52 protein-coding genes (1 of these 52 cut by a window edge) are annotated in these 56977 nt (G+C 69.2%); 20 read left to right on the forward strand and 32 right to left on the reverse strand.

Translation table 11 applies throughout. The annotated features are described in order from the left end of the window. The first annotated feature begins 539 nt into the window (after nt 1-539). The gene (locus ACFXK0_RS25605) at nt 540-2282 is read left to right on the forward strand and encodes an FAD-dependent oxidoreductase (RefSeq protein WP_379413392.1); all 1743 of its coding nucleotides are present in this window, start codon (nt 540-542) and stop codon (nt 2280-2282) included. A 51-nt stretch (nt 2283-2333) separates the two neighbouring features. On the opposite strand, the gene ACFXK0_RS25610 is transcribed toward ACFXK0_RS25605, so the two are convergent. Next, nucleotides 2334-3479: an acyl-CoA dehydrogenase family protein gene (locus tag ACFXK0_RS25610; protein ID WP_379413393.1), complete on the reverse strand. Its 1146-nt coding sequence runs from the start codon at nt 3477-3479 to the stop codon at nt 2334-2336. 41 nt (nt 3480-3520) lie between these two features. After that, the gene (locus tag ACFXK0_RS25615) at nt 3521-5029 is read right to left on the reverse strand and encodes an aldehyde dehydrogenase family protein (protein ID WP_379413394.1); all 1509 of its coding nucleotides are present in this window, start codon (nt 5027-5029) and stop codon (nt 3521-3523) included. Nucleotides 5030-5251: 222 nt separating this feature from the next. Between ACFXK0_RS25615 and ACFXK0_RS25620 the strand changes: the two genes are divergently transcribed. Genes ACFXK0_RS25620 through fadD5 form a run of 3 tightly spaced genes read left to right on the forward strand, consistent with a single transcriptional unit; the run spans nt 5252 to nt 8638 of the window. Then, nucleotides 5252-6238 carry an NAD(P)H-dependent flavin oxidoreductase gene (locus ACFXK0_RS25620; protein ID WP_379413395.1) on the forward strand — a complete coding sequence of 329 codons (987 nt, stop codon included), beginning with the start codon at nt 5252-5254 and terminating at the stop codon, nt 6236-6238. Next, nucleotides 6235-7041: an enoyl-CoA hydratase gene (locus ACFXK0_RS25625; RefSeq protein WP_379413396.1), complete on the forward strand. Its 807-nt coding sequence runs from the start codon at nt 6235-6237 to the stop codon at nt 7039-7041. Before ACFXK0_RS25620 ends, ACFXK0_RS25625 begins: the two co-directional genes overlap by 4 nt. A gap of 25 nt (nt 7042-7066) precedes the next feature. Then, complete coding sequence (gene fadD5, locus ACFXK0_RS25630; RefSeq protein ID WP_379413397.1) at nt 7067-8638, forward strand: fatty-acid--CoA ligase FadD5; 1572 nt, start codon at nt 7067-7069, stop codon at nt 8636-8638. Here fadD5 and ACFXK0_RS25635 read toward each other — a convergent pair. From ACFXK0_RS25635 to ACFXK0_RS25675, 9 genes are all read right to left on the reverse strand, one after another. Next, complete coding sequence (locus tag ACFXK0_RS25635) at nt 8628-9668, reverse strand: alpha/beta fold hydrolase (protein WP_379413398.1); 1041 nt, start codon at nt 9666-9668, stop codon at nt 8628-8630. The two genes, fadD5 and ACFXK0_RS25635, sit on opposite strands and share 11 nt — an antisense overlap. Nucleotides 9669-9728: 60 nt before the next feature. Next, a complete protein-coding gene (locus tag ACFXK0_RS25640) occupies nt 9729-11087 on the reverse strand; it encodes a lipase family protein (RefSeq protein WP_379413399.1) in 1359 nt (452 codons plus the stop codon). Between the two features lie 84 nt (nt 11088-11171). After that, entirely contained in the window at nt 11172-11864 is a 693-nt protein-coding gene (locus ACFXK0_RS25645) for a TetR/AcrR family transcriptional regulator (protein WP_379413400.1), read from the reverse strand. An 88-nt stretch (nt 11865-11952) separates the two neighbouring features. Then, nucleotides 11953-14169: an acyl-CoA dehydrogenase gene (locus ACFXK0_RS25650; protein WP_379413401.1), complete on the reverse strand. Its 2217-nt coding sequence runs from the start codon at nt 14167-14169 to the stop codon at nt 11953-11955. Between the two features lie 2 nt (nt 14170-14171). After that, the gene (locus ACFXK0_RS25655; protein WP_379413402.1) at nt 14172-15050 is read right to left on the reverse strand and encodes an SDR family oxidoreductase; all 879 of its coding nucleotides are present in this window, start codon (nt 15048-15050) and stop codon (nt 14172-14174) included. A 15-nt stretch (nt 15051-15065) separates the two neighbouring features. Next, nucleotides 15066-15938 carry a MaoC/PaaZ C-terminal domain-containing protein gene (locus ACFXK0_RS25660; RefSeq protein WP_379413403.1) on the reverse strand — a complete coding sequence of 291 codons (873 nt, stop codon included), beginning with the start codon at nt 15936-15938 and terminating at the stop codon, nt 15066-15068. Continuing rightward, the gene (locus ACFXK0_RS25665) at nt 15935-16375 is read right to left on the reverse strand and encodes an SRPBCC family protein (RefSeq protein WP_379413404.1); all 441 of its coding nucleotides are present in this window, start codon (nt 16373-16375) and stop codon (nt 15935-15937) included. Before ACFXK0_RS25665 ends, ACFXK0_RS25660 begins: the two co-directional genes overlap by 4 nt. A gap of 32 nt (nt 16376-16407) precedes the next feature. After that, on the reverse strand, nt 16408-17598 hold the full coding sequence (locus tag ACFXK0_RS25670) for a lipid-transfer protein (RefSeq protein WP_379413405.1): 1191 nt from the start codon (nt 17596-17598) through the stop codon (nt 16408-16410). A 245-nt stretch (nt 17599-17843) separates the two neighbouring features. Further along, nucleotides 17844-20015, reverse strand: coding sequence for a DUF4132 domain-containing protein (locus ACFXK0_RS25675; RefSeq protein WP_379413406.1), 2172 nt, complete (start codon nt 20013-20015; stop codon nt 17844-17846). Nucleotides 20016-20376: 361 nt separating this feature from the next. Here ACFXK0_RS25675 and ACFXK0_RS25680 point away from each other — a divergent pair, with 361 nt between their 5' ends. After that, nucleotides 20377-21621, forward strand: coding sequence for a cytochrome P450 (locus ACFXK0_RS25680; protein WP_379413407.1), 1245 nt, complete (start codon nt 20377-20379; stop codon nt 21619-21621). A gap of 44 nt (nt 21622-21665) precedes the next feature. Here the strand turns inward: ACFXK0_RS25680 and ACFXK0_RS25685 are convergent, their stop codons facing one another. Beyond that, complete coding sequence (locus ACFXK0_RS25685) at nt 21666-22904, reverse strand: cytochrome P450 (RefSeq protein ID WP_379413408.1); 1239 nt, start codon at nt 22902-22904, stop codon at nt 21666-21668. 161 nt (nt 22905-23065) lie between these two features. Further along, nucleotides 23066-24244: a cytochrome P450 gene (locus ACFXK0_RS25690; RefSeq protein WP_379413409.1), complete on the reverse strand. Its 1179-nt coding sequence runs from the start codon at nt 24242-24244 to the stop codon at nt 23066-23068. Between the two features lie 35 nt (nt 24245-24279). Here ACFXK0_RS25690 and ACFXK0_RS25695 point away from each other — a divergent pair, with 35 nt between their 5' ends. Then, nucleotides 24280-25092 carry an SAM-dependent methyltransferase gene (locus ACFXK0_RS25695; protein ID WP_379413410.1) on the forward strand — a complete coding sequence of 271 codons (813 nt, stop codon included), beginning with the start codon at nt 24280-24282 and terminating at the stop codon, nt 25090-25092. Here the strand turns inward: ACFXK0_RS25695 and ACFXK0_RS25700 are convergent. Then, on the reverse strand, nt 25089-25481 hold the full coding sequence (locus tag ACFXK0_RS25700) for a DUF779 domain-containing protein (protein ID WP_379413411.1): 393 nt from the start codon (nt 25479-25481) through the stop codon (nt 25089-25091). The genes ACFXK0_RS25695 and ACFXK0_RS25700 overlap by 4 nt on opposite strands. 544 nt (nt 25482-26025) lie before the next feature. On the opposite strand from ACFXK0_RS25700, the gene ACFXK0_RS25705 reads away from it, so the two are divergent. Genes ACFXK0_RS25705 through ACFXK0_RS25730 form a run of 6 tightly spaced genes read left to right on the forward strand, consistent with a single transcriptional unit; the run spans nt 26026 to nt 33993 of the window. Then, nucleotides 26026-27075 carry a 3-oxoacyl-ACP synthase III family protein gene (locus ACFXK0_RS25705; protein WP_379413412.1) on the forward strand — a complete coding sequence of 350 codons (1050 nt, stop codon included), beginning with the start codon at nt 26026-26028 and terminating at the stop codon, nt 27073-27075. Nucleotides 27076-27083: 8 nt separating this feature from the next. Next, nucleotides 27084-27980 carry a hypothetical protein gene (locus ACFXK0_RS25710; RefSeq protein WP_379413413.1) on the forward strand — a complete coding sequence of 299 codons (897 nt, stop codon included), beginning with the start codon at nt 27084-27086 and terminating at the stop codon, nt 27978-27980. After that, a complete protein-coding gene (locus tag ACFXK0_RS25715) occupies nt 27977-29638 on the forward strand; it encodes a fatty acid CoA ligase family protein (RefSeq protein ID WP_379413414.1) in 1662 nt (553 codons plus the stop codon). The genes ACFXK0_RS25710 and ACFXK0_RS25715 overlap by 4 nt, the downstream gene beginning before the upstream one ends. After that, complete coding sequence (locus tag ACFXK0_RS25720; RefSeq protein WP_379413415.1) at nt 29635-30678, forward strand: NAD-dependent epimerase/dehydratase family protein; 1044 nt, start codon at nt 29635-29637, stop codon at nt 30676-30678. Before ACFXK0_RS25715 ends, ACFXK0_RS25720 begins: the two co-directional genes overlap by 4 nt. A gap of 25 nt (nt 30679-30703) precedes the next feature. Then, nucleotides 30704-31900, forward strand: coding sequence for a peptide synthetase (locus tag ACFXK0_RS25725; protein WP_379413416.1), 1197 nt, complete (start codon nt 30704-30706; stop codon nt 31898-31900). After that, entirely contained in the window at nt 31897-33993 is a 2097-nt protein-coding gene (locus tag ACFXK0_RS25730; protein ID WP_379413417.1) for an MMPL family transporter, read from the forward strand. The genes ACFXK0_RS25725 and ACFXK0_RS25730 overlap by 4 nt, the downstream gene beginning before the upstream one ends. Here ACFXK0_RS25730 and ACFXK0_RS25735 read toward each other — a convergent pair. From ACFXK0_RS25735 to ACFXK0_RS25750, 4 genes are all read right to left on the reverse strand, one after another. Beyond that, nucleotides 33958-34515 carry a hypothetical protein gene (locus ACFXK0_RS25735; protein WP_379413418.1) on the reverse strand — a complete coding sequence of 186 codons (558 nt, stop codon included), beginning with the start codon at nt 34513-34515 and terminating at the stop codon, nt 33958-33960. The two genes, ACFXK0_RS25730 and ACFXK0_RS25735, sit on opposite strands and share 36 nt — an antisense overlap. 19 nt (nt 34516-34534) lie before the next feature. Continuing rightward, on the reverse strand, nt 34535-34939 hold the full coding sequence (locus ACFXK0_RS25740) for a hypothetical protein (protein WP_379413419.1): 405 nt from the start codon (nt 34937-34939) through the stop codon (nt 34535-34537). Nucleotides 34940-35040: 101 nt separating this feature from the next. Continuing rightward, a complete protein-coding gene (locus tag ACFXK0_RS25745) occupies nt 35041-35859 on the reverse strand; it encodes an RNA polymerase sigma factor SigF (RefSeq protein ID WP_379413420.1) in 819 nt (272 codons plus the stop codon). Between the two features lie 62 nt (nt 35860-35921). Continuing rightward, entirely contained in the window at nt 35922-36371 is a 450-nt protein-coding gene (locus ACFXK0_RS25750; RefSeq protein ID WP_379413421.1) for an anti-sigma factor, read from the reverse strand. Nucleotides 36372-36474: 103 nt separating this feature from the next. On the opposite strand from ACFXK0_RS25750, the gene ACFXK0_RS25755 reads away from it, so the two are divergent. Together ACFXK0_RS25755 and ACFXK0_RS25760 are read left to right on the forward strand one after the other, a co-directional pair. Next, a complete protein-coding gene (locus ACFXK0_RS25755) occupies nt 36475-36936 on the forward strand; it encodes a VOC family protein (protein WP_379413422.1) in 462 nt (153 codons plus the stop codon). Nucleotides 36937-36962: 26 nt separating this feature from the next. Continuing rightward, a complete protein-coding gene (locus tag ACFXK0_RS25760; RefSeq protein ID WP_379413423.1) occupies nt 36963-37559 on the forward strand; it encodes a DUF4822 domain-containing protein in 597 nt (198 codons plus the stop codon). Between the two features lie 84 nt (nt 37560-37643). Here ACFXK0_RS25760 and ACFXK0_RS25765 read toward each other — a convergent pair whose 3' ends face one another. Both ACFXK0_RS25765 and ACFXK0_RS25770 read right to left on the reverse strand, forming a co-directional pair. Further along, on the reverse strand, nt 37644-39236 hold the full coding sequence (locus tag ACFXK0_RS25765) for an MDR family MFS transporter (RefSeq protein WP_379413424.1): 1593 nt from the start codon (nt 39234-39236) through the stop codon (nt 37644-37646). Beyond that, on the reverse strand, nt 39233-39874 hold the full coding sequence (locus ACFXK0_RS25770; RefSeq protein ID WP_379413425.1) for a TetR/AcrR family transcriptional regulator: 642 nt from the start codon (nt 39872-39874) through the stop codon (nt 39233-39235). Before ACFXK0_RS25770 ends, ACFXK0_RS25765 begins: the two co-directional genes overlap by 4 nt. A 124-nt stretch (nt 39875-39998) precedes the next feature. Here ACFXK0_RS25770 and ACFXK0_RS25775 point away from each other — a divergent pair, with 124 nt between their 5' ends. Then, nucleotides 39999-41543: an FAD-binding oxidoreductase gene (locus tag ACFXK0_RS25775; RefSeq protein WP_379413426.1), complete on the forward strand. Its 1545-nt coding sequence runs from the start codon at nt 39999-40001 to the stop codon at nt 41541-41543. Here ACFXK0_RS25775 and ACFXK0_RS25780 read toward each other — a convergent pair. After that, on the reverse strand, nt 41536-42354 hold the full coding sequence (locus ACFXK0_RS25780; RefSeq protein ID WP_379413427.1) for a cyclase family protein: 819 nt from the start codon (nt 42352-42354) through the stop codon (nt 41536-41538). The genes ACFXK0_RS25775 and ACFXK0_RS25780 overlap by 8 nt on opposite strands. A gap of 30 nt (nt 42355-42384) precedes the next feature. Next, nucleotides 42385-44085, reverse strand: coding sequence for an alpha/beta hydrolase (locus ACFXK0_RS25785; protein WP_379413428.1), 1701 nt, complete (start codon nt 44083-44085; stop codon nt 42385-42387). Nucleotides 44086-44326: 241 nt separating this feature from the next. On the opposite strand from ACFXK0_RS25785, the gene ACFXK0_RS25790 reads away from it, so the two are divergent. Further along, nucleotides 44327-44887: a dihydrofolate reductase family protein gene (locus ACFXK0_RS25790; RefSeq protein ID WP_379413429.1), complete on the forward strand. Its 561-nt coding sequence runs from the start codon at nt 44327-44329 to the stop codon at nt 44885-44887. A gap of 287 nt (nt 44888-45174) precedes the next feature. On the opposite strand, the gene ACFXK0_RS25795 is transcribed toward ACFXK0_RS25790, so the two are convergent. Then, a complete protein-coding gene (locus ACFXK0_RS25795; protein WP_379413430.1) occupies nt 45175-45534 on the reverse strand; it encodes an Rv2640c family ArsR-like transcriptional regulator in 360 nt (119 codons plus the stop codon). 99 nt (nt 45535-45633) lie between these two features. Here ACFXK0_RS25795 and ACFXK0_RS25800 point away from each other — a divergent pair, with 99 nt between their 5' ends. After that, complete coding sequence (locus tag ACFXK0_RS25800) at nt 45634-46152, forward strand: ArsI/CadI family heavy metal resistance metalloenzyme (protein WP_379413431.1); 519 nt, start codon at nt 45634-45636, stop codon at nt 46150-46152. A gap of 39 nt (nt 46153-46191) precedes the next feature. Here the strand turns inward: ACFXK0_RS25800 and ACFXK0_RS25805 are convergent, their stop codons facing one another. The 4 genes from ACFXK0_RS25805 to ACFXK0_RS25820 all read right to left on the reverse strand — a co-directional run bounded on the left by ACFXK0_RS25805 (nt 46192) and on the right by ACFXK0_RS25820 (nt 48808). Then, complete coding sequence (locus ACFXK0_RS25805; protein ID WP_379413432.1) at nt 46192-46470, reverse strand: hypothetical protein; 279 nt, start codon at nt 46468-46470, stop codon at nt 46192-46194. Nucleotides 46471-47063: 593 nt separating this feature from the next. Continuing rightward, nucleotides 47064-48173, reverse strand: coding sequence for a glutamate--cysteine ligase (locus ACFXK0_RS25810; RefSeq protein WP_379413433.1), 1110 nt, complete (start codon nt 48171-48173; stop codon nt 47064-47066). A gap of 47 nt (nt 48174-48220) precedes the next feature. Beyond that, nucleotides 48221-48568 (reverse strand): hypothetical protein, encoded by a 348-nt coding sequence (locus tag ACFXK0_RS25815; RefSeq protein ID WP_379413434.1) that lies wholly within the window; start codon nt 48566-48568, stop codon nt 48221-48223. Nucleotides 48569-48634: 66 nt separating this feature from the next. Continuing rightward, complete coding sequence (locus tag ACFXK0_RS25820) at nt 48635-48808, reverse strand: CsbD family protein (protein ID WP_379413435.1); 174 nt, start codon at nt 48806-48808, stop codon at nt 48635-48637. Nucleotides 48809-48953: 145 nt separating this feature from the next. Between ACFXK0_RS25820 and ACFXK0_RS25825 the strand changes: the two genes are divergently transcribed. After that, nucleotides 48954-49301 (forward strand): hypothetical protein, encoded by a 348-nt coding sequence (locus tag ACFXK0_RS25825; RefSeq protein ID WP_379413436.1) that lies wholly within the window; start codon nt 48954-48956, stop codon nt 49299-49301. 8 nt (nt 49302-49309) lie between these two features. Here ACFXK0_RS25825 and ACFXK0_RS25830 read toward each other — a convergent pair whose 3' ends face one another. The 3 genes from ACFXK0_RS25830 to ligA form a co-directional block, all read right to left on the reverse strand. Beyond that, on the reverse strand, nt 49310-50575 hold the full coding sequence (locus ACFXK0_RS25830) for a PucR family transcriptional regulator (protein ID WP_379413437.1): 1266 nt from the start codon (nt 50573-50575) through the stop codon (nt 49310-49312). A 247-nt stretch (nt 50576-50822) separates the two neighbouring features. After that, complete coding sequence (locus tag ACFXK0_RS25835) at nt 50823-50990, reverse strand: hypothetical protein (protein ID WP_379413438.1); 168 nt, start codon at nt 50988-50990, stop codon at nt 50823-50825. Between the two features lie 153 nt (nt 50991-51143). Continuing rightward, complete coding sequence (gene ligA, locus ACFXK0_RS25840) at nt 51144-53132, reverse strand: NAD-dependent DNA ligase LigA (RefSeq protein WP_379413439.1); 1989 nt, start codon at nt 53130-53132, stop codon at nt 51144-51146. Between the two features lie 158 nt (nt 53133-53290). Between ligA and ACFXK0_RS25845 the strand changes: the two genes are divergently transcribed. Further along, on the forward strand, nt 53291-54439 hold the full coding sequence (locus ACFXK0_RS25845; protein WP_379413440.1) for an AI-2E family transporter: 1149 nt from the start codon (nt 53291-53293) through the stop codon (nt 54437-54439). Between the two features lie 90 nt (nt 54440-54529). On the opposite strand, the gene ACFXK0_RS25850 is transcribed toward ACFXK0_RS25845, so the two are convergent. Together ACFXK0_RS25850 and ACFXK0_RS25855 are read right to left on the reverse strand one after the other, a co-directional pair. Further along, nucleotides 54530-55255 (reverse strand): hypothetical protein, encoded by a 726-nt coding sequence (locus ACFXK0_RS25850; RefSeq protein ID WP_379413441.1) that lies wholly within the window; start codon nt 55253-55255, stop codon nt 54530-54532. Between the two features lie 57 nt (nt 55256-55312). Continuing rightward, complete coding sequence (locus ACFXK0_RS25855) at nt 55313-56008, reverse strand: DUF2993 domain-containing protein (RefSeq protein ID WP_379413442.1); 696 nt, start codon at nt 56006-56008, stop codon at nt 55313-55315. A gap of 278 nt (nt 56009-56286) precedes the next feature. Between ACFXK0_RS25855 and ACFXK0_RS25860 the strand changes: the two genes are divergently transcribed. Further along, nucleotides 56287-56977, forward strand: the 5' portion of a protein-coding gene (locus ACFXK0_RS25860; protein WP_379413443.1) for a cytochrome P450. It continues 485 nt past the right edge of the window; only the first 691 of its 1176 coding nucleotides appear in the window; it begins with the start codon at nt 56287-56289; its stop codon lies beyond the right edge, outside the window.

Below are 56977 nucleotides of genomic sequence, written 5' to 3' on the forward strand. Positions count from 1 at the left end.
TTTTTAAACCCCCCCCCCGTGGGGCCCCGTCTCACCGCCACCGTTTCTTGCTCCTTCGTCGCCTACGAAACGGCGCCTGATCGACGGGACGGGCGCGAACCGCCGCTTCGCGGCGATCCCTCCTCGGGGTCGGGATGTGCGGGGCTGGGGATGCGGTCGGCTCGGCCTCGCACCTTCGCCGCGTGCGGTGTCCGGATCTGCACATCTGATTCGGACACCGCACGTCTACTCGGCTGTGCCTACGGTGTGGCAGTGAGTTCGCTGGGTCTGCCGCATCGTGTGCTCGGCCGAGGCACGACGCGATCACAGTGTTGCGTGGGGTAAGGTACGCCACCCGCGTCGTCGCCGGGCATGGTCTAGTTTAGTGCACCGAGCGAGAATAGTCATCAACTTAATTCCAGAAATTCCCTGGCATGTTCAGTGGATTGCCACATGTTTCCACCCAATCAAGAGAGAATTGTCAGTAACATAGTCGTCCGGAGAGGAAGTCCCGCCGCCGCGTACCCGCGTCGGCGGCTGGGCCGACGACGGGGACGAGAATGGGAATCAACTGGCGAGCGGCCGGGCGCGGATTCACGCGGACGGCCCCGGCGAGCGGTCTCGTCGGCGGGTCGACGCTGCCGCCCACGCGGCGCGGACCCGCCGCGCCGGGCAGCCCCACCGTCGCGGTCTTCGGCGCGGGTCCGGCGGGGCTGACCGCCGCCCACGAACTGGCCGAACGCGGCTGCACGGTCACGGTCTACGAGCGTCGCACCGCCCCGGGCGGCAAGTGCCGTACGGTCTCCAGCAATCGGATCTTCGGCTTCCACCACAATCTGCCCGACACTCTGCGCCGCATTCCGGTGCGCGGCAACCGTCACGGGGTCCACGACAATCTGATCCAGGTCGACGCGACCACGATCGCCAGCACGGAACGCGGCAATCACACGGTGCCGCAGCCGTTTCCGCTGTCCTCGCGCCGAACCCCGATGACACCACGGCAATTCGCCGACTCGACCGTGCCGGTCTTCGAGACCCTGTTCCGGCTGCCACCGCACGAGGCGCTCTTCGCCGCCGAACGGCTCGCGGTGTACGTGTCCAGCTGCGACGAGCGCAAACTCGGGCAGTGGGAGCGGATGAGCTGGTCCGATTTCGCCGGGCTGCCGCACTGCTCGGCCGACTACCACCGGTTCCTCGACGACGGCTTCCTCCGCTCGCTGATCGCGACGACATCCGCCGGCTGCAGCGCGCATTCGATCGGGCTGACCGGCGAGGACTACATCTGGTCGCTGCTGAATCTCGACGACAACGGCGGTGGTCACGACCGCGTCTTCGACGGGCCGGGCAGCGAGGCGTTCATCGATCCCTGGATCACGCACCTGCGCTCACTCGGTGTCACCATCGTGCTCGGCGCGCGGCTGACCGGATTCGAGACCGACGGCGCGCACATCAGCGCGGCGACGGTGACCGACAACACCGGAGCCCGGCACACCGTGCGGGCCGACCACTACCTCAGCGCGATACCCCTGGACAAGGTGCCCGCGGTCCTCTCGCCGGATATCCTCGCCGCCGACCCGCGCCTGGCCGCGATCGCCGAACTGCACTCGGCCTGGCTGGTGGGCATCCAGTTCTTCCTGCGCAGGCGCGTGGCCCCGGCCCGCGGCCAGGTCGCCTATCTCGACGCACCATGGCGGCTGACCTCGATCAGCGCGGGACACCTCCGGCACCGGCCACTGCGCCGCCACCGCGACGGGAGCGTGGCCGATGTGCTCTCGGTGACCATCGCCGAATGGGACGCGCCGGGCCTGGTCACCGGCAAGACCGCCCGGCAGTGCACCCCCGGCGAACTGGCCGCCGAGACCTGGGCGCAGCTGCGGGCCCACGCCGATCCGGCCGACGGCGAACCACTCACCGGCGACCTGGTGCACTCCTGGCTGGTCGACCCGTCACCGACCGGCGCGGGCACCCGCGAGATCGCCTACGACGACGCCCTGTTCGTCCCGCAGCCCGGATCGTTGGCCGACCGGCCGCACGCCGGCACCGGGCTGGACAACCTGTTCCTGGCCGGCGACTGGATCCGCACCGGCACCAACATCCCCTGCCTGGAGGGCGCGAACGAGAGCGGCAGACTGGCCGCGAACGCTATCCTGCGCGCGAGCGGGTCGGCGGCGGGCGCCGTCCCGATCACGCCGCGGTTCCGGATGCCGCTGTGGGAACCCCTGAAACTGGCCGACAGCGCGCTGTACCAGGCGGGTCTGCCCAACACCTTCGACCTGATCGACCGCCGCTACCCGGTGCGCTGAACGACGCGGGCGCCCGGCCGGAAACCGGCCGGGCGCCCACTCCCCTCCTCGTCAGAGGCCGAACGTCTTACCGATGATGTCGCGCTGGATCTCGCTGGTCCCACCGAAGATGGTCGACACCAGGGCGCCGCGGACATGCTTTTCCATGTCGAACTCGCGGGCGTAGCCGTAGCCACCCATCATCTGCATCCCGGCCAGGGCGACCTGCTTGGAGGTCTCGGTGGCCTTGAGCTTGGCCATCGACGCCTCGCGGGCGAAGGTCTTGGCCGGGTTGGCGTCCACCGCGGCGGCGACGCTGTAGACCAGCAGCTTGGTGCACTCGATCTCGGTCGCGAGATCGGCGATCCGGTGCCGCAGGGCCTGGAAGGAACCGATCGGCCTGCCGAACTGCTTACGCTCGCTGATGAACTGCAAGGTGTCCTCGAAGGCGCGCTCGGCGGCACCGAGGCTCATCGCCGCCAGGATCAGGCGCTCGAAGTTCAGGCCCGTCATCAGCTGACGCCAGCCGTTGCCCACCTCACCGACGACCGCGTCCTCGGGGAGCACACAGTCGGTGAAGTACAGGTCGTTGGTTTCCTTCTGGTTGCCCATCAGCTCGATCGGGCTGATCTTGAGGCCCGGGGTGTCGGCGGGCACGTGGAACATGGTGAGTCCCTCGTGCTTGCCGCCACTGCGGTCGGTGCGCGCCACCAGCAGGATGTTCTCGGAGATGTGCGCGTTCGAGCACCAGGTCTTCTGGCCGTTGATCAGCCAGCCGTCGGTGGTCTTCTCCGCGCGGGTGGTGATGTTGCCGACGTCGGAGCCCGCCTCCGGCTCCGACATCGAGATCGACTGCGACGCACCGCGCACGATGCCGCGCAGCACATTGTCCTTCTGCGCCGCCGAGCCGAATTTGGCGTAGGCGCCGCCGGTGATCAGGGTCGGGCCGATGGCACCGATCGGCAGCAGGCCGCGCAGGCTCTCCTCGAGCAGGATGCACATGTCGACCATCGAGGCGTCCGAGCCGCCGTACTCCTCGGGCACGGTCAGGCCGAGCCAGCCGAGCTCGGCCATCTTGGCGTAGACCCCGGCGTTGTGCTGCTCGGCATCGTGGTCGGTCAGCGCGTCGCGCTTCTCCCTGGTGCCTGCCTCACGCTTGGCGAACGCGGCGACCGCCGCGGCGAAATCCTGCTGTTCCGGGCTGAATTCGACGCCCATGAGTGTGTCCCTCTGCTTTCGTGTTCCGTGGATCTAGCGGTCTACTTGGCGCGCCCGAAGCGGCGCGCGGTCAGCTTGCGCACCATCGACATGGTCGACTCGGTGCGGGAGAACGAGAGCAGCGCCATGCCGGGGATGACGAAGCGCTGCCGGGCGATCGAGTGCGGCCGGGTGAAGCCGAGCAGGCCGGCGGCGCCGTGGATGCGGCCGATACCGGACTCGCCGACGCCACCGAAGGGCAGCGCCGGAATGGCGGCGTAGGCGGCCGGGCTGTTCACCGAGGTCGCGCCGACCCGCAGCTGCCGGGCGATCTCCATGCCGCGCTTGCGGGAGAACACCGTGGAGGCCAGGCCGTAGCGGGAGGCGTTGGACAGCCGGATGGCCTCCTCGACATCGCGCACGCCGCGGATGGTCAGGGTGGGGCCGAAGGTCTCCTCCACGACCGCCGCCGAGTCCTCGGGGGCGTCGAGCAGCACGATCGGGCTCACGTACGGCGCCTGGATCGAATCGCGGCTGCCGAAGACCGCCTTGGCGCCCTTGGCCAGGGCGTCCTCGACGTGCTCGGTGACGATGCCGAGCTGCGCGGGCAGGGTCATCGGACCGTAGGCGGCCTCGGGGCCCGAGCCCGGCCGCAGATCGGCGACCCGCTTCTTCACCTCGGCGAGGAACTCGTCGAGCACCGAGTTCACCACATAGCAGCGTTCGGTACCGACGCAGGTCTGCCCGGAGTTGGCGATCGCCGACCAGACCACCGCGTCGGCGGCCGCGGCGACATCGGCGTCCTCGGCGATGATCGCCGCGTCCTTGCCACCGCATTCGAGGACCACCGGGGTCAGCTTCTGGGCGGCGGCGGCCATGATCCGCTTGCCGGTGGCGGTGGAGCCGGTGAAGGCGATCATGTCGACATCGGACTCCACCAGCGCGCGGCCGGTCTCGCCGTCACCGCTGATGACGCTCAGAATGCCCTGCGGCAGTGCGGGATTGGCCTTGGTGAAGGCGTCGGCGAACCAGTGCCCGACCCCGATGGTCAGCTCGCTGGGCTTGAAGACGACGGTGTTGCCCGCGGCCAGCGCGTAGGCGATGGAGCCGTTCGGTGTGTACACGGGGTAGTTCCACGGGCCGATCACGCCGACCACACCGTGCGGCCGCTGCTCGATCACCGCCTCGTGGTTGGCCATCATCAGGCCGGGGAAAACCTTCTTCGGCTTCAGTACCTTGTGCGCATTGTCCGCGGCCCAGTTCAGGTGCTCGACGGCGGTGATGACCTCGAGGTAGGCGTCCTCGAGCGGCTTGCCGTTCTCGGCCTTGATCAGCTCGCAGAACTCATCGATGTTGTTGATGATGCCTGCGGCCCAACGTAGAAGTGCCCGCTTCCGCTCGGTGAACCCGAGTTCACTCCACGTCTGCGCAGCCGACCGAGCACGCGCGACAGCAGCGGCGACGCTCGCGGCATCGTCGACGGCCCAGCTGCCGACCGGCTCACCGGTGGCCGGATTCGTGGTGCGCACGATCTTCGCAGAAATGGGGGCGGTAGTGGGGGTTTCGGTCATTCTCGACCATCCTTCAGATAGCTCGACGGCAGCCCCGCTCGACACGGGACGGGCGGGGCGCCCACGGGTTGCAGCACACTGCGCGGCATATTGACAGGTCGCGCCAGCCGCCGTTAAGTTAATCATAATTCTCGTTAAGTTAATCACGATTCTCTTCAGTTGCAAAGAGCTATCACCGCTCGGCGGCACTGCGGGGAACGTCGAATCCGGAGGGAGAGCGCAATGCTGCGCACCCGATTCACCGAGGCCTTCGGTGTCGAGCACCCGATCGTGCAGGGCGGCATGATGTGGGTAGGCCGCGCCGAGCTCGCCGCGGCCGTCTCGGAAGCGGGCGGTCTCGGCATCATCACCGGGCTGACCCAGCCGACGCCGCAGGCGCTGCGCGAGGAGATCGCCCGCGCGCGTGACCTCACCGACAAGCCGTTCGGGGTGAATCTCACGATCTTGCCCTCCATCACTCCCCCGCCGTACGAGGAGTACCGGCAGGCGATCATCGACGGCGGCGTGCCGATCGTGGAGATCGCGGGCGGCAATCCGGCCACCCACCTGCCCTTCCTCAAGGACGCGGGCATCAAGGTGCTGCACAAATGCACCAGTGTGAAGCACGCGCTCAAGGCCCAGCAGGTGGGCGTGGACGCGGTCAGCATCGACGGCTTCGAATGTGCCGGTCACCCGGGTGAGAACGACACCCCGGGTCTGGTACTCATTCCCGCCGCGGCGCGCGAACTCGAGATCCCGATGATCGCCTCCGGCGGTATCGCCGACGCGCGCGGGCTCGTCGCGGCCATGGCGCTGGGCGCCGACGGGGTCAATATGGGTACCAGGTTCCTGTGCACCGTGGAATCCCCGATCGCGCATGTCGTGAAGGAGAAGATCGTGGCCAACACCGAGCTCGACACCAAGCTGATCTTCCGCACCATGAACAACACCGCGCGCGTCGCCGACAATGCCGTCAGCCGCGAGGTGGTCGAGATCGAGCGTGCCGGTGGCACTTTCGCCGATGTGCGCGAGCTGGTCGCGGGCGCCCGTGGCCGCAAGGTCTACGAGGACGGCGATCTGGACGCCGGTATCTGGAGCGTCGGTCAGTGTCAGGGCCTGATCCACGACATCCCCACCTGCGCGGAGCTGGTGGCCCGGATCGTGCGCGAGGCCGAAGATCTCATCGCGGGCCGTCTGGCCGGCGCGCTCGTCGAGGCGGTGGCCCGATGAGCGAGAGCGTGCTGGTCGCCGAAGAACACGGGATCCTGCGGATCACCATCGATCGTCAGGCGCGGATGAACGCGATCGACCTGGCGGCCATGGACGAACTGGGCGAGCTGGTCGTCGGCGCGCAGAACCGCCCCGACGTGCGGGTCATCGTGCTGACCGGCGCGGGCAAGGCGTTCTGCACCGGCGCCGATCTGGCCGCCGCGGCGGCCGCGGGCGGCAACGAGGCCTCCCCGGAGCGGGTCATGGACAGCGCCAACGGCCTGATCCGCGCGATCGTGGACTCGCCGCTGCCGGTGATCGCCCGGATCAACGGGCCCGCCGCCGGTGTGGGTACCTCGATCGCGCTGGCCGCCGACCTGATCTACGCCGTCGACTCGGCCTACCTGCTGCTGCCGTTCACCTCCATCGGCCTGATGCCCGACGGTGGCGCGACCGCGATGGTCGCCGCCGCCATGGGCCGGGCCAGGGCCGCCGAACTGGCGCTGCTCGGTGCCCGGCTGCCCGCGCCCGAGGCGGCCGCCGCCGGCCTGATCAACCGCAGCCTGCCCGCCGACGAGATCGACGCCGAGATCGACGCGGTCGCGGCCAAACTCGCCGCCGGTCCGCGCCGCGCGCTGGAACTGACCAAGGCCGCGCTCAACGCCGCGACGCTGGTCGAGCTCGACGCCGCACTGGCCAGGGAGAAGGCCGGTCAGTCCGAGCTGCTGGTCTCGCCCGACTTCCTCGAGGGCATGACCGCCATGTTGACCCGCCGCGCACCGCGTTTCGCCGGTGCGCCCACGCCCATCGCCGACCCGGCCTGATCCACGCTCCCGAGGAGACGACCCCATGACCATTGCCGCAGAACCGCAGCGCTCGCGCCGCAACCACTGGATGAACCAGATCGCCATCCACGCCACCACCATCCCGAACGCGCCCGCGCTGCGCTACCTGGGTGAGACCACCACCTGGGGCGAGTTGCACGCGCGCGTGCAGCGCCTGGCCGACGCGCTCGCCCGGCGCGGCGTCGCCGCGGGCGACCGGGTGATGATCCTGATGCTCAACAACACCGAGTACATCGAATCGGTGTTCGCCATCAACACCCTCGGCGCCATCGCGGTGCCGGTGAACTTCCGGCTCACCCCGCCCGAGCTGGTCTACCAGGTCGACGACAGCGGCAGTGCCGTGGTGATCACCGACGCGGTGCTCGCGCCGCTGGTCAAGGCCGTGGCGGCGGGCACCGACACGCTGCGCACCCAGATCGTGGTCGGCGTGCCGACCGACGACGACGTGCTCGGCTACGAGGACCTGATCGCCGAAGAGGGCCAACCGCACGAGCCGCGCGATGTCCCCGAGGACTCGGCCGCGCTGATCATGTACACCTCGGGCACCACCGGCAACCCCAAGGGCGCGGTGTTGACCCACCTCAACATGCAGGCCCAGGCGCTGACCTGTATCCGGGCCATGCGCTACAGCGACGACGACATCGCCTTCTGCGCCTCGCCGCTGTTCCACATCGCCGGCCTGGGCAGCATCGCCTGCTGCTTCCAGCTCGGCGCACTGACCGTGATCCACCCGCTCAAGGCCTTCGACGCCACCGAGGTGCTCGACGCCTGGGAGCGCGAACGCGCCACCTCGGTGTTCCTCGTACCCGCCCAGTGGCAGATCGTCTGCGCCGATTCCAGTGTGCCGCAGCGTGATCTGCGCCTGCGGGTGATCAGCTGGGGCGCCGCGCCCGCCTCGGACACGGTGCTGCGGGCGATGGCCGAGACCTTCCCGGACGCGCTCAATGTGGCGGTGTTCGGGCAGACCGAGATGTCGCCGATCACCTGCGTGCTCGACGGCGAGGACGCCATCCGCAAGCTGGGCTCGGTCGGCAAGCCGATCCCGACCATCGCGACCCGCATCGTCGACGACGAGATGAACGATGTCGCCCCCGGCGAGATCGGTGAGATCGTGTACCGCGGGCCGACCATGATGCGCGAGTACTGGAACAACCCGAGTGCGACCGCCGACGCGTTCGCCGGTGGCTGGTTCCATTCCGGTGACCTGGTGCGCCGCGACGAGGAGGGCTTCGTCTATGTGGTGGACCGCAAGAAGGACATGATCATCTCCGGCGGCGAGAACATCTACTGCGCCGAGGTGGAGAACGTGCTGTTCGCCCATCCCCGCATCCGGGAGGCGGCGGTGATCGGCCGCGCCGACGAGAAGTGGGGCGAGGTCCCGGTCGCGGTGATCGCGGTGGAGGACGCCGAGGCGATCGCCCTCGCCGACCTCGAGGAGCACCTCAACGCCCATCTCGCCCGCTACAAGCACCCCAAGGCGCTGGTCGTGGTCGAGGCGCTGCCGCGCAATGCCGGTGGCAAGGTCGTCAAGCACGAGCTGCGCAAGGCGCACGGCTCGGCTGCGCTCAGCAGCTGAGGAAGTCCTCGATCGCCGGATAGGTCGATGCCGCGGCGGCCGCACTCGCCACCAGGCCGAGGTGGCCGCCGCGGACTTCGACGAACCGCTTCTCGGCGGCGTTGGGCAGCACGTCCAGGCCCCGGCGCACCGACGCGGCAGGCACCACCACATCTCCGCGGCTGCCGATCAGCAGTACCCGGCAGGTGACTTTCGCCAGTTCGATCACCAGGTCCGAGCGCAGCCGGATCGAGCCGGCGGCGAGCTCGTTGCGCAGCACCAGGCTGCGATAGATCTGCCAGTAGGAGCGCCCCGGATAGCCGGGCATGCCCGCCATGAAGCGGTCGGTGGCCTCCATCCGCGCGAGCGCCTCGGTGTCGAGTGCGTTGCGCGCCAGGAACATCGGCCTGCCCAGTTCCCGGTCGAAGGCCTGGAGCCGGAAGCCGATCCGCACGAATTCCTGCGGGATACCGCCCATGAGCCTGGTGGCCAGCGCCATCTCCCGGCCACCGGTGAGCTTGCCCACCAGGCGCAGCGGCGCCAGCATGGCGGTACGCGCCTGGTCGATCGGCGTCGCCAGCCCGGTGATCGAGGCGATCGGCAGGTCGGCGTGCGCGGCCGCGGTCAGCAGCGACATGGCCCCGCCCAGCGACCAGCCGATCAGATCGACCGGTCCGTCGTGCTCGTCGGCGACCCGCCGGATCGCCTCCGGCAGGATGTCGTGGGTCCAGTCCTCGAGGCCGAGATCCCGGTCGGCGTAACCGAAGTGGCCGTAGTCGATGACATAGGGCTGCCTGCCCTGCGCGAGCAGATACCGCACCAAGCTCTGCCCGGGACGCAGGTCGAAGCACGACGGGGTCACCGCCAGCGGCGGTACCAGCAGCACCGGATTTCCGGTGGCCGGTGCCGACCGGTCGTAGCGCTTCAGATGACGGTGCCTGCGCCGGTAGACCGTCGTCGACGGCGCCGGGTCGTCGGCCTCGAGCCCACCGCCGAACGACACCGACCAGACATTGCGCACCGCGCGCGGCACCTCGGCAACGATCCCCACGAACTCTTCCTCACTCACACACCAGCTGCCGAACGGCAGACCCGACAAGCTCTTTCGCCGCTAGGCGGCAGGCCGCTCCGCCTCGGCCTGCGCCACGTCCGCGCGCCGGGTGACCGACTCGGTGAGCGGACGCGACAGCAGTGCCTGCGCGGCGCCACGGAACAGATCACCCAGCCCGCGGCTGCCCGCGGGCAGGCGCAGCAGGCTCCACACGGTGGTGGTCGACGAGGGCGTCGGCCGCAGGCCGGCGAAGCGGTCGGCCAGCCAGTTCAGGCTCAGCGGCGTCGAGATCGCCAGCAGGCCGAGGTGCTCGCTGAGCCGGTCGCGCAGGTAGGTCACGTGCGCGCCGTGCGCGCGATAGCGCTCGACCAGGGCGTCGATGTCGGCGGTCGCGATGATCTGGTCGCGTACGGACTGCACCACCAGCAGCGGCACCTCCGGCGCGACGGTGCCCAGGGCCGCGTCGTCGAACACCGCGGTCATCTCCGCCAGGGCCAGCACCTCGGCGATGGGCAGCGAAGTGGTGTGCCGGTCGAGGTCGTAGCGGGCCAGCCGCAGCACCGCGGCGGCGGTCGTCTGCCGGGTGGCGCGATCGAGGACCGCGCGGCCCGCCTCGCTGATATGTGCCTCGATGATCGCGTCGAAGGCCGGATACACCCGGCGCAGCGCCGCCACGACCAGCGTCGGCAGGCCGGCGTGCAGGCTGCCGTTGAGCCGGTGGAAGGTGGCGACGAGATCGCCGACCGGCGAGCCGAGGACGGCACCGGCTATGTCGAGTTCGGGCGCGTAGGTGGGGGCGGTCTCGGCGGCCCAGGAGGTGGCCAGGCCACCGCCGGAGTAGCCCCACAGCCCGACCCGGCGCTGCGGATCCAGCCCCAGCGGCGCGAAGCGCAGGGCGGCGCGCACGCCGTCGAGCGTGCGATAGCCGGGCTCACGGGGCGCGCCCCACGCACCGAGCAGGCCCTCGTGATCGGGAATCGAGACCGCCCAGCCGCGCTTGAGCGCGTCGACGAAGCACAGCAGTTCGATATGGGCGAAGGTACCGATCGCGCGGGCGCCGCGCTGCAAGGCGTAGGAGGGGAAACCACGGGAGGAGACCGCGTCGATGGCGCACTGGAACGACAGCAGCGGGGTGCTCGCCTCGACCCCGCCGACGGGAGCGATCACCGTGGTCACCGCCGCGTCGGGCGCGCCGTGCAGATCGGTGGTGCGGTACAGCAGCTGCCAGGCGGTCACCCGTAGCGGGATCAGGCCGAAGGCCGCCAGTTCCACCGGCCGCCACCGCAGGATGGTGCCCACGGACTCTTGTTCGTAGCCCATCGCGGGGCGGTAGAACGGGTCGTCGTCGGGCAGGGTGGCGCGCGGGGGCGCGGGCCAGCTCTCGGCACGCACGGCCGAGCCGGTGACGGACAGCGTCATCGATGTCTCCTAGATGCGGTTACATCGACCAGGTTAATGGTACTTACGGTACCATACAAGTGTTGGCGATACTTCTTGTTACATCTATTCCGCCGGGGCGGTCGCGACCAGATCGGCGATCGGGGTGAGCGGATTGAGCATCACCCCGGCCTTGCGCAGGCTGCCGTCGATGATCGCCCAGATGGCTTCCCGCAGGTAAGACGACAATTCCGCCGCGTCCATCGGCTGCATCGACCGGCTCAGCCAGCGGTTCACGCTGCCGTCGACGAAGCCGACCAGGCCGAAGGCCATCGGCTCGGCGATCGTGGTCGGCGCGGACTGGGCCCGCAGCGCGTTCTCGAACACCTCGCGCACGGTGCCCGCGATGGCGATCTTGGCACCGGAGACCACCGGCGACTTGTGCCCCTTGCGCCCCTCGGAACCGGCGCCGAGGAAGTAGTGCAGGCGCGGATTGGCCACGATCCAGCCCAGATAGGTGTCGACGGACCGCGCGATCGCCTCGGCCACGGTGCCCTCGGGATTCAGCGTCGGCGCGACCACGACCATCAGCTCGTCGAGGATGCGGGCGCGCAGTTGCTCGTCGAGGTCCTGGCGATCCTTGAACAGCCGGTACAGCACCGAGCGCGGCACACCGGCCAGATCGGCGATCTCCTGCACGCCCACCGAGGCGCCCTGGGCTTGTACGGCCGCGAGAGCGGCGGTGAGGATACGTTCGCGGCGGTCGGCGCGATGGCGATCCCACCTGCTGGCCCGGCCGTCGGCGCGCTGTGCGGTCACGTTCCTCCCTTCGGGCACCGGGTCGGCGCGGTACGACGAACTGTAGTCCCGGCGCGACGACGCCTCGGCGCCGCCCGCCGGGGCCCGATCAGGACGTCACCGAGGCGTCGCGGGGCAGTCCGAGCATCCGCTCACCGATCACATTGAGCTGCACCTCGGTGGTGCCGCCGTAGATGGTGGTGGCCCGGCCCGCGATGAGCTGTTCCATCGCGTGATCACTGCGCTCCCCCGGCACCGAGACCACACCCGCGATCCCGAGCCCGTCGACGACGAACTCCGAGATCGCCTGTCCCAGCGCCATGCCCAGCAGCTTGCCGACACTCGAGGTGGTGGACACGTCGATCCCGGACAGCTGCTTGAGCACCACCCGGGAACCGATCACGTCCACCGCGCGGCTCTCGGCCATCAGCTCGCCGACCCGGTAGCGCGCCATCGGCGAGAGCTCGCGGCCCATCGCGAAGCGCAGCAGGTCGGTGTCGGTGGCGTAGGCCTCCATCTTCTGGCTCAGCGCCACCCGCTCACCGGCCAGTGTCGTGCGGGCCACGTGCCAGCCGTCGTCGACGGCGCCGACCACGTTCTCGTCGGGGATGAACACCTCGTCGAGGAACACCTCGTTGAACAGCGCCGACCCGGTCATCTCGCGCAGCGGCCGCACCGTGATTCCGGGGCTGGACATGTCGAGCACGAAATAGGTGATGCCCTCGTGCTTGGGCTTGTCCGGGCTGGTCCGCGCGATCAGCATGGCCCAGTCGGCGAACTGCGCGACCGTGGTCCAGATTTTCTGGCCGGTCACCTGCCAGCCGCCCTCGACCTTGGTGGCCTTGGTGGTCAGGCTCGCCAGATCCGAACCCGCGCCCGGCTCACTGAACAGCTGACACCACACCACCTCCCCGCGCAGGGTCGGCACGACCAGCTCCCGTTTCTGCCGTTCGTCGCCGTGCGGGACGATCGCGCCGACCGCCCAGGTACCCATCAGCAACTGCGGCATCGGGATGCCGGAAGCCTTGACCTCCTGCGCGATCACCACCTGCTCGAGCGGCGAGGCCGAACGGCCGTAGGGACGCGGCAGGTGCGGCAGGTTCCAGCCGCCGTCACCGAGCGCGACGAGCTGGTCGTCCTCGTCGTCGATCGCGGCGATCTCCGCCAGCTCGGCCCGCACCTCGGCCCGGATCAACTCCGCCTCGGCGGGCAGCTCCAGCTCTCTCGACAGCGTCGAGCCGGCCAGCGCGTAACCGGCCACCGCCTCCGCGCGGACCTCGCGCGCCCCCAGCAGCGCACGCACCCCGAGTGCGCGCCGGTAGTACAGATGCGCGTCGTGCTCCCAGGTGAAGCCGATGCCACCGTGCACCTGGATGCAATCCTGCGCGACCTGCACCGCGGCATCGGGCACGATCAGCCCGGCGATCGCGGCGGCGTAGTCGGCGGTGTCGTCGGCGCGATCCAGCGCGAACGCCGCGTCCCACAGCACCGCGCGCGCCTTCTCCAGCGCGATGCCCATCTGGGCGCACTTGTGTTTGACGCCCTGGAACTGCCCGATCGGCCGGCCGAACTGCACCCGGGTCCTGGCGTATTCGGCCGCGGTGGACACACACCACGACATCACCCCGACCGCTTCGGCGCCGAGCACGACCGCGGTCACCGCACGCACCCGCGCCGTGCTCACCGCGAGCACCCGATCCGCAGGAACCTCGACCGCATCCGCGTGCAGCCGAGCCGAACCGCGCAGCACATCGATGCTGTCCTGCGCGCCGACGGTGAGCTCGACCTGCTCGAACGCCACCCACTCGCGCACACCGTCGACCGACACCGGCGCGATGATCACCTCGGCGCCCAGCGCGCCGAGCACACCGTCGGCGGTGCCGTCCACGACCAGGCCGCCGCCGTCGCGGCGGGTGCCGGTCAGCGCCGACTCCGTGGCGACGGCGCCGGTGCGCGATCCGTCGGTGAGGCCGGGCAGCTGCGCGGCCGCCCACGGTCCGCCCGCCTGCGCCAGCACCGCGCTCGCCAGCGCGGTCGGCACGAACGGGCCGGTGTGCAGGCCACGGCCGAGCGGTTCGAGCGCGACGGCCAGGGTCAGCAGACCGGCGCCCTGCCCGCCGAGTTCCTCGGGGACGTGCAGGCCGAGCAGATCCTGGGCGACGAGCGCGTCCCAGTACGGCAGCTGTTTGCCCGCGTCGCTCGATTCCACCGCGGCGCGGACGTGCTCGGCGGTGACGGTGCGTTCGACGAAGCCGCGCACGGCGTCGGCGAGGGCCAGGTGGTCCGCACTGACACCGACGCCGAGCTCATAGCTGGTGCGCGCCATGGCTAGCTGGTCTCCTTCAGCCGGGCGGCGACCTCGTCGATGCTCCACGGACCGTCGGTCTCGACGGTGCGCACGTCGTGCCAGCCGGCCAGTTCGGTGATCGCACCACCCTGCACCGCGAACACCTTGCCGGTGATCGCGCAGCCTGCCTCGGCCAGATGCGCGACCAGCGGCGAGATATTGGCCGGCGCGAACGCATCGAACTCGCCCTCGGGCACCTCGGCGGCGAACAGCGCGCCCATGCCCGGGGTGGCCAGGGTCAGGCGGGTGCGCGCGATCGGGGCGATCGCGTTGACCCGCACGCCGTAGCGTTCGAGTTCGTCGGCGGCGACCAGGGTCAGCGCGGCGATGCCCGCCTTGGCCGCACCGTAGTTGCCCTGACCGGCATTGGGCATGAAGGTGCCCGAGGCCGAGGCGGTGTTGATCACCGAGGCCGCGACCGGGTTGCCCGCCTTGGTCTGGGCCTTCCAGTAGGCGGCCGCGTGGTGCAGGGTGGCCGCGTGGCCCTTGAGGTGCACCGCGATCACCGCGTCCCACTGCGCTTCGTCCATGCCGGCGATGAAGGCGTCGCGCAGGATGCCCGCGTTGTTCACCAGCACGTCGAGGCGGCCGAATTCGGTGACCGCCTGCGCGATCAGCCGATCGGCGCCGTCCCAGGTGGCGACATTGTCGGTGTTGGCCACGGCGCGGCCACCGGCGGCGACGATCTCGTCGACCACCTGCTGGGCCGGGCCGGTATCGGTGCCGGTGCCGTCGTTGGCGCCGCCGAGGTCGTTGACCACGACCGCGGCGCCCTCGCGGGCGAACAGCAGGGCGTGTTCACGGCCGATGCCGCGACCGGCGCCGGTGACGACAGCGACGCGTCCGTCGAGCTTTCCCATGAGTTCTTCTTCTCCCTAGTTGAATTCGACGCCGTTGAATTCGACGCGGCCGTCGGTGATCGCGATCTCGCCCGCCGCCTCGGTCTCGAAGGCGTAGGCGCCGTCGTCGAGGCCCCAGAAGGTGGTGGTGATGTCCTGGCCGGGCAGCACCGGCTTGGCGAAACGCACGGCCAGCCTGCGCAGGCGCGCGGTGTCGGCGCCGGCGAGTTCGGTCAGCGCGGCCCATGAGGTGAACGCCATGGTGCACAGGCCGTGGTTGATGATCCCGGGCAGTCCGGCCATTCTGGCGATCTCGTCGTCGAGGTGGATCGGCATCGGATCGCCCGAGGCCGGTGAGTAGCGGAAGGTCTGGTCCTCGTCGATGTGCGCGGTGACTGCCGCGGCCGGGTCGCTCGCCCGGTCGGCCTCGGTGAGGCGATGGCCGGGCGCCTGCTCCCCTTCGCCCGGTCCGGCGTCGACCTTGCGGAAGAACGCCGTCATCCACTGCTCGTTGACCAATTCCCCTGCCGCGTCCCGGGTTTCGGCGTAGATGACCACTGTCGAGCCGTTGGGTCTGCCCACGTACCCGATCGGCTTGGCCCGCACCACCAGTTCGTCCCCGGCCACGATCGGCCGGTGGAACCGGAAGTCCTGCTCGCCGTGTACCAGCTTCATCAGCAGCTCGACCGGCGCGACCGACAGCGCGGCCGGCGCCATCGAGGTGAACACCGGCACCACCGCGAACACCGGCGGCGCGATCTGCCCGCTGCGGTGCGCCTCGATCGGATCATTGGTCGCCGCAGCGTATTCCGCGATCCGCTCGGCGGTCACCGAGAACCGCTCCTCGTCGGTCCACTGGCCCAGCGCCGCGCCGTCGAACACGACCGCCGCCGGATCCGAGGTGGTCATGCGGCCGAGCCGACGAGTTCGGTGAACTTGGCCATCGAGGCCTTCAGGTCCGCCTCGGCGTGCTTGGCCACGGCCTTGCCGATCGGGCCGACGATCATGGTGCCCTTGAAGCTCGCGTCGAACTTGGCCGAGGAACCGGTCGCGGTGGGTTCCACCTCGAGCGCGAATTCTACGGTGACACCGGCCATTCCGGTGCCGGTGATCTTCAGGTACTTCTGCGGGTCGACCTCGGCGACGGTCCACTCGATCTTGTTGGCCATATTCATCACCGACACGACCTCGATGAACCGCGCGCCCGCGCTCAGCTCGGCGGGCAGCTCGCTGCGCCAGCCCTCGTGGATGGTCAGCCACTCGTCCCACTTGGCAAGGTCGCTCAGCCGCGCCCAGGCCTGCTCGGGGGTGACGGGAAGATCGGTGGAAACGGAAACGGATGCCATGAGTTGCTCCTGGTGGATTCGAGGTGGGGTGGTCAGCGGACGGCGGGCCGGTAGGCGGTCACCACGACCGCGCCACCGAGTCCGATGTTGTGCTGCAAGGCGATTCGGGCGTTGTCGACCTGGCGGGCGTCGGCGGTGCCGCGCAGCTGCCAGGTGAGTTCGCTGCACTGGGCCAGCCCGGTCGCGCCGAGCGGGTGTCCCTTGGAGATGAGACCGCCGGAGGGGTTGACGACCCACTGCCCGCCGTAGGTGGTGGCCTTGTCGTCGACGAGGCGGCCGCCCTCACCGGGCGCGCAGAGGCCGAGCGCCTCGTAGGTGAGCAGCTCGTTGGTGGAGAAGCAGTCGTGCAGTTCGATGACGTCGAGGTCCTCGGGGCCGATACCGGCCTGCTCGTAGACCCGCAGCGCGGCGGTGCGCGACATGTCCGCGCCGACCAGGTTGATCGCGGTCGGGTCGGTGAAGGTGGAGCTCAGGTCGGTGACCATGGCCTGGCCGACCATCTCGACTGCGCGGTCGGCGAGGTTGTGCCGGTCGACGAAGTCCTCGCTCGCGAGAATGACCGCGCCGGAGCCGTCGGAGGTCGGCGAGCACTGCAGCTTGGTGAGCGGTCCGTAGATCTGCTTGGCGCCGAGCACATCCTCGAGGCTGTATTCGGTCTGGAACTGCGCGTACGGGTTGTTCACCGAGTGCTTGTGGTTCTTGACGCCGATCTGGGCGAACTGTTCGGCGGTGGTGCCGTAGCGCTGCATGTGTTCCTTGCCCGCGGCACCGAACATGTACGGCGCGGGCGGCATCGCGAATTCCTGCAGTTCGGCCAGCGCCAGCAGGTGGCGCATCATCGGCTGTTCACGATCGTCGTAGGTGGAGCCGAGCGAGCCCTTCTGCATCTTCTCGAAGCCCAGGGCGAGGGTGCATTCGGCGAGTCCGCCGCGGATCGCCTGGGCCGCGAGGTAGAGCGCGGTCGAGCCGGTGGAACAGTTGTTGTTGACGTTGACGACCGGAATACCGGTCATGCCCAGTTCGTAGACCGCGCGCTGTCCCGAGGTGGACTCGCCGTAGACGTAACCGACGTAGGCCTGCTCGACCTGCTCGTAGCCGATGCCGGCGTCTGCCAGGGCCTTGGTTCCCGCTTCCCTGGCCATGTCCGGGTAGTCCCATTCCAGTGCACCCGGCTTCTCGAACTTCGTCATCCCGACGCCGACGACGAACACCTTCTGTGTCATGTACGCACTCCCGTAGCCCGCGTGTCCCAGATATCTGAGACACCATGTCACTGCAATGTATGTGGGACGCCGCGTCCAGGTCAATACCTCGGACGAAACCAGGACAACTCCGGTAACAGCCGAGAAAAAGTTGGCCGATTCGCCGACATCACCGACCTGTATGGGATATACGTCCCGGGTACTTTCCGACGAGAAAGGCCCGGCGAACAGGTTCGCCGGGCCTCGCCGCGAGGGCAGGAGGGCGCCTACCCGACTGGCGGACCAGGCCGGGTCGCGGCGATCTGCGTCAGGTCGCGCAGTGCTTCGGAGAAGACGACCGGAGATACCTCGGACAGTGGCACCACCACCTCGCCGCGCAGGAACCGCAGCTCGCCGAGCTCGACCTCGGACTGGGCCATATAGCCGGAGAACACGCAGCGCAAGGCCGCGGTCAGGCCGTCGCCGACCGGCTTGGTCGCCGGGTACTCCCGGTACTCGTCGTGGGTGGACCAGCCCCGCGCGGACAACATCGGCACCGCCACCTGGCCCTCGACCGTGCGCCCGGCCCAGCGCCGCGAGGTATCGCCGTCGCGCTCCTCGGCGGTCGGGACGAAGAACGCGCGCGACACTTGTTCCACGGGTTGCGCCACCTCGCGCCGCCGCAGCTCCTCGCGCCATCGGTCGAGCAGTCCGCCCTCCCGCAGGTCCAGGGGGTGGACCGCGGTGACCGGTCCGGTGCGGTCGATCTCGTCGAGCACACCGATCGTGCCGGCACGGTCGCGCCACAGCAGCGCGGGCAGCATCGCCGCCCCGGCGGGCAGGGTGAGCAGCCGGCTCAGTTCCGCGGGCGTCAGTGTGCCCGCGGTGGCGACCAGACGTTCCAGCAGACCCGTCCGCATCCGGCGCGCCTGGTCGCGTAGTAGGTCCTGGTGGGCGCGTAGTTCCCGGTAGGCGGGGTCGGCGCGCACGGCGGACGGCACCGATTTCAGCTCCTTGCCCGCCCGGCTCACGATCAGCCCTGGATCGGCGCCGGTGAACCGCACGGTGATCCGGTAGTCGCCGACGGTCGCGCCGGTGGGCACTGCCGTCGCGATCCGCGCCTCGCAGTCCCATTCCAGCCGGTCGGCACCCTCGGCACCGGCCACCTGGGCCAGGTGATCGAGAGCGACCGCGACCGCGGCGCCATGGCTGATCCGGCGATTCGGGCCGAATTTCGCACCACGCCGGGCGATCTCACGGATCGCCAGGTAGCGGTCGAGGACGGTTTCGCCGGCGCCGAGCGGCAGTATACCGAAGGCCGCGATCCCTTGCAGCGCATTGTTTTTCACCCGTTTTGTCACCTGCGCCCGGTTCCACCCGGGTACCGCGGAGACGATCTCGTTCGGCTCCAGCGCCAGGATGCGGCGCGCGGTATCCGCACCGGCCTGCTCGATCGCGCTCAGCAGCGCGGCCCGGTCGTGGCGGACCACCTCGGCGGGCAGCGCCCGGATCAGGCGCAGCAGCTCCGCGCCGTGGCCGAGCCCGAACAGCGGCAGCAGCGCGTCCGGATCGCCGGCGCGGCGGCGCCACTCGAACACCCGGCGCTGCTCGTCGACCGGGCGCGTGCGCAGCAGGTCGGTCAGTTCCGCGCGCTCGGCCTCGGTCAGCTCGGCGGCGCCGAAGTGTTCGGCCGCGCGTGGCTCGCCCCGCCAGCCCAGGGCGAGCTGGACGAAACGCAGACCACGCGGCGCGATCGCGCGCGGCAGGTGGTCCCACGCGGCGGGCACCGGATCGCGGACCAGCCGCCAGGTGTAGGAGTCGACCAGCTCTCGAACAACATCCGCGCAGGCCAGTGGCGCACCGGTGCGGCTGCCGTCCGGGCTACGGCCGACGATGGCGTAGCCGAGGAAGCGGTCGTCGGTGAAGGCCCGTTCGACGACCGCGGCGTCCAGTGCGTCCGCCCGGTACAGCGCCTCGAGGATTCGGGCGACGGACGGGCGAGCCAGTCGCCCGAGCGGAGTGGACACGAGCACGCGCAGCAGGGCGACATCGCCCGCGGTGACGGCCCGCTCGGCAATCTCGTCCAGCAGCAGATGGTGGCGCACATCGCGATCCAGGTAGCGGGCCAGCAGGGCCCGGCGGTGCGCCGAGGGCCAGGGTGTGACGAGCAGATCGGTGATGTCGCCGGGATCGGTGACCGGGAAGGCGGTGTCGAAGACCTGGTCGAGCTCGGCGGTGATATCGCCGACGTGCGCGTCGAGATTGCCCAGCGCCCGGTCGTCGCCCTCGGCCAGGCGTACCAGGGCCAGCGCGGCGAGTTCCCGCAGCCGAGCCTGGTCACCGGCGCTGCGCCGGGCCCGCTCGACCAGCCGCCACAGCGCCTGCCGTTCTTCTTCGACGACACCGGCATATCCCTCGGGGATCGGCCGCCGCGCCACCGACATCTCGTTTTCGACCACGCCGCCACGGTACAAGCGGTCACCGACAGGGCTGTTCATGGTGAACCAGGCCTTGCCTGCATTGTGCCCCGCGCGGCGCACTGCAGACCGAGCGGGCAGCCCACGAAGGACATGAAGTGGGCGAGAACGGTGCGCCAATCCCCTACCGCACCACAACCTTTCACATCCATCCCACCGCCTGATACCGTGTGCCGGAAGGTCGGCTCACCGAGTCCAGAACTGAAACAGGTTGCAGGACAAGGTATTCGCTGTGCACGAGTCGACGGCTCCACCAGCTGCACCCCGCGAGCACATCCGCCGCGGCTGCGCGACGAAGCGCGACGACCGATCGCTGTCTCCGACGACAGGAGTACGTGCTGTGATGCCCCAGACCTCCGCCGAACCGACCAGAACGACGCCGGCTCCGCTCAGCGACGGCGAACGGGTGCCGCTGTATTCGCCGGAGTTCGCCGCGGATCCGCAAGCCACCTACCGGGCCATGCGGCGCCGGTTCGGTTCGCTCGTTCCGGTCGACCTGGTGCCGGGGGTGCCCGCCACCCTGGTGATCGGCTACCGCACCGCGGTCGAGATCCTCAACGATCCCGACCACTTCCCCGCCGACGCACGGATGTGGGAACGCGAGATCCCGGACGACTGCCCGGTGAAGCCGATGCTGTGCTACCGCCCGAACGCGCTGCGCACCGCGGGCGCCGAGCACACCCGGTATCGCCAGGTCACCGTGGCCGGCCTCGCCGGTGTCGACCTCTACCAGCTGCACAGCCGGGTCGAGCGGATCGCGATGCCGGTCATCAACACCTTCTGCGCCGACGGCAGCGCCGACCTGCTCAGCCAATACGCCTACCCCGTCATATTCACCACGATGAACGCCATGCTCGGTGTTCCCGCCGATCTCGGTGAGCGGGTCGCCACCGGGATGGCGCAGGTGTTCGAAGGCGGCGACACCGCGGTCGCCGGCGCGCAGATGTTCGAGGACGCGCTCTACGATCTGGTCCTGCTCAAGCAGCGCGAACCGGGCGACGACATCACCACCCGGCTGGTGCAGCATCCGGTCCAGCTCAATGACGAAGAGCTGATGAACCAGCTGCTGACCATGTACGGCGCCGGCATCGAGCCCATGCTCAACCTCGTCCTGAACACGGTGCTGCTGATGCTCACCGATCAGCGTTTCGCGGGCAGCCTGCTCGGTGGCAGCCTGTCCACCCGGGATGCCCTCGACGAGGTGCTCTACACCGACCCTCCGCTGGCCAATTTCTGCATGACCTACCCGCGGCAGCCGATCCTGGTCGACAACGTGTGGTTGCCCGCCCACCAGCCGGTCGTGATCAGCATGGCGGCGTGCAACAACGATCCGGCGATCGGGTCGGGCGCGTTCCTGGACAACCGCGCCCATCTGGCCTGGAGCACCGGCCCGCACGGCTGCCCGGCCAAATCCGCCGCCTACCTCATCGTGCAGGAAGTGATCGAGCAGCTGCTCGACGCGTTGCCGGAGATCGAACTGGCCGTGCCCGTCGCCGAATTGGTCTGGCGGCCAGGGCCTTTCCACCGCGCTTTGGCCGGCTTGCCGGTGGTGTTCCCCAAGTCACCACCGCTGCCGATGCCCTTCTGAGCCCTCCGCTCGGCCGGGTACGCCCGGCCGAGCGGAGGTACGCGCTACTCGCCGTCGAGGAACACCGGCAGGTGGCGATGCCCGTTGGAGATGAAGCTCGGCACCGCGCCGAGCTCGCCGACCGGCACCGCGAGGGTCATCTTCGGGAATCGCTCGAACAGCGCGGGCAGCGAGACCAGCGCTTCCAGCCGCGCCAGCGGCGCCCCGAGGCAGTGGTGCGCGCCGTGCCCGAATGCCATGTGGGACAGGTTGTCCCGGCCCGGATCGAACTCGTCGGCGCTCGCGCCGTGCCGCCGCGGATCGCGACCCGCGCCCGCGTAACCGGCCAGGATCGCCTCGCCCTGGGCGAACCGCACGCCGTCGATCTCGATGTCGGACACCGCGAAGCGCAACGGCAGATGCGCCACCGGGGACTCGAACCGCAAGGTCTCCTCGACCAGATCCGGCCAGCTGATGGTGCCCGCGCGCACGCTGTCGAGCACCTCGGGCCGGGTGAGCAGGGCGGTGATGGCCTGGTCCAGGAGGTTCACCGTGGTCTCGTGGCCCGCCGAGATCACCAGCAGCAGCGTCGCGATCAGCTCCTCCTCGGTGAGCTGGGCGTCGTCGCCGTCGTCGTCGCGCTGCGAGATCAGCAGGCTGGTCATGTCGTCGCCGGGCTGCTCGCGCCGCAGGGCCACCAGTTCCCCGAGGATCCGGTACATCTCGAGATAGTTCGCCTGCGACTCCTCGGGGCTGAGCGTGGTGTCGAAGAGCCCGTCGACACAGGTGCGCAGGCCCGGCCCGAGGGCTTCGGGCACACCCATCAGTTCCGAGATCACCTGGATCGGCAGCGGATACGCGAAATGCTCACGCAGATCGATGGATTCGCCCGCCGGCACCTCGTCGAGCGCGTCGAGCAGTTCGGCGGTGATGCGCTCGACCTGCTCCCGCATGGCCTCGGTGCGCCGCGCGGTGAACGCGGGTGCCACCAGGCGGCGCAGCCTGCGATGCTCGGCACCGTAGGCGGTGAACATGTTCGGGATGGCGACCCAGAGGTAGAGCGGCCAGTCCGGCGGAATCTCCCCCGCCACGAACGGCGGCCAGTGCTGCGCCGCGTTCTTGGACACCCGCGGGTCGATGAGCAGCTTCTCCAGCAGCGCCGCGTCCGTGACCGACCAGGCCGGCACGCCGCCCGGCAGCTCCACCAGGGTGGCGCGGCCGCGCTCCCTGAGCTGGGCGACCTCGCCCTGGATGTCCTCCCCCGTCGGATCGATTACCCACCGATTCGTCACCGATTCCACCATGAAGCCTCTCGATCACCGGTGTTCCGCGGACCCACTCCCGGCAGCCACGGCGAAACATGTTGCTGGACTGGACCTTCCGGTCCGTTCAGCGATGTTACCGGCCCGCCCGGGGCGCTGCAGCGCCCCGAGCGAATCGGAACGAATCGGTCATTACGCGAGGCTCAGCGCAGCGTGACCGTGGTGGGCAGCGCGGCGAATCCGCGATTGTTGGACGAGTGGATACGCACCGCGTTGCCGGTGTCGATCTCGTAATCGGCGACGGCGGAGACGATTTCCTGCAGGGCCACCCGCAGTTCCAGCTGCGCCAGGTTCGCCCCGAGGCAGTGGTGCCTGCCCGAACCGAAGGCCAGCGACGCGCTGGTGTCGCGGTCGAGGTCGAAGGTGTCGGGATCGGCGAAGACCGTCTCGTCGCGGTGCGCGGAACCGGTGAGCAACAGGATCCGGGCACCGGCCGGGACGGCGACACCGTGCAGTTCCAGCGGGGTGGTCGTGGTGCGCAGCTGGGTCTGGGTGGCCGGGTCGTAGCGCATGGATTCCGCGATCCAGTCGTCGATCCGGCCGCCGAACGCGGCCCTGCGCTGTTCGGGATGAGTCGCGGCGCTGTACCAGGCGTTGCCGAGGGTCAGCATGGTCGTCTCGATGCCCGCCCCGACGAGCAGGATCAGCACGCCGACGATCTCCTCCGGGCTGAGCCGGTCGTCGCCGTCGGCGGCGTCGAGCAGGCCGGAGAGCAGGTCACCGGTGCGCTGCTGACTGCGCGCGATGGTCAGTTCGGTGTAGTAGCCGACCAGCGCGCCGATCGCCTGCATGGCCTCGGGCCGCAGATCGGTCGACTCGGCGTCGGTGTACATGATCTCCATGCCGAGCTTGCGCACCAGCTCGCGGTCGGCTTCGGGCACGCCGACCAGTTCGGCGATCACCTCGGTCGGGAACGGACCGGCGAATTCGCTCATCAGATCGAAGCTGCCGCTGGCCAGCAGCGGCCGCAGAGTATCGCGGGCGATCTCGCGGATTCGCGGTTCGAGTTCGCGGACCCGGCGCTGGGTGAAGGCGCGCACGACCAGTTCGCGCATTCTGGTGTGTTTGGGCGGGTCCATCGCCACGAACGAGAACATCTTCTCGGCCTGCGGTCCCCAGAAGGCGGGTTCCATGCGCAGCCCGTTGGCGCTGGAGTATCGGTCGGAGTCGCGCAGGGCGGCGAGGACGTCGGCGTGGCGCGAATACGCCCAGAAATCATCGACCTCGTTACGGTAGACGGGGGCTTCGGAACGCAACCTGGCATAGTACGGGTAGGGATCGGCGTGGACGTCGAAGTCATAGGGGCTGTACTGCAACGGCATGGCCGAAACGGTAGTCGAGAGAAAGGGAGGGCGCGGTGGACTTCGAATCCGCTGCCGACCGGGTGGATGTCACCACACCACACCCGGCCCGTCGGTACGACTACTGGCTCGGCGGCTCGGCGAATTTCGAGGCCGACCGCAAATCCGCCGACGCCGTCGCGCAGGCGTTCCCTTCCATCCATTTCGCCGTCCTGGAGAACCGCCGTTTCCTGCGCCGGGCCGTCGACCATCTGGTGCGCGTCGAAGGCGTACGGCAGTTCCTCGATATCGGTACCGGGTTGCCGACCGTGGGCAATGTGCACGAGCTGGCCCAGGAGATCGCCCCGGAATCGCGGGTCGTCTATGTCGACAACGATCCGATCGTGCTCTACCACGCGCGTGAACTGCTCGACAGCACCCCGAGCGGGGCGACGGCCTATATCGACGCCGATCTGCGCGACCCGGCCTCGATCCTGACCAACCCGGCCCTGACCGGCACCCTCGATCTGGGGCAGCCGGTGGCGCTGATGCTGTGCGCGGTACTGCACTTCCTCACCGACGACGCGCAGGCCTACGCCGTGGTCGCCGAGTTGTGCGCGGCGCTGCCGCCGGGCAGTTTCCTGACGCTGACCCACGCCACCAACGATCACCTGTCCGTCGAGGATCTCGAGGCGACCATCGAGGCCAACCGGCGCAGCGGAGTTCCTTTCCGCGGCCGGTCGGCCGCGCAGTTCACCCGTTTCTTCGACGGACTGGAGCTGGTCGAGCCCGGTGTCACGTCGGTGATCGATTGGCGGCCCACCGAATGGCGCCCGCATCCCCGCCGCGAAGCGGTGTCGATGCTCGGTGGGATGGCCAGAATTCCCTAGGACGCCTCGCCGACGAGCGCGTCGGGCTCGGCGTGGATCCGCAGCGCGAACCGGAAACCGCAGCTGGTCTCCAGCGACGCCGACCGGCGGTCGGTGCCGGGCGCGCTGCGTACGTCGATGCTGAGGTCGATGTCGTCGATGCCGGCCTGGAAGGGCTCGGCCATCCAGAATTCGGTGTGCCAGGCGGTGCGGCCGACCAGGGTGTCACCGGGGGCGGGCCGGAATTCGGTGCGGCGCACACAGTTCGGGGTGTGGCCGTCGGTGTCGGGTGCCAGATAGAGAACGACGGGGCCGTGCATGGCGGTCATCAGCTGCAGGACGTCGTCGGCGTCCTCGGTGGCCGCGACGGCGCGATGGCGGTGCGTGGCTGACCCGGCGTGGTGAAGCATGGTGCACTCCTTGCAGGTTCTCGACGTGTGGTCGGGTTGCCCGACACTATGGGTGGACAAGGTTGGTCCAGGGTTGGTGCGGATCGAACGTTGCGAAGTTTCGGCCGGTTCCGCCAGGTCGGTCGGTCCTCGACCCACTGCATCGAACGATTTCCTCCTGCGACAAACTTCCACGCGGTTGTTTGGTCGGGCGTACAAAGTGTTCCGGACGGCGAAACCTATTCCCCTGCCGCCCTTTCGTGAGGTCCCTCACGACAGAACAACCATACCGAGGCACACACGTCCCGCCAAAGTCAGTGGAACAGCAGATAGCCAGGTCATAGCCATGATCTCGAATTCGCCTGTCCGGCAAGGTGAAGGCAGGACAATTCGAATAGCCGATTGAACGAAACGCTTGGTTACACATATCGCGATCCGTGGTGGGTCACATCGGATGCGCGCCGGCCTTCGTCATCGGTCACACGGTTACTCTCCGGTAGCGTTCGGTCGCGTCGACGATCAGAAACCCGCCCAAGGCGCCCTTCCGACGTATTCAGGAGTACCCGTGTCGCATTCGCGTTTCGAGTCCATCGGCGCATATCTTCCGGCGAACAGTGTGTCCACCGCCGAATTGATTTCGCGCCTCGCCGTTCCGCCGTCGTTCGATCTGGAACGGATCACCGGTATCGGGCACCGCCGGGTGCGCGATACCACCCCGGAGAACCAGGAGGACTCCTTCGCGCTGGCGATCAAGGCCGCACAGGACTGCCTGTCCCGGTCCCGGTACGCGCCGGGCGAACTGGAGGTGATCATCTCCTGTTCGATCACCCGCAGCGACCAGGGCACCCGCATGTACATGCAGCCGTCCTTCGCCTCCAGCATCGCCAAGCGTCTCGGCGCCGAGGCCGCGATCACCTTCGACGTCTCCAATGCCTGCGCGGGCATGCTCACCGGCACCTACCTGCTGGACCGGATGATCCGTTCCGGCGTGGTCCGCAACGGCATGGTGGTCAGCGGTGAATCCATCACCCCGATCGCCGACACCGCGGTGCACGAGATCTCCGAGAAGTACGACCTGCAGTTCGCCTCGCTGTCGGTCGGTGACTCCGGCTGCGCGGTGATCCTCGACCAGGCCGTCGACGACGCCGACAAGATCCACTACATCGAATTGCTCACCGCCGCCGAGCATTCCCACCTGTGCCTTGGCATGCCCAGTGACAAGTCCTCGGGTGTCGCGCTCTACACCGACAACCGCAAGATGCACAACGAAGCCCGGTTCATGCTCTGGCCGGACGCGCAGGGCACCTTCCTGGAGGGGCAGGGGCGCAGTTTCGCCGACGAGGAATTCGACTACATCATCCACCACCAGTTCGGCGCCGCGGCGGTGCCGTACCTCAACGCGGTGGCCGCGCGGGAGTTCGGCACGCCGATGCCGCCGGATCTCAATGTGATCGAGAAGTACGGAAACACTTCCACCACTTCGCATTTCATCGTGCTGCACGATCAGCTGTCGGACCAGAACATCGCGGCGGGGTCGAAGCTGCTGATGGTCCCGGCCGCCTCCGGTGTCGTCGCCGGGTTCCTGTCCACCACCATCTCCTCCCTGAAGGTCTGAGGTTCGTCATGGGCGTACGTATCCGAGCCACCGGCACCAGCACGGCCACCGATACCCACAGCATTGTGGAACACAGCGGCCGCGCGGCCCGGGAAGCCTTGTCCCGCGCGGGAATTCGTCCCGATCAGGTCGGCGTGCTGATCAACACCGGCATCTTCCGTGACTCCAACACCGTCGAGCCCGCGGTCGCCGCGCTGATCCAGAAGGCCGCAGGCATCGGCCTGGACTACACCAGGACCGACCCGCGCACCTTCTCCTTCGACCTGATGAACGGCGCGGTCGGCGTCCTCAACGCCGTGCAGGTGGCCGGCTCGATCCTGAGCACCGGCAGCACCGGGCACGTGCTGATCGTGGCAGGCGACACCCATCCGTCGCTGACCCGCTCGGCCGCCGACGCCGCATTCCCCTATGCCACCGCGGGTGCCGCGCTGCTGCTCGAGCAGGTCGACGGTCCCGAGGGATTCGGCCCGGTGCACACCGCGACCGCGCCCGGTGCCCCCGCCGAGCAGGCCTACGTCGACACCGCGACCATGGGCACCGTCGGGCGCAGCCTCATGACCATCGAGCGCGACCCCGATTTCGAACAGCGGGTGCTGGCCGTCGCCGTCGAGGTGGCCGAGGCCGCCCTCGCCGGCGGCGACCGCGCGGGCGTGGCGCTGATCGCCTCGACACCTAGCCCGCAGTTCCCCAAGCTGCTCGCCGACGCGCTGGGCATCGACCAGGACGCGGTGCGCACCCCCGACCTGTCCGCCGGTGATCCACACACCGCGGCCCTGCCGCTGGCCTACGACCGCGCTGTCGCCGCGGCCGCGCTGGGCGGCTACCGCGACGTGCTGTTCGTGGCGGCCGGTGCGGGCCCCTCGGCCGCGGCCACGCGCTACCGGCTGCCCGCGGAGACCGCGTGACCACCGCGACCTACTGGGAGACCATCGACGGTTTCCGGCGCTTCGCGCGCGCCGAACCGGACCGGCCCGCGGTGATCTACCCCGACGGCACCACCCCGGCCGGCCTGCCGGACTACCGCAGGATCACCTATCAGGAACTCGATCAGTGGTCCGACGCGATCGCCGAGCAGCTGCTGGCCTCGGGTGTCGGCAGCGGGACCCGCACCATCGTGCTGGTGCTGCCCAGCCCGGAGCTCTACGCGACCCTGTTCGCGCTGTTGAAGATCGGCGCGGTGCCGGTGGTGATCGATCCGGGCATGGGGGTGCGCCGGATGGTGCACTGCCTGCGCGCGGTCGAGGCGGAGGCGTTCATCGGCATTCCGCCCGCGCACACGCTGCGGGTGCTGTTCGCCCGCAGCTTCCGGCACGTACGGACCACCGTGACGGTGGGACGCCGCTGGTTCTGGGGCGGGCCGACGCTGCGGTCCTGGGGCCGCACCCCGGCCGGTGTGCTGCCCGCGCGGCAGCCCGCCTCCCGCGACGAGGTGCTGATCATCGGGTTCACCACCGGCAGCACCGGTCCGGCCAAGGCGGTGGAGCTGACCCACGGCAACCTCGCGGCGATGGTCGAGCAGGTGCACACCGCGCGCGGCAACACCCCGCCGGAAACCTCGCTGATCACCCTGCCGCTGGTGGGTGTGCTCGATCTGCTGCTCGGCTCCCGCTGTGTGCTCCCGCCATTGATCCCAAGCAAGGTCGGCTCGACCGACCCCGCGCACGTGGTCGACGCCATCGAACGCTTCGAGGTGCGCACGTTGTTCGCCTCGCCCGCGCTGCTGATCCCGCTGCTCGCACACCTGCGGGCGCACCCGTCGCCGGTGTCGTCGCTGGGCAGTGTGTTCTCCGGTGGCGCGCCGGTGCCGGACTGGTGTGTGGCAGGGCTGCGCGAGGTCCTGCGCCCCGATGCCGAGATCTACGCGGGCTACGGATCGACCGAAGCGCTGCCGATGTCGACCATCGAGTCGCGTGAACTGCTCGACGGCCTGGTCGAGCGCGCGCATCAGGGCGACGGCACCTGCATCGGCCGCCCGGCCGACCGGATCGAGGTGCGGCTGCTCGGCATCACCGACGCGCCGGTGCCCAGCTGGGCGGGCGCCGAAGTGCTCACCGGCGACCGGGAAGTCGGCGAGCTGGTGGTGGCCGGACCCAATGTGAGCACCCGCTATTACTGGCCCGAGCAGGCGAACACGGCGGGCAAGATCACCGACGGTGACCGGATCTGGCATCGCACCGGCGACCTGGCCTGGATCGACGAGCAGGGCCGGATCTGGTTCTGCGGCCGCAAGAGTCAGCGGGTGCGGACCGCGCGCGGACCGCTGTTCACCGTGCAGGTCGAGCAGGTGTTCAATGTGGTGCCCGGGGTGTCGCGGACCGCGCTCGTCGGCGTCGGCGCGCCGGACGCGCAACGTCCCGTGCTCTGCGTCGAGCTGGAGACCGGCGCCGACGCGGGCGCGGCGCTGACCCGGCTACGTACCCGCGCCGTCGAGGTCGACACCGTCACCGCGATCACCGATTTCCTGATCCACCCCCGCTTTCCGGTCGACATCCGGCACAACGCCAAGATCGGCCGCGAAGACCTCGCCCGCTGGGCGACCGAGCAGCTGGAGTCGCGTCGATGAAGATCCTGGTCACCGGCGCGTCCGGGTTCCTGGGCGGCGCGCTGGTGCGCGCCCTGGTCGCCGAGGGCACCCACGATGTGTCGATCCTGGTGCGGCGCACCAGCGTGCTCGACGATCTCGGCGCGGCGCTGGACGAGGTCGAGGTCGTCTACGGCGACCTCACCGACGCGGCGTCGCTGGTGGCGGCCACCGCGGGCCGCGATGTCGTCGTGCACAGCGCGGCCCGGGTGGACGAGCGCGGCACCCGCGACCGGTTCTGGGCCGAGAACGTCCGCGCGACCGAACTGCTGCTCGACGCCGCCCGCCGCGGCGGCGCGGGCCGGTTCGTCTTCGTCTCCAGCCCGAGCGCGCTGATGGACCGCGACGGCGGCGACCAGCGCGAGGTCGACGAGTCGCTGCCGTATCCGCGGCACTATCTCAATTTCTATTCCGAGACCAAGGCCGCCGCCGAACGCGCCGTGCTGGCGGCCGACGCACCAGGTTTCACCACTGTCGCCTTGCGGCCGCGCGCGATCTGGGGTGCAGGCGATCGCTCCGGCCCGATCATCCGGCTGCTGGGCCGCACCGCCGAGGGCAGGCTGCCCGACCTGTCCGCCGGCCGCGCGATCGAGGCCTCGCTGTGTCACGTGGACAATATCGTGCACGCCTGCCGGCTGGCGGCGACCGCGGACATCCTGGGCGGCAAGGCCTATTTCATCGCCGACGCCGAGCAGACCGATGTGTGGCGCTTCCTCGGTGACGTCGCCGAGGAGCTCGGTTACGCCGCGCCGTCGCGGCGGCCGAACCCGCGGGTGCTCGCCGCCGTGGTGACGGCCATCGAGACCGTGTGGCGGATTCCCGCCGTCGCGAACCGCTGGTCGCCGCCGCTGTCGCGCTATGCCGTCGCGCTGATGACCCGCACCGCCACCTACGACACCAGCGCCGCCCGGGCCGATCTCGGCTACGCACCCGTCGTCGACCGCGAGACCGGGCTGCTCCGGTTCCTGCGCTGGCTCGACGCCCAGGGCGGTATCGAGACACTCACCCGGACCCTGCGATAGTCACCGCGCGACCCCGAAGGCAAACATGAACGCCCGCACCGTCTTCCGCCGTCCCGTCTCGACCACCGAGCGCATGTACTTCCCGATGCGCGAGCTGGCGCCGCCGTTCCTCATGCAGCTAGTCGTCCCCGGCGAGGGCGACATCGACCCCGACCGTCTGCGCCGCGCGGTGGCGACGGCGGCCGCGGTGACACCCGGTGCGCGGCTCATGCGTCAGGGCGCCGAGTGGGTCGACACCGGTATCACGCCCGCGGTGCGGGTGATGCCCGGTCACCGCCTGGGCTATCCGGCGCTCGAGGCCGATCCGGTGCTGGTCAGCCCGATCGGCCCGACCCCGGAGAGCACGGTCGAGGTGCTGTTGCTGACCGGTGCGCCGGTGACCCTGGTCTTCCGCGTCTTCCACGGCGTGATGGACGGGATGGGCATGGTGCTGTGGGCGAGCAATGTGCTGCGCGCGCTGCGCGGCGAGGTACCGGTCCCCTTCGGTGATCCGGTGGCCGATCAGGAACTCGTCGGCCGGGTCGGCGCACCCGGCAGGCCGACACCGATGGTGCCGCGTTTCCGAAGTGCGGTCGGGCGGGGCAGGCAGCGGCGTGGCCTCGCCCGGCATCTGCTGCGGCACCGGCGGATCGAGGCCACCGGGCCGGGCGCGGTGGCGCGGGTCTGCGCGCTGCTGGCCGCCGAGACCAAGGGCACCTCCCGGATCATGATGCCGGTCGACCTGCGCAGGCACGACCCGGACCTGCGGTCCACCGCCAATCTCGCGCTGCCGCTGTTCCTCGACATCACCCCGGGCCAGGACTGGACGCGGATCAAGGAACAGATCAAGACCGGGCTGCACGACCGCAGGGAGCTCGACCAGCTGGCCAACACCAAGATCACCCTCGTCCCCGACGCGGTGAACCGCGGGGTCCTGCACACCACCAACTGGCTCGGCGCGCGCCTGGGCCGGAACCTGGCCTCGGCCACCGTCTCCCATATGGGCCGCTTCACCGGCGCGGACCTGGCCGTCCCCGGCTTCCGGCCGACCGGGCTGTTCGTGCTGCCCCAGCACAGTGTCGCGATGCCGTTGCTGTTCGGGCTCACCGAGTTCGACGGGCACACCGAGCTCACCGTGTCGGCGCGCAACGGCGCCGGGATCGAAGCGCGGCTCGAGGCGCTGCTGGACCGGATCGTGGCCGTGCTGGAAGCTGATCTGCCCGTACCGGATTCACGCCGGTGAGCGTGCCGGCGCGCCTGGTCGTCGCGCGGCCGCGGGCCGTGCTGATCGTGGTCGCGGTGTTCATCGGGTTGTGCGCGGCCTACGGTGCCACGGTCACCGAGCGGCTCAGCGCGGGTGGTTTCGCCGATCCGCACAGCGAGTCGGCCTTCGTCGACCGGTTGGTCACCGAACATCTCGGGCCACAGAGCCCGGATGTGGTCGCGCTCTACACCGCCCCTGCGGGCTCGACCGTCGACGACCTCGGCCCCCGGGTCCGCGCAGCGTTCGCCCGGATCGATCCGGCGCTGCTGGCCCAGCCGGTGGACAGCTATTGGACCGCGATCCCGCCGCGCAAGAACTTCCTCGTCTCGGCCGACCGGCGCCAGGCGGTGGCGGTGGTGTTCACCGCCGGTGACGACACCGCGCGTATCGCCGCCTATCCCGCGATCGCCGCGGCGCTGCGCGTACCCGATGTCGAGACCAGGCTGTCGGGCTACAGCGCGCTCAACACCGAGATCATCGAGCGTTCTCAGCGCGATCTCATTGTGGCGGAGTCGATCTCGCTGCCGCTGACGCTGCTGATCCTGGTCCTGGTGTTCGGTGGCGTACTCGCCGGGTCGCTGCCGGTGGTCGTCGGCATGCTCGCGGTCGCCGGTTCCCTGGGCGCGATCCGGTTGCTCACCGAGTTCACCGAGGTGACCACCTTCGCGGTGAACATCGCCTCACTGCTCGGGCTCGGCATGGCCATCGACTACGGACTGTTCCTGGTGAACCGGTTCCGCGAGGAGTACGCCGAGCGCCGCGATGTCACCGCCGCCGTCACCCGCACCTACGCGACCGCCGGGCGCACCGTGGGTTTCTCGGCGCTGCTGCTGATGTGCGCGTTCGCCGGCACGTTCGTCTTCCCGCAGGCGGTGCTGCGCTCCCTCGGTATCGGCGCGGTCGCCGCGGTCGCGCTCGCCGCCGGTCTGTCGCTCACGGTGCTGCCCGCGCTGCTGATGCTCTGCGGCGCCCGGATCGGCCGGGCGAAGCCGACCGACCGCACCGAACGGTTCTGGGGCCGGGTCGTCGATGCGGTGCTGCGGCGACCGGGCACGGTGACGATCGTCGTCGGTGCGATCCTGCTCCTGCTGGCGGCCCCGCTCACCGGTATCCGGCTGGGCGAAGTCGACCAGCGCGCGTTGCCGGCCGACAGCGAGATGCGCAGTACCGCAGAACAACTCACCGCGAAGTTCCCCGCGGCAGCGAGCGGGGCGACGGTGCTGCTGCGCGGAATCGACGGCACGCCACCACAATCGGCGGCCGTGGCCGAGGCACTCGCCGCGGTCGAGACGGTGCCGGGTGTCAGCGACGTGCTGCAGCAGGGCCGCGACGACGATTTCGTCGTACTGCACGCCTTCCTCACCGGCGCCGACCGCAGCGAGGAAGCCACCGCCACCGTGCGGGCACTCCGCGCGCTCGAACCGCCCGCGGGCACCACGTTCGGCGTCGGCGGCGACACCGCGGCGACGCTGGACACCGTCGATTCCACGGTCGATCGGCTGCCGGTGATGATCGCGGTGATGGTGCTGGCCACCCTGGTCCTGCTGACGGTCGCGTTCCGGTCGATCCTGTTGCCGCTCAAGGCGGTCGCCATGGCGTTCCTGAGTCTGGGCGCCAGTTTCGGGGTGCTCACCTGGATCTTCATCGACGGTCACTTCGCCGAGGTGCTCGGTGTCAGCGCGGGGCCGCTGCCCGCGGGGATGCTGGTGCTGATCGTCGCGGTGGTGTTCGGGTTGTCCACCGATTACGAGGTGTTCCTGCTGTCGCGGATGGCCGAGGCGCATCGCGCGGGCGCCGACACCATCACCGCCGTGCGCGTCGGCACGGTCAAGACCGCGCGTGTCATCACCGCGGCGGCCGTGCTGCTGGTGCTCGTCACCGGCGCCTTCGCGCTGTCGCCGCTCACGCCCATGCGCCTGCTCGGCATCGGCATGATCATCGCGCTGATCCTGGACGCGACCCTGGTGCGCATGCTGCTGGTGCCCGCGCTGGTGCAGCTGATGGGTTCGGCGAACTGGTGGATGCCGGGTCGGCGCTCAGCCGCAGGTCAGGACCGACTCGAACGCGTGTAGCAGGTCGGTGGTGGCGTAGATGTCGGGAACGTCGCGGTCCGGGCGCGACACGAGGTAGCGCGCGGCCAGGTAGCCGGGCAGGCCGGGAGCGTCTTCGGCGTGCGCGCGCGAGAGCACACTCGGGCAGTGCGTGCACTCGATCCACGGCACCACCGTCATCCGGGCCACCGGGCCCGCGGTGATCCCGGCCGCGCGGGCATCGCCGGGCACGGCCTCGCTGTCGGGGACCAGCCGCACCGAGGCGGCCCGGTCGCGGTCCCTGGCGCAGGCGTCGATGCGGTGGTGCACCGAGGCCCGCTCACCCCAGTGCTCGGCGAGCACCTCGATCTCGGCCGCTGTCGTCTCGTCGACCGGTAGTTCGAGGGCGGTGAGCCGCTCGAGCAGGAACCAGATCCCCGCCTCCTGCTCGCCGATCTCGCGGCTGTCGCGGAAACTGCCCGCGTCCTCGGTCGTGGGCAGCAGCCCGGCGAGCCGCTCCCACAGTCGCGCTTCCCACTCGTCGAACCGGCCCTTGTCGCCCATGTCCGGCACCCTACCGAGCTCAGAATCCGGCCAGGGCGGAGGCCAGATCGTCGGTGCCGAAGGCGGCGATGGCCTGATCGCGCACATCCGGGCAGTTCTCGGTGGTCACCGTGTCGATGACCTCCCGGTTACGGGTGATCGCCGCGTTGACCGCGCCGTTGCGCAAAGCCCAGTTGTGCACGGTGCCGTTGAAGGACACGCGGGCCACGGTGGTCCCCTGCTGCTGCCAGTTGCCGATCTCGGCCCGCATCATGTCGCAGAGCTGGGTGGCGGCCCCGGCGCTGATCTGCGGTGACTCGGCGGTGCTCGGCAACGTCGGCCCGATCGGGTCGGTGCTGGTACCGCAGGCGATCAGTGTCGCCCCGGCCAGGGTGACCAGCCCGGCCGCGATCGGTGCGCGCGGACCGCGCGCCCGGATGCTCATGTCGGCTCCGTTCGCTGCGCCATGATCGGGCACCTCCTTGGTCTGCCGATGGGGTCCTCTGCCAGTGCGCCTACCCGGTTCCAGTCTCCGGAAACAGCAGGTCAGCGCTCGGCGAGTGCCTGTTCGCGCAGGGAGCGCAGGGTCCGCGACAGGATGCGCGAGACCTGCATCTGCGAGACACCGAGTTCCTCGGCGATCTCGCTCTGGGTCTTGCCCTCGTAGAAGCGCATGATCAGGACCCGCTGCTCGGCGCGCGGTAGCGCCGCGAGCAGCGGACGCACCGTCATCGCGTCCTCGGTCAGCTGATAGCACGGCTCGTCCGCACCGAGGGTGTCGGTGATCGGCTGGGTGGCGTTGTCGCGGCCGTCGTGGGTGATGTCGTCGATGGAGTTGGTCTGGTAGCCGTTGGCGGCGACCAGCGTGCGGGTGACCTCGACCAGGTCGACCGCGAGTTCCTCGGCGAGTTCGCCCGCGGTGGGCACCCGGCCCAACCGCTGCGACAGGTCCTCGGTGGCCGGCCCGATCCGCAATTGCAGTTCCTTGAGCCTGCGCGGGACGCGCACCGCCCAGGTCCGATCACGGAAGTGCCTGCGTACCTCGCCCATGATCGTCGGGATGGCGAAGGACAGGAACGACGAGCCGCGCTGCACGTCGTAGCGGTCCACCGCGAGCACCAGGCCCACCCGGGCGGTCTGTTCCAGATCGTCGAATTGTTCGCCGCGACCGGCGAACTTGCGCGCGATGTGGTCGGCCAGCGGTAGACACCGCCCGATGACCTCGGCACGCAGGTCGTGCTGCGGTACGCCCGGTGGGAGCGAGCGCAGTTTCTCGAACCAGGGTTCGATGTTGTCGTAGCTGTCGCCACGCGAATGCGATCGCCTGGCCTGCGGTGGAGCGACTGTGCTGGTTTCCCCTGTCATCTGCCGGTGCCTCGCTTCCGGACATTGTTCGGATCTTCTTCGAGTACCCGCTCAGGCCGACGCTACGCGTATCGGCCGGAAGCGGCGGGGCCACCGAAGCGCCGGATCCAGCCGAATTCCACCGTCGTCGGGTAGCCCCGGCGGACCGGATCGAAGGCGGCGTAGTCGATGCGCAGCGCGTCGGTCAGGGTCGCGGCCACGTGCCAGCCGAAGGTGTTCTCGTCGATCGAGTGCGGGTGGCGGGCCACGGTCGTGACGCGGGCGCCCAGGGCACCGTCGGCACCGGTGAACGCGCATTCGACGGCCGAATCCGGCACCGCCTCCAGGATCAGCGCGGTGACCAGCTCGTCGAGCGCCAGCAGCAGGTCGGTGGCCTCGTCGAGCGCGAAACCACCCACCAGCAGCACCGCCTCGGCGAGTGCGTGCGCCATGGTGAGCTGGTCGAGTTCGGCGGGCACCCGGAACCCGACATCCCACCGCCGAGGGGCGGTCTCGTGCTGATCCGCTCGCACACCGCCTCCTCATCGTCGGCTCACCGGGCGACTACCCAGCCGTCGCTACTCCCGTGCGCGTACCCCGTGCACCGCCGCCCAATCACGGATTAGGGTGGCGATCATGAGCCGTCAGGTCCAGATCACCTTCGATGCCCACGATCCGAAGGCACTGTCGAGCTTCTGGCGGGAGGCGCTGGGCTATGTGCACCCGGCGCCGCCGGGAGTCGAGGTGCCGGCGGGAACCGATCCGCTCGACGCGTGGGACGAATTCCTCGCGCGGGCCGGGGTGCCGCCGGAATTGCGTAATACGAAATCCGCGATCGAGGATCCCGCCGGTGCTGGGCCGCGAGTGTTCTTTCAGCAGGTGCCGGAGGACAAAGTCGCCAAGAATCGTGTCCATCTCGATATCCGGGCGGCACCGGGGTTACAGGGCAAAGAACGCATGGCCGCGCTCGAAGCCGAATGTGACCGTCTGGTCGCGCTCGGCGCGACACGAGTTCGGCGCTTCGATCCCGAACCGCCACTGAGCCTGGGATTCCTCGTGCTGACCGATCCCGAGGGCAATGAATTCTGCCTGGATTGAACAATGGCGCGGCTAAACTGTCCGCCATGACGGAGCAGCGAAAACTGACAAAGAAGATTGCGCCCGTGATCATCGCCGTTGCCGCCGCCGCGCTCGTCGGCGCGTGCGGTGACGACGACTCCTCCGATTCCGACGCGACGTCAACGACACCCATGACGGCCGCGACCACCACCATGGGTGCCACCACCAGCGGTTCCGCGACGGCCACGACCTCCGCGGGCATGACCTCGGTGGAACCCGGCACACCGGCGGCGACCTTGTCGTCCACCCCGTGGGAGACCACCTCGGCCGAGGACGCGAGCGGCACCGAAGTCGCCCTCGACAACGACAATGTCGAGAATTTTGTCGGCTATGCCTATTTCGAACCCGACGGCACCTTCACCATGTACGACCTCGAGGATTCCCCGAAAATGCAGGGCGAGTGGTCGGTGTCCCCCGACGGGAAAACCCGAACCCTCATCGCGATGAACGACGCGGGCGAAGAACAATACCGCCGCGATGTCGATATCGTCACCCTGACCGACCAGGAATTCACCTACCGCGTCTACCCCGACCCCGCCGACAAAACGGTCTATTACGACATCGTCCACACCCCCACCACCCACCAGAAACCAGCCAACTGATTTCCCCGGATCACCCTGTGCGCCACACAGGGTGATCCGATGATCGGCCACAGAACACCGACCATGGTCCGGGTTGCAGCCGCCTCAGCCCTCCTTGACCAGGTCCGGCTTCTCCTCGGCCATCACCGCTTCACCGCGCGCCACCATGCCCGCCTCGTCCGACAGCGTCAGGTGCGGGATGAACAGCGCGAGACCGAAGGCCAGCACCGCACCGGGGATCAGGTACCAGAACCCGGGCACCAGCGCGTCGACGTAGGCGCCGACGATCGCGTCGTGCAGGGTGTCGGGCAGATTCTTGACCACCGACGGGATGAGCGTGCTCGGATCGAGTTTCGCCGCCACCGCCTCCTGCCAGTTCGCCTGGAACGCGCCGGTCAGGTTCTCGGTCAGCCTGCTGGTGAAGATCGAGCCGAAGATCGCGACACCCAGCGCGCCACCCATCTCGCGGAAGTAGTTGTTGGCGCTGGTCGCCGTGCCGATCTGGTCGGCCGACACCGCGTTCTGCACGACCAGCACCACGATCTGCATGATCAGGCCCATTCCGGCGCCCATCACGAACAGCATGGCCGAGACCACCCACATCGAGGTGTCGGCGGCGAGGGTGGTCAGCCACAGCATGTCCAGCCCGATCAGGGCGGCGCCGATCGGCGGATAGATCCGGTAGCGGCCGGTTTTGGTGATCACCGCCATCGAACTGATCAAGGTCAGCATCATGCCGATCATCATCGGGATCAGCAGCAGACCCGAGACCGAGGCGGAGGTGCCGGTCGCCATCTGCAGGTAGGTCGGGATGAAGCCGATCGCGGCGAACATCACCACACCGAGCACGAAACCGATCAGCGAGGTCAGCACGAAGGTGCGGTTGCGGAACAGCCACAGCGGCAGCATCGGTTCCTCGGCCCGCGACTCGACGAACACGAACGCCGCGACCACCACGACCAGCGCGGCGATCATCGACACCATCACCGTCGATCCCCACTCGTACTGCTTGCCACCCCAGTCGGTGATCAGGATCAGCAGCGTCGTCGCGGTCGACATGAGCACGATGCCCAGGTAGTCGGGCCGGGTCTTGGGCCGGTGGCTGGGGATGCTCAGATAGCGGTAGGCGATGACCAGCGCGGCGATGCCGACCGGCACATTGATCCAGAAGCACCAGCGCCAGTCGAGATGGTCGGCGAACAACCCGCCCAGCAGCGGCCCGGCCACCGAGGTGATGCCGAAGACCGCGCCCATCGGCGCCATGTATTTGCCCCGGTCCTTGGCCGGCACGATATCGGCGATGATGGCCTGGGCCAGGATCATCAGGCCGCCGCCGCCCACGCCCTGCAAGCCGCGGAAGGCGATGAACTCCCAGAATCCGCTCGCGGCCGCGGCACCGACCGAGGCCGCGGTGAACACCGTGATCGCGAACAGGAACAGCCAGCGGCGGCCGAACATGTCGCCGAGCTTGCCGTAGATCGGCATGACGATGGTGGTGGCCAGCAGGTACGAGGTGGCGGTCCAGGCCATGTGCGAGACCCCGCCGAGGTCGCCCACGATCGTCGGCATCGCGGTGCCGACGATCATCTGGTCGAGACTGGCCAGGAACATCCCGGCGATCAGCGCCGAGAAGATCAGCCAGATCCGTTTCTGGGTCAGGACGATCGGGGCCGGCGGGGCGGCATCGGTCGTGGTCATCGGAGCTTCTCCCTTGTGCTGTCGTCCGGCCGGTCGAAGAGCCGGGCGGCCATGGCGCAGTGCTCGTGCAGCGCTGCGGCTAGTGACCCGTCGGGGTCGCCGGCCAGCGACATCGCTGCCCGCGTGGTGATGGTGGTCATGATGCCCGCGGTGATCGAGGCGAATTCGGGTTCGACCGGGCCGCCGAGGCGCGCGGCGAGAAGTTCACCGGTCGCCGCTTCCATGCGCGCACCGGAGGCGACGAACGCGGCCAGTACCCGCGGCTCGGCCATGATGAGCCGGGTGACCAGCGAGATACCTTCGCGCACTTCGTCTTCCGGCTCGAAGCCGGCGGCGTGCAGCCAGACGAGGTCCTCCACGAGGACGCCGGTCGGCCCGCCCGCGACGAATTCGCGCCGGGCGTCCGGGGTCCCGATCTCACCGATCGGCCCGACGATCGCGTCGAGCTTGGTCTCGTAGTAGTTGAAGAACGTGCGCGGGGACACGCCCACCGCGTGGGCGATGTCGTCGACATTGGTCGCGTCGAGCCCGTGCTCCACCGCCAGCCGCCGGGCGGCCAGACACAGGTCCAGCAAGGTGCGCTGTTTCTTCTGCGCACGCAGTCCGATCGAGGCCGCGGCGCCCGGCTCCGGGGTCACACCACGAAATTAGCACAAACTGCAATTTTTCAGAAACTGCAATTCGGTGGGCTCGTCCTTCTCCGGCGACATCCTCGGTGTTCGGCTACTGTCCCGATCAGCTTCAGTTCGTAGAAGGACCCCGATGGCGCTGTCTCGTCGACACTTGTTCACTTTGGCCGGCGGTGCGCTCGCCACGCTCGGCCTGCCCCTCGCGCGCGCCGAGGGGCAGGTACTCGGCGCGACCGATCTCGACTATCTGCCGCTGAGCCTGCGCGGCTACAACCGCCGGTTCCTGGCCCGCCCGGACCGGATCTTCGTGCCGGCGAATGCCGAGGAGGTCCGGGACGCGGTCGCCAGGGCTGTCGCAGAGAACTCCACGCTCGCCGTCCGTTCGGGTGGACACTGCTTCGACGATTTCGTCGACAACGCACGCACCCGATCGCTCATCGACCTGAGCAAGCTGAACGCGGTGCGCTGGGACGAGCAGCACCGCGCCTTCTCGGTCGACGCGGGCGCGGATCTCGGCACGGTCTACCAGGCACTGCACCGCTGGGGCGTCACGGTGCCGGGCGGGATCTGTCTCGGCGTCGGGATGGGCGGGCATGTGACCGGTGGTGGATACGGCCCGTTGTCGCGGCGCTTCGGGCTGGTCGCCGATCATCTGGCCGGGGTGGAGGTCGTCACCGTCGACGCCGACGGCGCCGCGAAGCTGGTGCTCGCCACGAAGGACGGGCCCGAGCACGACCTGTGGTGGGCGCACACCGGCGGCGGTGGCGGCAATTTCGGTGTGGTGACGCGTTTCCTGCTCCGCTCACCGGATTCCGACGGCACCGATCCCGCGCGCGCCCTACCGCGAGCGCCGGGCAGCATGCTCAGCGCGCGACTGATCCTGCCGATCACGACCGAGGATTCGTTCGTCCGGTTCCTGGGCAACTATCTCGGCTTCTTCGACCGGCACCGCGCACCCGGCGACGACTTCGCGGGGCTCTACGCGCCCCTGATGTTCTGCACGACCGGCACCGGCACGGCCGAGCTGCTGATCCTGCTCGACGGTGACACCCCCGGCGCCCGCGCGCGATTCGACGAATTCGTCGCCACGGTGACCGAGGGTGTGCAGCCGGGACCGTTGCTGCTGCCGGTCGATCAGCTGTCCTATCCGGACACGGTGAACCGGGTGTACTACGCGAAGGGCGTGAACACCACGCGGGTGAAGGTGAAGGCCGCCTACCTGCGCCGGGCCTACTCCCCCGACCAGCTCCGCGTCTTCTACCGCTACCTCACCGATCCGGCCTTCCTCGGCGAATCCCAGCTCGAGTTCCTGCCGTTCGGTGGCGCGATCAATGCCGTGACCGCCGACGCGACGGCCATGCCCGCGCGCGATTCGTTCATGAAGATGCTGATCCACGCCGCCTGGCGACTGCCCGGCGACGACGACCGCTACCTGCGGTGGGCGCGCGAGATATATCGCGACGTCCATGCCGGCACCGGCGGCGTGCCCGTGCCGAACGAGAACTACGGCGGCAGTTACATCAACTACCCGGACCCCGATCTCGCCGACCCCGCCTGGAACACCTCGGGTCTGCCGTGGCACGCCTTCTACTACGGCGAGAACTATCCGCGACTCCAACGCGTCAAGGCGACATGGGATCCGGGAAACGTCTTCGCGCACCAGCTCTCGATCAGGTGAGGGCGAGTACCCGGCAGGGTCCGCCGGTCCCGCCCGCGTGCGTGGGCGCGCCGACGACCACTGTCGCACCGGCCGGCGGCACCGCCGCGAGGTTGGCCAGCATCTCCACGCCGTAGCGGCCCGCGCCGAGCAGGGTGGTGTGCGCGCCGTAGTCGGGGTCGGCGCCGCAGTCCAGGCTCAATGTGTCGACACCCGCGCCGACGATGCCGCACTGTGCCACCAGGTATTCGGTGGCCTCTCCCGAGAATCCCGGTGCGTGCGGGCGTCCCTGCGCATCCAGATTCAGGAACGCCGACGGCTCCGCGAGGTGGCGCTCCCAGCCCGAATGCAGGGCGACGAAGGCACGTTCGGGGATCTCGCCGTGCTGTGCGCGCCAGTTGTCGATGTCGGCGACGGTCACCACCGCGTCGGCGTCGACGGCGGCCTTGGCGCTGATGTCGAGGACGACCAGCGGCGCGACCAGATCCGCGACAGCCAGCGTCTCGGTCGTGGCGGCACCCTCGATGCGATGCGCGGGCGCGTCGAGGTGCGTGCCGGTGTGTTCCCAGTAGCCGAGGGCCAGCTGACCGAAACCACCGGCGGCGTGCCAGGCGACCGGCACCGTGGCGATCGGCGGATTACCCGGCCAGACCGGCAATTGCGGGGTCAGTGTGTGGGTGAGGTCCACGACGCCACCCGCGCGGGGCGTGGCCACCGCGGGCGCGGGCACCACCGCGGCGGCCGCGGCCAGCCCCGCGAGCCCGAACAGGGCCCGGCGGCTCGGCCGCGGCGCGCTGTCGCGGACGTGTCGAACGATCTCCGGCGCGCACATCGGCTCAAGATAGCCGCTCGCGGCGGGTGATCAGTCCTCGTTCTGCAAGACGGCGCGCAGCCGCGCGGTGTCGGCCTCGGTCCAGCCCTCGGGTGACAGGATCGCCGACCAGGCGTTGGCGATGTCGGCGTGGAAGGTGTGACCGTGGCCGTCGGGGACGTCGGTGGACACGGCCATGTCGGCCGAGACCTGCAGGAATGTCACCACGGGGATCCAGCGGGTACTGGGCAGCACATCGGGTCCGCGTGGTTCGCTGAGCCAGTCGGGTTTCTGGAACAGCAGTTGCGGCGTCCACCAGGTGATCGGGTCGGAGGCGTGCTGGAGATACACCACCCGGGGCGGCGGCCACGGCGCGTCGGGGCGGGCGAGATCGCGGGCGTCGGCGACGAATCGGGCGGTGTGCCCGTCGCGGTAGATCGGCAGCCACTGCGGTGAGCCGGGGTCGCGGCGCGCGGTGGCGTCACGCCAGACCGGATTGGTGGCGGTGGGGCCGACGAACAACACGCCGTCGGTGCGGGCCGCCATGTCCTGGACGCTGGAGAACGCGGCCTCGCCACCGAAGGAGCCGAGGCTTTCGCCGAAGACCACCAGTTTCGGCCGCTGGTCCGCGGGCAGGGTGTCCCACACCGCGTGCACGGCCTCGAACAGTGCCTGCCCGGCCTGGCGGGCGCGTTCCTGGTCGACGAGGAACGACAACCAGCTCGGCAGATAGGAGTACTGCATGCTCACCAGCGCGCTGTCGCCGTTGGCCAGGTACTCCACCGCCGAGGCGGTCGACTCGTTGATCCAGCCGGTGCCGGTCGTGGTCGCCACCCCGAGCACCGCGCGCTCGAAGCCGCCGGCCCGCCGCAGTTCGGCGACCGCGAGATCGGCTTCGGCCCGGACGTTCTCGGCGGAGTCGAGGCCGGTGTAGGCGCGAATCGGGGTCATGGCCTGCCTGCCGCTGAACGCGGTCAGTTCCTCGGCGGTCGGCCCGTTCGCGACGAAGATCCGGCCCTGCCTGCCGAGCGACTCCCAGCTCACCAGCGATCCGGGACCACCGGAGCGCTCGGGTATCCCGGGTTCCGGTGTGTCGTCGGAGATCTCCTGGTTGACGGCTTTGAACGTGCCGTTGAGCACCGTCATGGCCGCCTCGGCGACCACACCGTTGAGTGCGGCGATCGCGACCGCGGCCACCACGATCCCGGCCAGCAGGGCGGCCACCCGTGGTGGCAGGATCCGCCCGAACAGCCTGCCGACCCCGCGCGTCGCCGCACGGCACCCGCGCGCCACCACGAGCAGCACCAGGAAGACGATCGCGGCGATCAGCACCAGGATCGGGTAGGCATGCCAGGCGAGATCCGGCACACCCATCAGCCCGCGCAACTCGTTCTGCCAGTCCGCGTACCAGAACAGCACCCCGACGGTGCCGAGGCAGCCGATGACGCCGACCGCCCAGCGCAGTATCCGCGGGGGCGAGCCGGCCGGTCGCTGCAGCAGCCACCCGATCAGCGCGGTGACGGCGACGCCGAGCCCGTAGCCGACCGCCGCCGCCGCACCGGAGACCAGGCCTTGGAACAGGGGCCCGCGCGGCAGCAGTGACGGGGTGAGCGACAACCACATCAGCACGACCGCGCCGATCGCCGCGCCGAAGCCGAAGCCGCCGCGCCGGGCGGCCGCGGATCGTTCGGCGCGCCGTTGCGTGGCACGTTCGGATTCGGTCTCGGCGGCGGGTGCGTCCGGGGAAGTCATGAGCCACAGCCGATGTCGCGGGAATTCCGTCCGGCATCGGAAATTGTCGATTCTGTTGCGGCGCTGCGCATTTTTGCACTATACGGCGCCGATCCACCGGAAAACCGGTTTCCCGGTGGTCGACACTCGGACGGCACCGCGATATCGCCGATAATCGCGGCTCGGTCTTGTTGTGGCACATCGGGTTCTTCGATACCGTCGACCTGCCGCAACGTACTGCTCCGTCGCCGAGGAGGATCCGATGTTGCCCGTGATCTATTCGATGAGCGTGTCGCTGGACGGATTCATCACCGGACCGGACGACGACATCAGCTGGGGAACGCCCGACTCGACGATAAAGCGCGTCCACAACGCACAGACCCGCGAGGTCGCCGTGCATCTGTGTGGGCGCAAACTGTACGAGATCATGCTCGTGTGGGAGACCGCCGAACCGGGCGAGTTCGACGAGGACGACATGGAATTCGCCCGGATCTGGCGGCCGATTCCCAAGGTGGTCTTCTCCAGCACTCTCACCGCGGTCGAGGGCGCCGCCCGGCTGGCCACCGACGACATCGCCACCGAGATCGCCCGTCTGCGCACCGGTCCCGGCGAGGGTGCGATCGCACTCGGCGGAGCCACCCTGGCCGCCGCCGCCATCGCCGAAGACCTCGTCGACGAGTACCGCCAGTTCGTCTACCCGGTGGTCCTCGGCGCGGGCACCCCGTACTTCCCGCCACTGCCCCGGGGACTCGAGCTGGAACTCGTCGAATCCCGCATTCTCAGCAATCGCGTCGTCTACCTGCGTCACCAGCGCATCCGCTGACGCGAACCCGCCCCTTGACACCACTCCGTTCGTAGTACTATGTTTGTAATCACTACATACGGAGTACTACACACTAGGCGGTCAACATGCGAAAGCAGCACAGCACCTTCCCGACCCGGACCCAGCGCGTCATCGCCCGCCCGACCCCTCCTCGCTCGATCACCCCCAGGGGCGGATGGTCGCCGCGCAGCAGGCACGGCGCGCGGTAGACGCGCGATGACGACCCGGACGGACGAGAGCCCCGCCGTATCGATCAGCGATACCGGCGGGGCTCTGGCATTGCCGGATCAGCTGCAGCAGTTCGGGTCCAGCACCACACACAACGCCGAGAGCGCGTCACGACGGGCGCGGTGAAAGGTGTTCATCCCGCGCCGTTCCGATGCCACCAGACCGGCTTTGCGCAGCTGACCGAGGTGATGCGACACGGTGGACTCGCTCAAGCCGACCGCGGCGGCGAGATCACCGCCGTTCTGCTCACCGAGCGGATCGGTCAGCAGCAGCGACAACAGCTTCACCCGGACCGGGTCGGCGATCGCCTTGAGCCGCAGCGCCACCTCCAGCGCGGCGGCGTCGTCGACCGGGCCTGCGGCGACCGGAGCGCAGCAGACCGGAGCGGACATATCGATCACAGGAAGCGCCTTGGGCATGACATCGACTCTACGCGCGGTATTGACATATGTCGAAAAGGTGAGCACACTCGACCACAGCAGTTCTTCGATATATGTCTCACAAATGGAGGTTCGATCATGTCCCGCATCCAGCTGGCCCTCAATGTCGACGACCTGGACAAGGCCGTGCAGTTCTACTCGACCCTGTTCGCCACCGAACCCGCCAAACGCAAGCCCGGCTACGCCAATTTCGCCATCACCGAGCCGCCGCTGAAGCTCGTGCTGCTGGAGAACCCCGGCCAGGGCGGCAGTGTCAACCACCTCGGCGTCGAGGTCGACTCCTCCGAGCACGTCCACGGCGAGATCGCCCGGCTCTCCGCGGCCGGCCTGTTCACCGAGGAGCAGATCGCGACCACCTGTTGCTTCGCCACCCAGGACAAGGTGTGGGTGACCGCACCCGACGCCGAGCGCTGGGAGGTCTACACGGTGCTGGCCGACAGCGAAACCTTCGGCACCGCACCCGAACCCGGGCTCACCGACGCCGCGGCGACCAGCGCGTGCTGCGGCACCGCCGAGGAAGCCGCCGCCGAGGGCGCGTGCTGCGGCACCGAGGCCAAGCAGAAGGCGGTCGCCTCGGGGGCGAGCTGCTGCGGCTGACTCCCCCACCTCGCCGGTGACGCCCTCCGAGGGCCACCGTTATCGCACGCGCCCGGATTCGGCCGAGCGGCGGCGCGCGTCCGCACGGAGCCGGTCCGAGCGCGCGCGGCGGGCGGCGTCGGCGAGGTCGGCGATGTCATAGGCCATCGAGCAGCCCTCCCACACCAGGTCACGGGCCGCCGTCGCCGCGGCAGCGCGCCACATCTGGCGCTGGTGAACGAGCACCGCGGCCTGGACCTCGCGGGCCAGCTCACCGACCGCCTGCCAGTCGTCCACGGCCATGTCGACCCACGCGCCCACCGATGTCTGCAACCTCATCGTCGCCACCCCGCCACCATATTGAGTGAACATTTGTACACTGACTGGTTCGAGGGTATCCCGCGCGGTCGGCCCCGGCAACCCTGTGCGCCACCCGAACCGTGTCGGTCAGGCCGCGTCCGCCGCGAGGCGCGATCGCTGATCGTTGGCGACGATCTCCCTCGAACCCGGTGCCGTCCGCGTCATGTCGGGGCGTTCGCGGTCCGAGGGCTGGGACCGTTCACGTCGACGCCATGGGATCGGGGAGCAGCGGCGGAGGCGTCGGCGGCTCCGGCCCGGGATCGCCCGGCCGGGGCGGCGGTGGCGCAGGACCTGGTGGCGGTGGCACCGGATCACCGGGCCGGGGCACCGGGCCGGGTGGCACCGGATCACCCGGCCGCGGCTCGGGCGGGGTCGGTACCGGATCGCCGGGGTCGGGTGGCCGAGGATCGGGTGCGGGGCCGGGCGGGGCGGGTTCGGGCACCGGGGGCGGTTGGGTGAGTTCGAGGGGACGGACCCTCGTGTCGGCGCTGGATCGGATCGGCTGCATCGCGACACTCCTTTCGCGGGCGGACCCCCACTGCTGTCGAGATGCCCCGAATCGGCCGGATCAATCAGCCGCATCCTTCGAGTGTCGCCCCGGCCAGTTCCGCGACCACGTCGCCGATGTCGCCGCGAGCGCGCAGCGCGGCAACCTGTCTGCGCGCACCGTTGCCGCGCCCGCTCAGCGCGGCGACCGCCCGGGTGACGAACTCGAGGTCCTCGGACTCGGCCAGCGCCGGCTCGACGGACCGGATCAGCTGGGTCAGCAGGTCGTGATGCGGCACCACGCGACAGGCCACCAGATCGAGCCCGTTCCCGTCGAGCCCGAAACGCGCGGCATTCCAGTACGCGGCGCGCAACATCTCGCCCGACACCATCGCCGGCGGCTCGCCCGCAGCGATCGAGCGCAGTCCCATGGTGACGATTCCCCTGATCAGCGCCGCCAGCAACGCCGATTCCTCGGCCGTGGCCGGAACGTCGCTGACGCGGACCTCGACCGTCGGAAACGACTCCGACGGGCGGATGTCCCAATAGACCATCTTGTTGTCCAGGATCGCGCCGCTGGCCCGCATCATCGCCACGATCGCCTCGTAGTCGGCCAGTGCGGGAAGATACGGCGGTGGTCCCGCGCTGGGCCAGCGCCGCCACAGGATGCTGCGCCAGCTCGCGTAGCCGGTCTCGCTGCCGCGGTAGATCGCCGAGTTCGCCGTCGTGGCCAGCAACACCGGCAACCAGGGCCGGACGTAGTTCCCGACGAGTACCGCGGTTTCGCGGTCGGGCACGCCGACATGCACGTGACAGCCGCACAGGCCCTGCTCGTGGGCGATCATCCCGAAGGTGTGCGCGATCCGCTGGTACCGCGGGGTCTCGGTGACCGGAAATTGCTCGGGCACCGTCGGCGGGACAGCCACCGCCAGCAGCCCGGCATCGTGGCCGGCCGCGCAGTCCGCCACCCGGCGCCGTGTCGTGCGCAGTTCGTCGAGCAGCTCACCGATGACGGAGTGCACACGGCTGCTGGTCTCGACCTGACATCGGGTCAGCTCCAGCTGCAGATCGATCCCGGCCCGTTTCGCACTCGCGGCGACCTCGGCGTTCTTCGGCGCCGGTGCCCCCGTTACAGGGTCGGTCAGCAGGAATTCCTCCTCGACGCCGACCGTCAGACAGTGCTGTTTCCCGCCCACCCGCTGCCTCCTCTGCGCGGTGTCCCGGACCTGCTCACAACAGCATCTCACCCGGCCGTCATCGTGGCACCGATGCCGAGATAGACAGTCATGAAAACGAACAGGAACCAGCCGGCGCCCTGCCAGATCACCCAGGCACCACCGCGCCGCCACACCCGATAGGTCTGCACGAAGGCAACGAGGCCGCCGAGCAGCAGAATCGCGCCGGGGACGGCGAGCACCGCGGTCTTGGCCGGGGTGTCGCAGAAGCGGCTCTGCGCGGCCGCGCACACGTCGCGCTGGGCGGCCCACACCGTGGCGAGCGCGCAGGCGAGTGCCGCCAGCGCGATGATCGTCGCCGCGTAACGCATCGCCCGGCGTCCGGTTCGTCCGTCGTTGCCCAGGCTGTCGCTCACGGCATCACCCCGATCGGCTGTCGTGCCGTGGGGCATCGGTGGATGCCCCACGGCACGGGTGCGCGGTCAGTCGCGGAATGCGTCCTTGACCTTCTCGCCGGCGTCCTTCAAGTTCGACTTCGCCTGCTCGCCGCGGCCTTCGTTCTCGAGATCGCGGTCGTCGGTGGCCTTGCCGGCGGCTTCCTTCGCCTTGCCGGCCAGCTCGTCGGCCTTGTTCCTCGCCTTGTCTGCGATTCCCATGGTGTTCCTTCCAGACGTATCGCTCGGTCGAGTCCCGACCGTGGGCCGTCCTGGGGACCCATTCACCGCCTACCCGGGCGCCGGGAACGCAAACAGCCGCCGCCGAAGCTGTGTCCGCATACATTTACCGGGTAATTGCCAGGACATGGCACACATCCGTCGCTGGGGAGCTGTCTATCTGTTGATGCTGCTGTTCCTGGGCTCATGGGCAGCGCAGTTCGTCACCCAGCTCATCGAGTACAGGAACACACAGCAACAGCTGGGCCAACCATTTCACTGGTCGGGGTACTGGCCCGAATTCCTCGCGAGCACCTTCGAGAACTGGCAGAGCGAGTGGTTCCAGCTCGTCTTCCAAGCGGTTCTGCTCCTGGGTGCGAAACACTGGATCTTCCGTGTCGACGCCGAAAACAGCGAGCGCATCGAAGCCAAGGTCGACGATCTGCGCGCCTACCTGGTCCCGCCCGCTCACCGGACGGAGCCGCCCGGCGCCTGAACCCTGGATCAGCCTGCGCGAGAACGTGTCTCGCGATCGGAGCGGAGGTTCTCGCCTTTGCCGAGGCCGCGATGCGCGCGGATCAGCAGCGCCGCGCGCAGATAACACAATCCGGTGACGTCGTTGAGATCGAATCCGGTCAGCTGGCCGATGCGTTTGAGCCGGTAGTCGACCGTATTCGTATGGACGAACAATTCGCGCGCGGTCTGGGTACGCCGCAGATTGGAGGCGATGTACACCTCGAGTGTGTGCAGCAGTTCCGGATGCGCTTCCAGGGAATCGACGACCGAACTCAGGTAGTCGCGGGCCGGTCCCTGCCGGGTCAACTGGTACTCGAAGGCCAATTCGTGCGGGCGATAGACCTTGCTCTCGCCTCCCAGCCGATGCACGATCTCGACCAGTTCGTGGACCTGTTCGGCGGCGCGCGGGATATCGGTGGGCACCGCCGACATCGTCACCGCGCGCACCGGAACCTGTGCCGCCCTGGACAATCCGACGATCAGGTCGTCGAGGTCGCGCTCCCCGAACTCCGCGGTGGGCAGCAGCAAGGTGCCGCCGTCGACACTGAGCAGCGAGAGCACTTTGCCCACGCACCGATTCGCCAGTTCGGCCTGCACGCGCCGCAGTTTGCGCCGGGCGACCACGTTCGCGTCGAGCGACGGATCCAGTTCCTCGGGATGCGGCGGCAGCGCGAGGGCGATGACGTGATAGCGATCGGCGACCTCGATGCCGCATTCCCTGGCCATGGTCGAGGTGCTCTGACCACCGAGCAGCGCCGAGGTCAGGGTGTGTACGGCGGTGTGATGCTCGCTGACGACCGAGCGCAGCTCTCGCACGTAGGCGACGGACACGGCCGAGGTGATCGTGTTCAGCACCTCGGTCAGCCGTCGAGCCACGCCAACGGCGGTGTCCTGGCTGTTCAGATTCGCGGTGACCAGGTCGAAACTGAGCTTGAAGCCCTCGTACAGGGCATTGTGGATGGTATCGATCGGGATACCCTCGCGGGCCCAGCCCGCGGCAGCCGCCTGGATACGCTCGAGCCGCCCTGGCAGGTCGCGGCCGTCGAGGACACCCATGGTCAACTCCAGGCACATGCGAGTGACCATGGTGACATCCCCGTCGAGAACCTCGCCGGGCAGCGTGGCACACGGTGCGACATTCGCGATGAAATGCCCCACCATCTGGCGGGAGATCGTCCGTACATCCTTCAACGGCGTGGATACCGGACGGCCTGTCGCGGTCAAGAACGGAGCGATGGATCGTGTGCCGGCCATGGTGAATCCTTCCCACCCAGTTCAGCTGGGCAAGCCTCCAAAATACCCCCGTCACGACGCCTTCAGTTGTGATCGGCCGCAACGGAATACCGAACCGACTCGAGATTCTCCGAGGCGATCGATCGACCGTCGCAGCCGCTTCGGCGCCACGGCTCAGACCGTTCGGTGGAGGCGAATCCGGGGCAGAACCGCGCAATCCTGCTCATGAGGCCGGTTCCGCCACCACCGACGGACAGCGTTTAGCCGACTACAGGCACAGGCTCAGCTCGAGCGGGCCGAGCGGCACGGGCAGGCACACTTCCACCGAGCCCGACACGGGCGCGGGGGCGGCAGCGGATGCCGTTCCGGCACTCAGCGCGCCGGCGGTCAGCACCAGCGCCGCGATGGCGATCGGACGGGCAGTTCTGGATTTCATACAGTCAACCTCGATTGCATTTCTGTGACACATCCCCATCTCGGGGACATCTCGATCAGATCACAAACGACTCCGGAGCACGTCCGGTCCTGAGCAGTTTCAGAGTATCTCCGCATTATCCAAGAAATCGTCGGAGATACCTACAATCAGCGATCAGACGACACCGGCGGTGATCAGCAGAGTCCAGATCTCGCCCTGGTCGACGACCTCGACGCCGAGCTTGCCTGCCTTGGCCAGTTTGCTGTCGCCGACGCCCGCGCCGGTGACGAGCAGATCGGTATTGGCCGAGACCGAGGTTGCCGTGGTGGCACCCGCCTTCTCGCACAGCCGCTGGAAGGTCGGGCGGGCGACCTTCTCCCCGGAACGCGGGTCACTGATCGCACCGGTGATCACCACGGTCTTGCCGGCCAGGGGCGCGCCCGCGGCGACGACCGGCGGCAGGTCTTCCTCGCGCACGTCCAGCGAGACTCCTGCCGCGCGAAGCCGTTCCAGTTCCGGGCGGAGCCGGTGCAGGTGCGCGACCAGGGAGGCGGCGACCTTCGGGCCGATGTCCTCCACGGCGACGAGCCGTTCCTCGCCGGCGTCGGCGACCTCTTCCAGCGAACCGAATCCGGCCCTGGCCAGGCGGGCGGCGGTGCCGTCGGAGGCCATCGGGATCGCCAGGCCGATCAGCGCGCGGCGCAGCCCGACCTGGCGGCTGGCGTCGATCGAGTCGATCATGCGCGCGGCGGAGACCTCACCGATCCGGTCGAAGTCCAGCAGGCGTTCCTTCGTCAGCGTGTAGAAGTCCGACGGGTTCTCCAGAATGCCCGCCTCGGCCAGACGTTCGATCCAGACGCCGCCGATGGCGTCGATGTCGGCGGCGGCGCGGGAGGCCCAGTGGATGAGCCTGCGCACCGCCTGCGCGGGGCAGGCGACATTGGTACAGAACAACTCCCGGCTGTTGCCCTGCTCGGTCACCGGCTGGGCGCACGACGGGCAGGCGGTGGGCGGCACTATCTCCCGCTCGGCCCCGGTGCGCCGGGAGGCATCGAGAACACCGGCCACGAAGGGGATCACGTCACCGGCACGGCGCACCAGCACCGTGTCACCGATCTTGATGTCGCGGGCCCGGATCACCTCCTGGTTGGCCAGGGTCGCCTTGGTGACCGTGGTGCCGCCGACGAACACCGGCTCCAGCCAGGCGACGGGCACGATCTTGCCGGTCTTACCGACATCCCAGACCACGTCGGCCAGCAGGGTGGTCTTCTCCTCGGCGGCGAACTTGTACGCCAGCGCGCCCCGTGGGGAGTTCGACCGGATCCCGGCCGCCGCGTACGCGGCACGGTCGGCCAGGCGCAGGACGGCGCCGTCGATGTCGTAGTCCAGGTCGTTGCGGCCCTGCTCGATCGCGCCGATCGCGGCCTGCGCCTGGGCGGCGTCGGCGCACAGCCGCATCCGCGCTCCGTCCACACCGAGTGCCTCGAGCCCCTCCCCCAGATCCACGGCCACGCCGTCTGGCATGTCCAGGTCGAAGCCGAAGAACTGCAGCCGGCGCTGCGCGACGGTGGCCGGATCTTTCGCCCGCAACGTGCCCGCCGCGGCATTGCGGGGGTTGATCAGGGGCTTGTCCGGATGTGCGGTGTTGTAGGCGGTGAAGGTCGAGCGCAGCATGACCGCTTCACCGCGCACCTCCACCCGCCCCGTGACCTCGATGCGCTCGGGCACGCCGTCGACCAGCGCGCGGACCAGCAGGGTGACGTCGTCGCCGGTGGTGCCGTCGCCCCGGGTGACCGCCCGCAGCAGGCGCCCGTCCTCGAAGACCAGCGACAGCGACAAGCCGTCCAGCTTCGGCATCACCACCACCGGCTGTCCGGGGAACCGGTCGAAGAACGCCGCGACCTGCTCGGGCTTGGTCGCCTTCTCCAGCGACAGCATCGGCCGCGCGTGCCGGATCGGGGCGTGCAACACCGCGGGCGCCCCGACCTGCTCGAGCGGATTCGGGTCGGGGGTGAGCTCGGGATGCGCGTCGATCAGTTCGCGCAGTTCGTCTTCGATCGCGTCGAACTCGGCGTCGGCGACCAGCGGCGCCCCCTGGTAGTAGGCGTCACGCAACGCCACGACGCGGTCTGCGAGTTCTTGGATGCGTTCCCCTTTTTCCACGTCCCAGACGCTACCGATCCCCACCGACAGGAACGGCCGGGACCCGCCCACCCGCCGGGTCGATGCGGATCCTGAGGCAGCCGCGAGCGCACAAGCGGCGCCCGGACCCCGGCACGTGCCAGACTGACGGCGTGAGCGGGCAGGTGAAAGAACCCAGTGTGACGCAACCGAACAGCGAGCCGCGAGGTGATCGTGGCGCGGTCATCGGCGCCGGGCTGCTGTGGCTGGCCAAGTGGTCACTGTGCATCGTGGCGATCGCGGCCGGTGCGTGGGTGCTCGGCTGGGTCGCCGCCAAGCTGTGGGTGGTGCTCCTGCCGGTCGCGCTGGCCGTGGTGGTCGCCACCATCCTGTGGCCTCCGACCCGCTGGCTGACCAGGCACAAGGTGCGGCCCGCGCTGGCGGCCTCGATCACCCTGCTCGGGTTCCTCGCACTGGTCGCCGGGGTCGTCGCCTCGATCGTGCCCTCGGTGGCCGATCAGGCACCCGAACTGGCCGACAAGGCGACCGCCGGGGTCAACAAGGTCCGTGACTGGATCAAGGGTCCGCCGTTGCGGATACGTGACGAGCAACTCGATTCCGCGGTCGACGCGATCGTCGACCGATTGCAGTCCAGCGGCGCGCAGATCGCCAACGGCGTGTTCTCCGGGGTGAGTACCGCGACCTCGGTGCTCATCACCCTGTTTCTGGTCCTGGTACTGGTGTTCTTCTTCCTCAAGGACGGACCCCGGCTGCTGCCCTGGCTGCACCGGATGTTCGGCAACCGCAGTGGCCGCCATGTCGAAGCCGTCCTGGAGCGGGTCTGGGCGACGCTGGGCGGATTCATCCGCACCCAGGCGATCGTCAGCCTGGTCGACTCGGTGTGCATCGGCGCCGCCCTGTTCATCCTCGACGTGCCGCTGGCGCTGGTGCTGTCGGTGATCACCTTCATCGGTGGCTTCGTACCGATGGTCGGCGCGTTCGTCGCCGGCGCGCTGGCCGTGCTCGTCGCCCTGGTCGGCAACGGATTCACCACGGCATTGATCGTGCTCGGCGTCGTGATCGCGGTGCAGCAGCTGGAAGGCAATGTGCTGCAACCGGTCCTGCAGAGCCGCAGCATGGAACTGCACGCGGTGATCGTGCTGCTCGCGGTCACCGCGGGCGGCTCCCTCTACGGCATCACCGGCGCGTTCCTCGCGGTGCCGGTCGTCGCGATGGTCGCGGTGATCATCCGCTACATCGGCGAGCAGATCGACGCGGCCACCGCGCCCCCTCCCGCGACCGACGAACTCCAACCAGAACCCGCCACGGCGCCCGAGCCCAGCGCCTGACCGACCACGCCAGAACCCCTGGCGCACTCGACTTCTGGAGGACGAATAGCCCGGTTACCGAGGCCGCGCCGCGAATGGAGCAGACGGGACTCAGTCGCGCAGCGCGGCCAGGGTGGACTCGGCGGACAGAGTCAGCTTATCGACGATGTCCGATTCCGACAGCACCTGCGCCGAACTCTTCGACGAGGATGATCTGGAAACGTACTGCGACCAGGTGAAGCTGGCGACGACCCACCCATCGCGGGCGAGGATCGTGACCGCCGGGGACGGGTCGTCCGGTCCGCTGCGCTCGATGGTCATGTACGCCTCATCGCCGAGCCCGGAAATCTCCTCGATCCGACCGTACGTACCGGTCCAGGTATCGAATCCTGCGGTGAACTCCGGGCCGGGGTCGGTCTTCTTGTGAATGGTGACGCTGCTGTGCAGGTGCGCGTCCCGGTGGTCGTCCTCGGCCGCGCCGGACGGGAGGAACCGCTGAAGGCAGAACATCGAGTCGACCGCGGCGTGCTCGGTGCCCTGGAAATCCGGGTATTCGCCGTGGCCCGACGCGTTGGTCCGCGAGATCCTGTAGCCGGACTCGGTGAACGGCGCCGTGTCGACGACCTCGCAGTAGTCGCCGGAGTAGGTGTAACCGCGCAGGTCCGGCTCGCCCGGTGCGACACCGCCCGTGCCACCGAACGCGAGGACAGCGCCGCCCCACACCACCGAGGCGACGACGATGCCACCGAGGCCCCACAGCCAGCCCTTGCCGCCCGCCCAAATCGGCAGATCGCCTTGTGCGCCCGACTGATTCGATGAGTCCCCCGATGTCGTCATGGCGGGGAACATATCATCAGCACCCCTGACAACCCGTCACGAACTATCGCTGGAGTATTACGGCAGGTCCGACAAGCGGACGTCTCGCGCCACAGCGGTGGCGTGCAGTCCGTCGGCGGCCGGTTCGATGGCCGTCAGGCGGGCACCCAGCGGCAACTGCCGCAGCGGCACCACGAAGGTCAGCGTCCGGCGCAGCACGGCCAGCGGGACCGCCGGTCCACCGACCGTGGCCTGCACCGACACCGGCGTGACCTCGATGCCGTCGTCGACCGGCGCGACCGTGAACAGGACCGTCGCGGGCACCGAGAGGCCGGCCACCGAGAACTTCCCGGTGGCGCTGAGCCCGTCCGGCCCGTAGGCGACTGATTCCACGTCCGAGGGCGCGAAGCCCTGCACGACGTCGTAGGGCACCACGGCGGTCGCGGTCGCGGTGGTGGCGACCAGGTTCTCGGTGCGCCGGTCGACGACGTCGGACACCGCCGCGGAGACATCGGTCAGCGTGACGTCGAGGTCGCGCACGGTGATGTCGTGGCCGGTCCAGTCGCCGACCCGGATATCGATCTCGGCGTACTCGCCGTCGAAGGCCTGGGTCAGGAACGGGATGCCGTTGATCCGCACGTCGGGCTGCTGTGGGAGCTCGTATCGGTCGGCGACCATGCCGGCGATCGCGTTCTGCGCCACGACGACCGCGACCCGGTCACCGACGACCAGCCCGATCGCCAGCACCACGACCAGTATCAGCACTGCGCGCATGCACTCACCTTCTCGGCCGTCCCCACCCGCGTGCGGCGGATCGTGTCCACGATGCCACACCCGTCCGGTCTCCCGGACATTGCGCGGGGCGGTCGCGCGATTCGCTGGGTGCGGCGCCTGCCGCCCGAAGACCGCGCTCACTGTGCTGGAAAGTTCTTGAAACCATGACAGCACAACATAATTCGCATACATCGACGCCGCCGAAAGGGTTGACTGGGCGCGTGCGACGGGCGCACGATCAGCGGAGGCCCGGATCCGGGGGTGGGAAGGAGTTTGCCGTGACCGCAAGCCATCAGGAGTTCTTCGATCGACTCGACTGGTTCGACGAGAGCCACTGCGCCCAGCTCGACGAGCAGCTCACCTGGGCCCGCGAGCAGTGCCCGGTCGTGCACACCGGCTTCGGGGGCGGCATGCACGTGGTGACCCGCTACGAGGACCTGGTCACCGTGGCCGCGCATCCGGAGATCTTCAGCTCCGCCATGCCCGGGCTGACCACGGTGCCGGTCGCCCTGCCGCCCATCGACGTGGACCCGCCTCTGCACCACGACTTCCGGGCCTTCCTCAACGGGCCGTTCGACCGGTCGGCCCTGCAACGCTACGAGCCCGTGGTGCGTCAGCTCGCCGACGATCTCATCGATAAGTTCGCCGAACGGGGCGAGGTCGAGTTCGTCAGCGAGTTCGCGATCCCGTTCTCCGCGGGCGCGCTGGCCAAGATCGTGCTCGACGACGACAACGAGGAGCGGCTGGCCCGCGCGGTCGACGCGGTCACCCAGGTATCGGTGCAGAACACTCCGGAGAGTTTCGCCGCCGTCGCGGGGCTGGCGGCCGAGCTGATGGCCGAGCGGGCGGCGGCACCTCGTGAGGATCTGCTGCAATCCATTGTCGACGCCACCGTCGACGGCGGCAGGCCGCTCACGATGGAAGAGCGGCTCGGGGTGGTCACCGTGCTGTTGCTGGGCGGACTCGACA

It is taken from the genome of Nocardia sp. NPDC059177 (assembly GCF_042755165.1).
In the GTDB taxonomy this organism is placed as follows: domain Bacteria; phylum Actinomycetota; class Actinomycetes; order Mycobacteriales; family Mycobacteriaceae; genus Nocardia.

Bases quoted from the DNA above. Each gene is read 5' to 3' on its own strand.
- ACFXK0_RS25605 (WP_379413392.1), top strand. From the start codon at position 540: ATGGGAATCAACTGGCGAGCGGCCGGGCGCGGATTCACGCGGACGGCC.
- ACFXK0_RS25610 (WP_379413393.1), bottom strand. From the start codon at position 3,479: ATGGGCGTCGAATTCAGCCCGGAACAGCAGGATTTCGCCGCGGCGGTC.
- ACFXK0_RS25615 (WP_379413394.1), bottom strand. From the start codon at position 5,029: ATGACCGAAACCCCCACTACCGCCCCCATTTCTGCGAAGATCGTGCGC.
- ACFXK0_RS25620 (WP_379413395.1), top strand. From the start codon at position 5,252: ATGCTGCGCACCCGATTCACCGAGGCCTTCGGTGTCGAGCACCCGATC.
- ACFXK0_RS25625 (WP_379413396.1), top strand. From the start codon at position 6,235: ATGAGCGAGAGCGTGCTGGTCGCCGAAGAACACGGGATCCTGCGGATC.
- fadD5 (WP_379413397.1), top strand. From the start codon at position 7,067: ATGACCATTGCCGCAGAACCGCAGCGCTCGCGCCGCAACCACTGGATG.
- ACFXK0_RS25640 (WP_379413399.1), bottom strand. From the start codon at position 11,087: ATGACGCTGTCCGTCACCGGCTCGGCCGTGCGTGCCGAGAGCTGGCCC.
- ACFXK0_RS25650 (WP_379413401.1), bottom strand. From the start codon at position 14,169: ATGGCGCGCACCAGCTATGAGCTCGGCGTCGGTGTCAGTGCGGACCAC.
- ACFXK0_RS25655 (WP_379413402.1), bottom strand. From the start codon at position 15,050: ATGGGAAAGCTCGACGGACGCGTCGCTGTCGTCACCGGCGCCGGTCGC.
- ACFXK0_RS25660 (WP_379413403.1), bottom strand. From the start codon at position 15,938: ATGACCACCTCGGATCCGGCGGCGGTCGTGTTCGACGGCGCGGCGCTG.
- ACFXK0_RS25665 (WP_379413404.1), bottom strand. From the start codon at position 16,375: ATGGCATCCGTTTCCGTTTCCACCGATCTTCCCGTCACCCCCGAGCAG.
- ACFXK0_RS25670 (WP_379413405.1), bottom strand. From the start codon at position 17,598: ATGACACAGAAGGTGTTCGTCGTCGGCGTCGGGATGACGAAGTTCGAG.
- ACFXK0_RS25680 (WP_379413407.1), top strand. From the start codon at position 20,377: ATGCCCCAGACCTCCGCCGAACCGACCAGAACGACGCCGGCTCCGCTC.
- ACFXK0_RS25685 (WP_379413408.1), bottom strand. From the start codon at position 22,904: ATGGTGGAATCGGTGACGAATCGGTGGGTAATCGATCCGACGGGGGAG.
- ACFXK0_RS25690 (WP_379413409.1), bottom strand. From the start codon at position 24,244: ATGCCGTTGCAGTACAGCCCCTATGACTTCGACGTCCACGCCGATCCC.
- ACFXK0_RS25700 (WP_379413411.1), bottom strand. From the start codon at position 25,481: ATGCTTCACCACGCCGGGTCAGCCACGCACCGCCATCGCGCCGTCGCG.
- ACFXK0_RS25710 (WP_379413413.1), top strand. From the start codon at position 27,084: ATGGGCGTACGTATCCGAGCCACCGGCACCAGCACGGCCACCGATACC.
- ACFXK0_RS25720 (WP_379413415.1), top strand. From the start codon at position 29,635: ATGAAGATCCTGGTCACCGGCGCGTCCGGGTTCCTGGGCGGCGCGCTG.
- ACFXK0_RS25725 (WP_379413416.1), top strand. From the start codon at position 30,704: ATGAACGCCCGCACCGTCTTCCGCCGTCCCGTCTCGACCACCGAGCGC.
- ACFXK0_RS25735 (WP_379413418.1), bottom strand. From the start codon at position 34,515: ATGGGCGACAAGGGCCGGTTCGACGAGTGGGAAGCGCGACTGTGGGAG.
- ACFXK0_RS25740 (WP_379413419.1), bottom strand. From the start codon at position 34,939: ATGAGCATCCGGGCGCGCGGTCCGCGCGCACCGATCGCGGCCGGGCTG.
- ACFXK0_RS25745 (WP_379413420.1), bottom strand. From the start codon at position 35,859: ATGACAGGGGAAACCAGCACAGTCGCTCCACCGCAGGCCAGGCGATCG.
- ACFXK0_RS25755 (WP_379413422.1), top strand. From the start codon at position 36,475: ATGAGCCGTCAGGTCCAGATCACCTTCGATGCCCACGATCCGAAGGCA.
- ACFXK0_RS25760 (WP_379413423.1), top strand. From the start codon at position 36,963: ATGACGGAGCAGCGAAAACTGACAAAGAAGATTGCGCCCGTGATCATC.
- ACFXK0_RS25765 (WP_379413424.1), bottom strand. From the start codon at position 39,236: ATGACCACGACCGATGCCGCCCCGCCGGCCCCGATCGTCCTGACCCAG.
- ACFXK0_RS25775 (WP_379413426.1), top strand. From the start codon at position 39,999: ATGGCGCTGTCTCGTCGACACTTGTTCACTTTGGCCGGCGGTGCGCTC.
- ACFXK0_RS25780 (WP_379413427.1), bottom strand. From the start codon at position 42,354: ATGTGCGCGCCGGAGATCGTTCGACACGTCCGCGACAGCGCGCCGCGG.
- ACFXK0_RS25785 (WP_379413428.1), bottom strand. From the start codon at position 44,085: ATGACTTCCCCGGACGCACCCGCCGCCGAGACCGAATCCGAACGTGCC.
- ACFXK0_RS25790 (WP_379413429.1), top strand. From the start codon at position 44,327: ATGTTGCCCGTGATCTATTCGATGAGCGTGTCGCTGGACGGATTCATC.
- ACFXK0_RS25795 (WP_379413430.1), bottom strand. From the start codon at position 45,534: ATGCCCAAGGCGCTTCCTGTGATCGATATGTCCGCTCCGGTCTGCTGC.
- ACFXK0_RS25800 (WP_379413431.1), top strand. From the start codon at position 45,634: ATGTCCCGCATCCAGCTGGCCCTCAATGTCGACGACCTGGACAAGGCC.
- ACFXK0_RS25805 (WP_379413432.1), bottom strand. From the start codon at position 46,470: ATGAGGTTGCAGACATCGGTGGGCGCGTGGGTCGACATGGCCGTGGAC.
- ACFXK0_RS25820 (WP_379413435.1), bottom strand. From the start codon at position 48,808: ATGGGAATCGCAGACAAGGCGAGGAACAAGGCCGACGAGCTGGCCGGC.
- ACFXK0_RS25825 (WP_379413436.1), top strand. From the start codon at position 48,954: ATGGCACACATCCGTCGCTGGGGAGCTGTCTATCTGTTGATGCTGCTG.
- ACFXK0_RS25830 (WP_379413437.1), bottom strand. From the start codon at position 50,575: ATGGCCGGCACACGATCCATCGCTCCGTTCTTGACCGCGACAGGCCGT.
- ACFXK0_RS25835 (WP_379413438.1), bottom strand. From the start codon at position 50,990: ATGAAATCCAGAACTGCCCGTCCGATCGCCATCGCGGCGCTGGTGCTG.
- ACFXK0_RS25850 (WP_379413441.1), bottom strand. From the start codon at position 55,255: ATGACGACATCGGGGGACTCATCGAATCAGTCGGGCGCACAAGGCGAT.
- ACFXK0_RS25855 (WP_379413442.1), bottom strand. From the start codon at position 56,008: ATGCGCGCAGTGCTGATACTGGTCGTGGTGCTGGCGATCGGGCTGGTC.